Source organism: Rhodococcus sp. 05-340-2, from assembly GCF_002258915.1.
GTDB lineage: Bacteria > Actinomycetota > Actinomycetes > Mycobacteriales > Mycobacteriaceae > Rhodococcoides.
Genome location: NZ_NOYU01000006.1, coordinates 1 through 57671, shown reverse-complemented (window position 1 = coordinate 57671; position 57671 = coordinate 1). Strand labels below are relative to the sequence as shown.

Sequence of the window (57671 nt, the reverse complement as noted above, 5' to 3'; positions counted from 1 at the left end):
CCTGCAGGTCTGCGTAGCCTTCGATGTTCTCGAAGAAGTACGAGGCACCGAATGCGTTGGTGCTCAACGCATTGTAGCTCCACGCCTTGGTGAAGGACTCCGAGGTGACCGGGGTGCCGTCGTGGAACGTCCAGCCGTCCTTGAGCTTGACGGTCCAGGTGATGTTGTCCTCGGACTCGACGGACTCGGCAACGCCGTTGTACTCGACGCTGTTGTCTTCGTCGTTGAACGTGACCAGTGGAGTGAAGAGCGCCTTGAGGACCTGGCTGCCTTCGCTCTCGGTGGTGTTTCCGGGAACCAACGGGTTCTCCGGCTCGCCGATGTAGATGCTGTAGATCCCGTCGGCGCTGCCACCGGAGCTCGAGCCACCGCCGCCACAGGCGGCGAGCAGGCTCGCACTCATCAGCACAGCCGTGGTGACGACCGCGGCACGTTTGATACGCAAGGAAAATCCTCCATCCAGATGTGAACACGGGGTCATCCGTGCTCAGTTCCTCGGGCGCGACGCCCGGGGATTCGTGGGCGACCGCATGGCACGGCATGTGAGCCGTTCCAACGATCTGATGGGATGGACTTTAGACACATCCTGAAACGAACATGTGAACTCCCCCAGATTTTGCTGACCCGTGAGTAAGCCGGAAACATGATCGAAACGTTTCGGCAAGTCGATTTCTCACACTTCGGACTTCCGCGTCGTGGAGGCGGCTCGGCGAGAACCTCGATTACCGCCCACCGTGCAGAAACTACCGATCACCGCAGATCAGGGGGTTGCAGGCGATTGCAACGGTGCGATTGCCATCACATGTGACTACCCTCACAAGGGGCTCGAGACCGGCACGGAAGTGCAGTTTCATGAGCGAAATGCACCGGACGAAAGTGAGCTATTCGAGATGACGACCAGTACCTCCGGAACCGACGAGACCGCGGTTGCCTCCTACGCACCCTCGGCCGAGTTCTCGGCTCAGGCGAACGCCGGAACCGAGCTCTACGCCGCCGCCGAGGAGGATCGACTCGGCTTCTGGGCCGAACAGGCTCGCCGACTCCACTGGCACACCCCGTTCACCGAAGTTCTCGACTGGTCCGACGCCCCCGTCGCCAAGTGGTTCGCCGACGGCGAGCTCAACGTCGCCTACAACTGCGTCGACCGCCACGTGATCGACGGACACGGCGACCAGGTGGCCATCCACTGGGAAGGCGAGCCCGGCGACAGCCGCGACGTCACCTACTCCGATCTGCTCGCCGACGTCAGCCAGGCCGCCAACACCCTGACCGAACTCGGCCTCGTGTCCGGCGATCGAGTCGCGATCTACATGCCCATGATCCCCGAGGCCATCGTCTCGATCCTCGCGTGCGCTCGCCTCGGCCTGACCCACTCGGTCGTCTTCGCCGGCTTCTCCGCCACCGCACTGCGCTCGCGCGTCGACGACGCCGAGGCCAAGCTCGTCATCACCACCGACGGTCAGTGGCGACGCGGCAAGCCCGCTCCCATCAAGGACACCGTCGACGAGGCCGTCGACGGGGCGGCATCGATCGAACACGTGCTGGTCGTCAAACGCACCGACTCCGAGGTCTCCTGGACCGAGGGACGCGACCTGTGGTGGCACGAGACGGTCGCCAAGGCGTCGAAAGAGCATGAGGCGCAGCCGTTCCCGGCCGAGCACCCACTCTTCATCCTCTACACCTCGGGCACGACGGGTAAGCCGAAGGGCATCATCCACACCTCCGGCGGCTACCTGACGCAGACCTCGTACACCCACCACAACGTCTTCGACCACAAGGCCGGAACCGACGTCTACTGGTGCACCGCCGACATCGGCTGGGTCACCGGGCACTCCTACATCGTCTACGGGCCGCTATCGAACCGGGCGACGCAGGTCGTCTACGAGGGCACGCCCAATTCGCCCGACGAGCACCGGCATTGGAACGTCATCGAGAAGTACAAGGTCTCGATCTACTACACCTCCCCCACCCTCGTTCGTACGTTCATGAAGTGGGGCAAGGAAATCCCCGGGGCACACGATCTGAGCTCGATTCGTCTGCTCGGCTCCGTCGGCGAACCGATCAACCCCGAGGCGTGGCGCTGGTTCCGCGACGTCGTCGGCGGCGGCACCGCACCGATCGTCGACACCTGGTGGCAGACCGAGACCGGCGCGATCATGATCTCCCCGCTGCCCGGCGTCACCGCCACCAAGCCCGGCTCCGCGATGGCCCCGTTGCCCGGCATCTCCGCCAAGATCGTCGACGACGACGCCAAGCCACTGGGCAACGGCGGCAACGGCTACCTCGTCCTCGACGAGCCGTGGCCGTCGATGCTCCGCGGCATCTGGGGCGACATGGACCGCTACAAGGAAACGTACTGGTCGCGGTACGCCGAGGAGGGTTGGTACTTCGCCGGTGACGGTGCCAAGTACGACGACGACGGCGCACTGTGGGTCCTCGGCCGCGTCGACGACGTCATGAACGTCTCGGGCCACCGCATCTCGACGTCCGAGGTGGAGTCGGCACTGGTCACCCATCACAGTGTCGCCGAGGCCGCGGTGGTCGGTGCCGCCGACGACACCACCGGTCAGGGCATCGTCGCGTTCGTCATCCTGCGGGCAGGCGAAGAGAACACCGGCGACGCATTGATCGCCGAACTCAAGGCGCAGGTCTCCAAGGAGATTTCGCCGATCGCCCGGCCGCGGGAGATCTCCATCGTGCCGGAGCTGCCGAAGACGCGATCCGGCAAGATCATGCGTCGCCTGCTGCGCGACGTGGCCGAGGGCCGCGAACTCGGCGACGTCTCCACCCTCGTCGACCCGAAGGTGTTCGAGGCGATCAAAAAAGGCCGCTAGCGGCCGGTGGTGCGGTTGAGTGCCTCAGAGGGCACTCAACCGCACCACTGCCTCAGGCACTCAGATCGAACACCGTGTAGTCGCCGACGGTCCTGGGTGTGAAGGTCTCAGCCACCCAGTCACCGATCGCCGACGGTCTGGTCTTGCCCGTTCCCTCGATGAAGTAATGGATCTTTCCAGCGGCCACGTCGGCCTCGAATTGGTCGAGCGTGGGCGACGGGTCGGTTCCGGAGAATCCGCCCACCGGCATCACCGGGTCGTCGGTCGCGAGCTGTATGCCCGCGGCGGCGTTGGATCCGACGGTCGCCGCCACCCAGGTGTAGTTCTGGGCGTCGGATTCGAGTAGGCCGGTCAGCTCTGCGTCCGGTGCGGCTGCGGAGCCGAATTGTGCTGAGCGGCCGACACTTTCCTCATGCGATCCGGTTCCGTAGGCTGCGGTCTCGGACGCAACAGCGGGCCCGGCCGACGGACCTCCTCCACTGTGCGGGGTGACCACGGTATCGGCGACGTAGGCGACGGGGCCTGCCAGAGCGACCGCAATTGCCGCCGCTCCCAGTGCAATCGAGACCGTTCGAGACATCCGGACCACGAGGGCGAGAGCCACAACGATCCCGACTCCCAGCACGACCCATCGGAGCCACGGCACGAACTCGGGTGTACGAGCGAGAAAGACGAACGACGTGGCCGTGGTGACAGCCGACGCAAGCGCGAGAATCCAACGGCACCAGACGTTCTCGCGTCGCACCCACAGTTCGCGCAGGGCAGCTCCGACGATGGCGGCGATCGCCGGTGCGATCACGATCGTGTAGTAGGAGTGGAAGGTGCCCGACATGAAGCTGAACACCAGCGAGCACCCGACGAGCCACAATCCCCACATCACGTACCAGGCGCGCCGAAAGTCCTGTCGGGGCGCTCTGCCGCGCAACACGATTCCCGTCACCACGAACACGAGCGCAGCCGGTATCAGCCACGAGATCTGACCACCTTGCGCGGCAGCGAACATGCGGGTGATGCCCGTCTGCACCGCATCTCCGGCATGGGATGCCGCACTGCTTCCGTGTTCGTTGCCTGTCAGTCGACCCAGACCGTTGTAGCCGAATGTCAGGTCCAAAATGCTGTCGGTCTTCGACCCGCCGACCCACGGCCGGTCGGCAGCCGGGACCAACTGCACGATGGCCACCCACCACCCGGCCGTCACGAGTACCGCGGCACCGGCCGCCGGCAACTGCAGCATTCGGGTTCCGAACCTCGGCGGACCGAACGCCGCGTACGCCACGGCAAGAGCTGGAACGACGAGGAACGCCTGCAGTTGCTTCGTCAGAAACCCCAGGCCGACAACAGCTCCGGTGACCACCAGCCACCGAGTTCGCCCGTCCTCTAGCGCGCGAAGCATCGCCCACGCTGCTGCCAACAGGGTGAGGGTGAGCAAGGCGTCGGGATTGTCGTAGCGGAACATCAGCGCGAAGGTCGGCGTCGTCGCCAGGACCGCACCCGCGATCAACGCTGCCCCGTAGCCGAATCGACGGGCGACGATCGCGTACAAGATTCCCACGCTCAGCACGGCCAACAGCACCTGCGGCAGGAGCAGCGACCAGGAGTTGAGGCCGAAGATTCGTACCGAGAGCTCCATGACCCACAGCGACGCAGGCGGCTTGTCCACCGTGATCGAGTTCGCGGCGTCGGACGAGTCGAACAGGAAGGCCTTCCAACTGATCGAGCCGGCCTGAACGGCTGCAGCGTAGAAGGAGTTACCCCAGTGCTCCCGATTCAGGTCCAGGGCGTAGGCCCCGGCTGTTCCGGCGAGAAGGGCGGCGAGAGTGGGCATTGCCCAGCGGGGGCGGGCGATGTCGTGTTCGAGGACGGTCACAGTCGATCACTGTTGCCCTCGATACTGAGGATGTGTGATCAACTTCCTGACAATCGCCTGTCTATCCAGGGATCACGGAAATGAGCAGACGCAGGTGAGCGGAAACTCGACCCCTGCTACGAAGCTCGGAGTGGAGCCTGCGGAACGACCGCAGGCTCCACGCTCACGTGCGGCGCAGCCGCTCAGACGCTGTCGAGCGACTGGTCTCGTGTTTCCTTCATGATCAGCAGAGCGATCAGCGTCAACGTTGCAGCGATGGCGAGGTACACGCCCACCCAGCCGACGCCGTAGCTGCTCACCAGCCAGGTCGCGATGAACGGTGCCACTGCGGCACCGAGGATCGACGCGGTGTTGTACGAGATTCCCGAGCCGGTGTAGCGCACGTTGGTCGGAAACAGTTCCGGCAGAACGGCACTCATCGGTCCGAAGGTCAGGCCCATGAGGCCGAGGCCGACGCACATGAACACCAGCATCCGCGAGGCGGACGCGGTCTCGGGGTTCGCGAACCAGTGGAACGAGAGCCCGAACAGCACGATCGCCGACGTGATGACGATCAGCGTGGGACGACGGCCGTACTTGTCGGCCAGCAGCCCGGCCACCGGAATCAGCGCCGCGAAGAACAGCACGGCGATGAGCTGCAGCTCCAGGAAGTCGGTGTAGGAGATCGCCAGCTTCGGACCGTTGACGTCGGACACCTTGCCCGTTCCGTAGCTGACCACCCACGTGGTCATGATGTAGAACAGCGTGTAGGTGGCGAGCATGACGAACGTTCCGATGATCAGCTGACGCCAACTGGTCTTGAACACCTGAGCGAGCGGAGTCTTGACCTTCTGACCGCGCTCGACGGCGAGCTTGAACACCGGCGTTTCCTCGAGCTTGAGCCGGACGTAGAGGCCGATGATGACCATGACGGCGCTGAGCAGGAACGGGATTCGCCAGCCCCACGTCAGGAACGCGTGATCGGTGCCCGAGTTGACCGAGTCGTAGCCCGTCGCGATGACGATGAGCAGGAAGATGCCGTTGGCGAAGAAGAACCCGATGGGTGCGCCCAGCTGCGGGTACATCGCCGCCCAGGCTCGCTTGCCCGGCTTGGCGGTTTCGGTGGCCAGCAACGCTGCACCGCTCCACTCGCCGCCGAGACCGACGCCCTGGGTGAAGCGCATGATCGCCAGCAGAGCCGGAGCCCACAGCCCCACCGCGGCGTACGTGGGCAACAGTCCGATCGCGAACGTCGCGACACCCATCGTGAGCAGGGACCCGACGAGGGTCGCCTTGCGTCCGATGCGGTCGCCGAAGTGGCCGAACAGAATCGACCCGATGGGTCGCGCGACGAAAGCGAGGCCGAAGGTAGCGAACGACGCCAGCAGTGCGGTGGTGTCGTTGCCCGCGGGGAAGAACAGACGCGGGAAGACGAGCACTGCGGCGGTGGCATAGATGTAGAAGTCGAAGAACTCGATGGACGTGCCGACCATCGAGGCGATCACGATGCGCGATCGCGGCACCTGAGGTGCGGGAATTGCACCGTCGGCGGCGACGGTGTGTGCTGAACTCACGAATGCTCCTGAAGGGGGAAGTTCCCTGCAAATTACCTGATGAACACCTGAGAATTTCACGACCCGGGCGTGTCCGTTGCCCGATCGCGTAAGTTCCTCGAGTTTGCGGCAGGTGGTACCGAGGTACGCGTCCAAACAAGGGCGAGCGTCGCCCGCCCTCCGCGGAACAGTTAACCTGCTACCGAGGCACTACTGTCGATACGATCTTCCGCACAACACCGAGCAGAGCAATTACAAGGGGTCGAGAGTTGAGCGTCAGCAATGACAAGGGATACGGCAACGGCGTCCCGAACACGATTTCGTCGATACCTCTGACCGATGTCGATGCCCGCACCCCTGGTAGCGCCAGCATCGGAAATCTCGTCAAGGACGCCACCACTCAGGTCTCGACGCTCGTGCGCGCCGAAGTCGCCCTCGCCAAGGCCGAGGTCACCGGCGAGGTCAAGAAGGGTCTGCAGGGCAGCGTCTTCTTCATCATCGCGTTGACGGTGTTGCTGTTCAGCTCGTTCTTCTTCTTCTTCTTCGCCGCTGAGCTGCTCGATGTGTGGCTCTACCGCTGGGCCGCATTCCTCATCGTGTTCGCCGTCATGGTGTTGGCCGCGGCGCTGTTCGGTTTCCTCGGCTACCGCCGAGTCAAGAAGCTGCGCAAGCCCGAGAAGACCATCGACTCGCTCAAGCAGGCGTCGACGGTGCTGCCGAACCAGCACGATTCCATCCCCGGAGTTCCCGGCTACAAGAAGTAGTAGCCCGGCGAATCGAGCAGTATGAATCAGCCCGATCCGTCCACGGTCCGGTATCCGGGACAGTGGATCCATCGCGACATCCACGCCAACGGAATTCGGTTCCATATCGTGGAGGTCGGCGAACACGCACCGGACGCACCGCTGGTGGTTCTGCTGCACGGCTTCGCCGACTTCTGGTACTCGTGGCGACACCAACTCGAGGCGCTCGCGCGATCGGGTGTTCGTGCCATCGCCGTCGACCTGCGCGGCTACGGTGATTCCGACAAGCCTCCACGCGGATACGACGGGTGGACTCTGGCCGGCGACATCGTCGGACTCGTTCGCGCTCTGGGCTATCCGAACGCCACGTTCGTCGGCCACGCCGACGGCGGTCTCGTCTGCTGGGCCAGCGTTGCGCTCCACCCCCGCTTGGTTCGTTCGATGGTGCTGATCAACGCCCCGCACCCCATCTCTCTGCGGCGGGCCGTGTTGAAGGACTCGGCACAGCGCGCCGCGCTGCTCCCGCACTTCGTTCGCTACCAGGTTCCGCTGCGCCCCGAGAGACTGCTGACGCGCCGAGGCGGTGCCGCGGTCACCGAGTTGATGAGCAACCGCGCCGGGCCCGAGTGGAAGACCACCGAGGACTACGCGGACACCACGGCCAAGATGAGCTCGGCCATCAGAATTCCCGGTGCTGCACACTGCGCACTCGAATATCAGCGCTGGGCGTTCCGCAGCCAGTTCCGCGCCGAGGGCCGCCGCTTCATGGACGCCGTCGACGTACGAACCTCGATTCCCGTCGCGCAGATCAGCGGCGACCTCGACCCGTACGTACTGCCCACCACCCTCGACAGAGACCGGCACTGGGCCCCCGGGCTGACGCGTCGAACAGTGCGGGACGTGGGCCACTACGTGCACCAGGAAGCTCCCGACGTGGTGTCCGAGGAGATCCTGCGGGTCGTGCGCGAGAGCTAGACGATGCAGTCGCCCGTGCCCACCGGCACCGGGGCATCGAAGCTCTGCGCGAGTTCGTCCGCGATCTCCGACGCGGTCAGCACGAATCCGGTGTCGGGGTCGTCGACGGCCGCACCGAACACGACGCCCAGTACCTCACCGGACGAGTTGACCAGCGGTCCACCGGAGTTGCCTTGCCGCACCGATCCGCGAACCGTGTACACCTCACGTTGGACGGTTCCGGTGCGGTAGATGTCCGGGCCGCTGAGGTTGATGATCTCGCGGATGCGTGCCGGGCTCGCCGTGTACGGTCCGCCGCCGGGGTAGCCGAGCACGATGGCGTCGGTTCCGGATTCGGCCGGCGTCGGCGCGAACGTCAGCACCGGCGCCTCCAGCTGCGGAACACGAAGCACCGCAACGTCTTCTTCCGGATCGAACAGTACGACGTCGGCGTCGAGCGGTCCGTTCGGCGAATCGACCGTCACCTCGGACGTGCCTGCGACGACGTGTGCGTTGGTCATCACCAGATCCGATCCGACGACGAATCCCGAACCCTCGAGCGCCTTCTGGCAGCTCGGTGCGATGCCGTTGATCTTGATGACGCTCGATTGCAGTTGCACCGGAATCGGTCCCGCTGCGATACCGGAATCGGGAGCGGCGACCTCGGCGACCGGGGTGCGACCGAACGGGCCGATGACATCCGGTAGTCCGGAGGTGTCGAGCAAGGCCGAGAACTCCTTGGGTACCTGACGCAGCCAGTCCGGTGCCACTTCGTCGACCTTGCCGAGGACCGTCGATCCACGGACCGCACTGGCAACCTCGGGCTGCGAGGACGACGTCAGCGGGATGGCGAGCAGCCACGCGGCAGCGAGCACCGCGACGGCCTGTAGCCCGGCACCGATGGTGCTGTCGACCGAACGTGCTGCGCGGGAATGGATTCCGCTACGTAGCGCCCGCCCGAGGACCATGCCGGCAACTTCACCGACGATCACCAGCACCACGATCAACGCGATGCCGACGAACACCCGCATCCGCGAACCGTCGACGTGTTCGAGCACGTGCGGTGCCACGAGAATGCCGGCAACGGCACCGAGCACAACGCCGAGAAACGCCAGCGCCGACGCCACCGCCCCCTGCCGCCATCCCGACGTCGCCGCCAGCAGTGCGATGGCAACCACCGCGATATCGACCCACCCTGAACCTGTCACCGATCGAGCCTCGCTCCTACCGCAGTCAAGCTGGCCTCCAGATCGCGTATGTCCCCCGTGTCCCACTCGGGCTCCCAGCCCGATACAGCCAGCAGACCCGCCAGGATACCGCCCGTGAAGCCCCACACCAGCATTCCCTGCACAGCGAACGCGGGGCCCTGGTAACCCGCAGGGTGGCGCACCTGGAATCGGTTGTTCGGATCGAGCAACTCGCGCAACGGAACTCGCACCACTCGCTCGGTCTCGCCGGGATCGACGACGCGCACCGGCGTCGGTCGCTCCCAGTACGAGAGCACCGGAACCACGTCGAAGCGCGACGGCGGAACGTAGATGCCGGGCATCGTGGCCAGCGGTACGACACCTGCCGGATCGAGTCCGGTTTCTTCCTGCGCCTCCCGCAGCGCCGTACCGATCGGGCCGTCGTCGCCCGGATCGGTGGCACCGCCGGGGAAGGCGATCTGCCCGCTGTGATCGCGCAACGTCGACGCGCGCTGGGTCAGCAGGACGTCGGCGTCGGCAGGCAGTCCGCCGGGCGCACCGGGGTCCGCGGCGGCCGGGCCGCCGAACAGCACCAGTACGGCGGCAGACCGTGGTCGGTCGGTCGGCGGTGCCTGACGCTGCAGCACGGGGTTGGTGCCGGTGGTGTCGGTCAGACCGCCCGCTCTGCCTGCGACGTCGAGCATCCGCCCGAGCCAGTCGGGTGCGCTCACGAGTCGACTCCGAGGTTCACGCGGACGGCGTCGGCGATGTCGTCGACGCTCCGGAAGGGTTGAGTCAGCACCTCGGCGACAGTGCCATCCGCAGATATCAAAACGGAAACGGGAAGCACGTTGGGTGCTTCCACGGCGGCGGCGACGCGGCCGCCGCCGTCCTGGACTCCGGGCAGCGTGATGCCGTAATCGGCGAGCCGGGTCAGGCCGTTGGCCTCGTTGGCGTCGTTGTGGACCGTCAGGACGGTGACCGCATCGCCGGCCCGTTCGGCGTACTGCTGCAGGTACGGCAGCTCTTCGGCGCATGGCCCGCACCAGTACGCCCAGATGTTGAGCAGGGCAGGACGCCCCGCGAGTACCTGGCCGAGGTCGACGTACGAGCCGTCGCCGATGCATTCGAGGGTGATGCCGGTCAGCGGCCCCGCGGCGTTGCCCGACGGCGTCGGACAAGCGGCGAGACCGGCATCCCGACGCAGTGGCGCGAGGGCCTCGGGGGTGTCTGCCGCGCGACGCTCGTCGGTGGCGGGTGCTCGCTGCCCGAGGCCGGGTGAGTTCGTGGGCTGCGCGGTCTGCACGTCGTCGCGGGGCCACAGCGCGTAGACCATCCCGACCACCAGGATCAGAGCGACGAGAGACCAGCGCAGAGCAGCTTTGTTCACGACACGATTCCGGCGAGGGCGAGGAGGTGATCGGTTTCCGGGCCCTTCACCAACGCAGCCGCGGCGGCGGGATCGGTCGGACCGGTCCCGAAGGAGGGGCAGTCCTTGGCGAGAATGCACACCCCGCACGCGGGGGTACGAGCGTGGCAGACGCGTCGGCCGTGAAAGATGACTCGATGCGAGAGCAGCGTCCACTCCTTGCGTTCGATGAGTGCGCCGACGGCGTGCTCGACCTTGACCGGGTCCTCCTCCTCGGTCCACTGCCAGCGTCGTACGAGCCGTCCGAAGTGGGTGTCGACGGTGATCCCCGGAACATCGAAGGCATTGCCGAGAACCACATTGGCCGTCTTGCGGCCGATCCCGGGAAGCGTGACGAGATCCTGCAACGTCGCGGGCACCTCGCCGTCGAAGTTCTCCAGCAGTTTCTGCCCGAGTCCGATCAGCGAGTTCGCCTTGTTGCGATAGAAGCCCGTGGTGCGGATGTACTCCTCGAGCTCGACACGGTCGGCCTCGGCGTAGTCGCGGGCTGTGCGGTATTTCACGAACAGTGCGGGAGTGACCATGTTGACGCGCTTGTCGGTGCACTGCGCGGACAGGATGGTCGCAACGGCGAGTTCGAGGGGCGTGGTGAAGTCCAGTTCGCAGTACACGTGCGGAAAGGCAGTGTTCAACGTCCGGTTCATCCGCCGAGCTCGGCGGACGAGCCCGAGGTGAGTCTCCTCGCGTTTGCGCACGTCGGGGCGTTTCGGGGCTGTCGAATCCACTCCACAACTGTACGGACAAGAATGCGTAACGTTCCTCGCGGCAGGAGTGGGCTGTGTTTGTATCGAGACCTTTTCGGTGTTAACTGGCCGGTATGCAAGGACTCGCCGTGGTGCTCTTTCCGGTACTACTCATGCTCTTCGCACTCGCGATGGAACGCGTCGAGTTCCGGCTCAGCAAGCTCGGCGTCCGGGAGCAGGAAGTCCAGGAGTTCCTCGATCAGGCGAGCACGTCCGAGGTCGCCACTCTGGCGAACGAGGGCTTCCCACACGCATTGGCCCGATTCAACACCCGCAAGCGCCGCCAGACCCCTCCGCGGACCGTCGACACGCGCGACGGCATGGTCGACCAACGGGCCAGCTGAGCGCACGTTTTGTCCCATTGGTCGTAATTTCGATGAATTTCGGGTGAACGGGAACACACGCCCGAGTCCTCTGGCAACCTGTGGTGGCGTCGATCACTCGGTTTCCACCGACTCGAAGTAGACTCCCCTGAGGTAATTGTTGTGTTTGATCATCGGATCGGCGTCGACGCCTGAACTGCACCGCAGTTCGGTGCATGGCACGAACTGTGTACAAACGCTTTCGGTGGTGCGGGTTGCCGCGTCACCGACATCCCAAAAGGAGCGCAAGTGGACGACGTCCTGGCACGGGCCGGCATCTTCCAAGGAGTCGAGCCCTCAGCGGTTGCGGCACTGACGAAGCAGCTGCAGCCTGTCGATTTCCCCCGGGGACACGTGGTGTTCAACGAGGGTGAGCCCGGAGACCGGCTCTACATCATCGTTTCCGGCAAGATCAAGCTCGGGCGACGCTCCCCCGACGGCCGCGAGAACCTGCTGACGATCATGGGACCGTCGGACATGTTCGGTGAGCTGTCGATCTTCGATCCCGGTCCCCGTACGTCCTCGGCCACCACGGTCACCGAGGTGCGCGCGGTCAGCATGGACCGAGCTGCACTCAAGGACTGGATCGACCAGCGCCCGGAGATCGCCGAGCAGCTGCTGCGCGTACTGGCCCGCCGGTTGCGTCGCACCAACAACAACCTGGCCGACCTCATCTTCACCGACGTTCCCGGACGTGTCGCGAAGGCGCTGCTCCAGCTGGCACAGCGATTCGGCACCCAGGAAGCGGGCTCGCTGCGCGTCACCCACGACCTGACGCAGGAAGAGATCGCTCAGCTCGTCGGCGCCTCTCGCGAAACCGTCAACAAGGCTCTGGCCGACTTCGCACACCGCGGATGGCTGCGCCTCGAAGGCAAGTCCGTACTGATCTCGGACTCCGAGCGTCTGGCACGCCGAGCTCGCTAGCTCTCCCGGAGGTAGGCCAGCTGCGTTTTGACCGACATCCGCGCAGCCGGCCACAACTTCTTGTCCACGTCCGAATAGACGTGGCGAACCACCTGCATCGGTTTCGCGTCCTCGCCGAGCTCCGCGAGCGCCGAACGAACCTGATCCAGCCGCTGCCGACGGTGGGCGCGATACGCTCGCGCCACCTCGGCGGTGTCCGGCAGCTCCGGCCCGTGACCGGGAAGCACGCTCTTCCCCTCACCGGCCGCTTCGAGCCGATCCAACGACTGCAGATAATCCGCGAGAGAGCCGTCCTTCGGGTCCAGCACCGTGGTGCCGCGGCCCAGGACGGTATCTCCCGTCAGGATCGCGTCGTCCAGCACGAAACTCACCGAATCCGCAGTGTGACCGGGCGTGTGCAGAACCTCGATCCGAAGCCCCGCCGCCTCGATGATCTCGCCGTCGACCAGGCTCACGCCGTCCCCGTGCAGGAACTTCTCCCCGACCGCGCGCACCGGAGCCGCCGTCTTTCGATGAAAACGCTTCAGCCCACCGGTGTGATCGGCGTGGCGATGGGTCACCAGGGTCAGAACCACCGTGCCCGACGCGGCGACGGCGTCGAGATGGGCCCGGTCCTTCGGCCCCGGATCGACCACGATGCACTCGTCCGACCCCGGTGCCTGCAGAATCCAGGTGTTCGTCCCGTCGAGCGTCATCTTGCCCGGGTTGTCGGCGAGCAGAACCGACGCGGTGGGCGTCACCTGCCGGAGTAGTCCGTACGCGGGATGCTGGGGGTTCGAGACGGCCATGAAAGTACTGTAGGTCGCCTGCTCCGGGAGATGTCCACGAGGACTACCGTCGACACTCATGAAGATCGGACTCGTCGGAGCGGGCCCCTGGGCTCGCAAGACTCAAGCCCCCTCGCTGCTCGCTCATCCGGGCGTCGACTTCACCGGAGTATGGGCACGCAGACCCGAAGCGGCGGCCGAGCTGGGTGCACCGGTATTCGAGTCGTTCGAGGCCCTGCTCGACGCCGTCGACACGGTGGCGTTCGCGGTACCACCGGCCGTGCAAGCCGGATACGCACTGCGCGCGGTGCAGGCAGGCAAACATGTGTTGTTGGACAAGCCGATTGCCGCAACAGTGGCCGAGGCCGAGGAACTGGCCTCGGCGGTGACGACCGCAGGCGTGCGCTCGATGGTGACGCTGACTCTCCGGTTCGCCCCGGAGACAAGGCAATTCCTCGACGCGGCCGCCGGACGACCGTGGGCGGCAGGCTCGGGAACCTGGTTCTCCGGTGCCGTCCTCGGTGGGGCGTACGCGAACTCGCGGTGGCGACACGACGACGGGGCGATCCTCGACATCGGCCCACACGTGTTCGATCTGCTCGACGCCGCACTGGGAACCATTGCACGCGTTGCCTATTCGCACCGCGAGGTGGCGTCGGACAGTTGGACCGTGGTTCTCGAACACGAGGGCGGCGCAACCAGCACCGTTCAGCTCTCACTGCGGACGCCGATCATGCCGTCCCTGATGCGCATCGAGCTGAGCGGCACCGACGGAATCGCAACTCTCACCGACCGATCGACCTCGTCGACCGACTGCTTCGCCGTCCTGCTGGACGAATTCCTGGAGTCGGTCGACAAGGGTGTCGATCACGAATGCTCGGTACACCGAGGCCTGCACCTACAGAAAGTGATCAGTGCGGCTGCGCCGCAGTGACATGTGCGGCTGCGCCCCAGCGACATGTGCGGCTGCGCGTCAGCGCAGTTCGACGATGAGCTCCACTTCCACCGAAGCACCGAGGGGCAGTTCGGCGACACCCACGGCCGAGCGCGCATGCTTGCCCGCATCGCCGAAGATCTCACCGATGACGTTCGACGCCCCGTTGATCACCCCGGGCTGACCGGTGAATCCCGGTGCGGAGGCAACGAAGCCGACCGCCTTGATCACCCGGGCCACCGAATCGATGCCGACGAGCGCGTGCACGGCGGCGAGCGCGTTCAGGGCGCAGATGCGCGCCGCGGCGGTCGCGTCCTCAGCGGTGACGTCGGCACCGACCTTGCCCACGGACGTCAGGTTTCCGTCCACGATCGGCAGCTGGCCGGAGGTGTGGACGAGAGAGCCCACCTGCACCGCCGGGACGTAGGCCGCCAGCGGCGGAACGACATCGGGTAGCTCGATGCCCAGCTCGGACAGTCGTTCGCTCCACTTCGTCACGTGCGCTCAGGCCTTCGGGCGCTTGAAGTACGCGACCAACGTGTCGCCGCCGTTGGGTCCCGCCATGATCGTGACGAGCTCCCAGCCCTCGGAGCCGTAGTTGTCCAGAATCTGCTTGGTGGCGTGAATCAGAACCGGCGCGGTGAAGTACTCCCAGATGATCTTTTCGCTCATGACTGGTGAGCCTATCGTTCGGGTCCGCCGGCGCGGAGCCGGAACTACAGTCGTCGCATGGATCGGCTCGATATCAAGGACGCCATCTACCACTTCGCGCGCGACCGCGGTGATTCTCGAGACCAGTTCTCCCTGACGGCGTTCGACTCGGTCGATCGCGCTGCGCCCTCGTTCGAGGAGATCGTCGCGCACATCGAGGCCCGCGCACCTCTCGTTCCCGGACTGGGACTGCGGCTGAAAGAGGCACCGCTGAATCTGGACTACCCACGATGGGTACCGGACACGTCCCCGCTGTCCGAACGGATGTCCGACCACGATCTCGGCGGTGCGCCCTGGGCCGATTTCGAGACCTTGATGGGTGACCTGCTCCGCACTCGGCTCGACCTCCGAGAACACTCCTGGCACCTGCACGTGGTGCGTGGAATCGGCAGTGCTCCGCTGATGCAGGGTGCGGTCACGGTGGTGATACTGCAGGTCGGACACGCCCTGACCGATGGGCTCGGCGTATCGAGGATGGTTCGCGCACTGTTCGATCCACAGTCCGCGCCGGGTGCGGCACCGTCGCCGGAGACCACGCCCGAGCGGACGAATCCAGTTCTCGACGTTCTCGGCGCTGTGGCCAAGGCACCGGTGAATCTCGTTCGATCACGGTGGGAGGCCCGTCGAGCGATTCGCGCCTACCAGGGGACGCCGCCCGGCCCGCCGTCGGTGCCGGCCACGTCGCTGAACCGGGCCGTGGGGCCGTACCGAGTCGTCCGCATCGTGCCGATGCAGGCGAGAGAGGTCCGCGCGGGTGCCGCGTCGGTGACGGTGTCCGCTCTCTGCGCCGTCGGCTCGTGCCTCGATCGGTACCTCGGCGACGGTCACAGGACGCTCTCCGAGACCGGAGGCACCGTCACGGCGTTCGTACCGATGGCCCTACCTGGTGACGTGGAGTGGCCGGCAGCGAATCGAGCGGTGGTCGGAACGGTCGATCTCCACGTCGGCGAACCCGATGTCGCGAAGCGGGCCGAGCTGATCACTCGGTCGCTCGCAGTCGAACGAGCCCGAGTGACGGCCGCGCCACTGCTTCGCATCGCGCGTGCGGACGAGCGCGTGCCCGCGCCGATCGTCCGGTTCGTGCAAGGACGTCGATTCCGAAAACATGACCGCTCTCCGTCGCGCGTCGGTGCACAGACAACCGTTGTCAGTGTCGACCGTGGCCGCACGGACCTCGAGCTGTGTGGTGCCGTGGCGCGATTCTCGGCCGGTTTTCCGTTCTTGGAAGACGGCCGGTGTCTCAATCACGGAATCTTCGGATTCGTCGACGTGGTGACGATCGCGATGGTCGCCTGTCCTGACGCACTTCCGGATCTCGACGCATACACACAGGGGTTGGTCGACCACCTCCGCCGACACGCGGGGCAGAGTTAGAGAGTTCGGTCGGACGCCCGCAGACGACGTCTATATGGTCGGGGTGTGGGTATAGCGAACGAAGAGGGATGGCCGGCGAAGGCAGATGCCGCGCGGCTGCATTTCGTGTCCGGTAAGGGCGGGACCGGCAAGACGACGGTCGCCGCCGCATTGGCGCTTGCGCTCGCGGCAGGCGGCCGACGGGTGTTGCTGGTCGAGGTCGAAGGCCGACAGGGCATCGCGCAGCTCTTCGATGTGCCGCAGCTTCCGCCGCAGGAGACCCGCGTCGCCTCGGCGGACGGCGGCGGCGAGGTCTATGCACTGGCCATCGACATCGAGACCGCCTTCCTCGAATACCTCGAAATGTTCTACAACCTCGGCTTCGCAGGCCGCGCCATGCGCAAGATCGGTGCCATCGAGTTCGCGACGACCATCGCACCCGGTCTGCGCGATGTGCTGCTGACCGGCAAGGTCAAGGAATGTGTGGTGCGGACCGACAAGAAGGGCAACCGCATCTACGACGAGATCGTCGTCGACTCGCCGCCGACCGGCCGCATCGGAAACTTCCTGGACGTCACCAAGGCCATGGCCGACCTGGCCAAGGGCGGACCGGTTCGTTCGCAGAGCGAGGGCGTGGTGCGGTTGCTGCACTCGGCCGACACCGTCGTGCATCTGGTGACTCTGCTCGAGGCTCTGCCGGTCCAGGAGACGGCCGACGCGGTGCGTGAGCTCGAGGCAGCGGATCTTCGACTCGGCACGGTCATCGTCAATCGCACCGAACCGACGTACCTTCCTGCCGGGTCCCTCGAGGCCATCGCCGAGGGCGAGATCGATGCCGTCGCCATCCAGGACGGTCTCGCCAAGACCGGAATCACGCTGTCCGAGGCGGACTTCGCGGGGCTGCTCACCGAATCGATCGAGCACGCGGCGACGCTCTCGGCTCAGGTGGAGAGTGCAACCACGCTCGACGAACTCGACGTCGCGCGGATGTCGTTGCCGATGTTGGCGGACGGTGTCGATCTCGGCGGCTTGTACGAGCTCGCCGCCAAGCTGGCAGAACAGGGTGTCCGATGACTCGACCAGTAGCAACCGAACTCGATGTCGACCGCATTCTCACCGATCCCACCTCGCGGATCGTCGTCGTCTGCGGGGCCGGCGGCGTCGGTAAGACGACCACCGCGGCCGCGATGGCACTGCGCGCTGCCGAGCAGGGCAGGCGCGTGGTGGTCCTGACGATCGATCCGGCCCGACGCCTGGCTCAGGCTCTCGGTCTCGGCGATCTCGACAACAGCCCGCAGCCGGTGAAGTTGGGTGCCGGTGCCAAGGGCGAACTGCACGCGATGATGCTGAACATGCGACGCACGTTCGACGAGATGGTCATCGAGCACTCGACGCCGGAGAAGGCCGAGCAGGTACTGGCCAATCCGTTCTATCAGACTGTGGCGTCGTCGTTTTCGGGCACGCAGGAGTACATGGCGATGGAGAAGTTGGGGCAGTTGTCCCTGGACTCGTCGTGGGATCTGATCGTGGTGGACACTCCGCCGTCGCGCAACGCACTGGACTTCCTCGATGCACCGCAGCGACTCGGCTCGTTCCTCGACGGCCGTTTCATCCGGCTGCTCACCGCTCCCGGTCGCGGCATCACTCGCGTGGTCACCAGCGCGATGAGCCTGGCCATGCGCGGCGTCTCCACGGTCATCGGCAGCCAAATGCTCTCCGACGCTTCAGCTTTCGTTCAATCGCTGGATTCGATGTTCGGCGGCTTCCGCGAGCGGGCGACGCGTACCTACCAGTTGTTGCGCGAGGACGGCACCAGCTTCCTGGTAGTCGCTGCCGCGGAACCCGACGCACTGCGCGAGGCGGCGTTCTTCGTGGAGCGATTGTCCGCGGAGAAGATGCCGCTGGCCGGTTTGGTGGTGAATCGAACGCACCCGACGTTGTCGACGGTGCAGGCGGATCACGCCGCGACGGCAGCCGATCTGCTCGATCGAATCGATGACCCCGGCGCGGATCTGACCGCCGCCGTCCTCCGGATCCATGCCCAGCGTGCCGTCACGGCAGCGCGTGAGGTGCGGTTGCTCAAGCGCTTCACCGGTGCGCACCCCCGCGTGCCCATCGTCGGTGTTCCGTCTCTGCCGTTCGAGGTCTCCGACCTCGCCGCGCTGCGGGCAGTGGCCGATCAGCTGACCCGCAAAGCCTGAATCGGCCGTGCCCGGCAAGCGGCTAGATAGCTGCTTGCTGCTGGCGCTGGGTCTCGAAGAACTCGGACCAGGAGTCGACCTCGGGGTGCTGCTTGAGCAGCGCCCTGCGCTGGCGTTCCGTCATGCCGCCCCAGACACCGAACTCGACGCGGTTGTCGAGTGCATCCGCACCGCACTGCATCAGCACCGGGCAGTGCCTGCAGATGGTTGCAGCCTTGCGCTGTGCTGCACCCCGGACGAAGAGCTGGTCCGGGTCAGTGCCCTTGCAACGGGCGTGCGACACCCAGGCGATGCGTGCTTCTGCTTCTTCTACATCGAGTCGCGTCGGCGCGGTTGTCGTGTGCATGCGGATACCCCTTTGCGTTGCGGACGTCCTCGCTGGACGTCCCGGAGGCTCGAAGCGGTTTGTACCTCTGTGTCGAAGCACAAATTCTAGGAGCTGCCCCACATTCATTATCAAGTGTTATGCGAATCACACCGTGCTCATAATTTAGGTAAAGCGAGCCCCGAATGCAAGACGGCGGGGTCACATTTCTGGTACGGCCGTCCCGAGCAGGGGCGCAGCACACAGTGCGTGCAGGCCTCTGCCGGTCCGAGCGGCGCCCACGTACGCTGTGCTCTGTGTCAGTTGGAAAAACCGTGGCGAAGCTCGCCGGATGTTCAGCACTCGCCGGTGCATTGCTCGCCGGCGTGATGTTCCCCTTGGCCGGTGGGTTCGGGTACGCCTCCAACCGCGCCGCCGATACCGTCGACAACGTCTCGGCCGAGTTGGTCGAAGGCGCGGTGCCTGCCGTCTCGACGATGACGGACGTCAACGGCAACCCCATCGCCTGGCTGTACGAGCAGCGTCGATTCGAAGTGCCGAGCGACCAGATCTCCAACGAGATGAAGCTCGCCATCGTCTCGATCGAGGACCGCCGCTTCGCCGAGCACCAGGGTGTGGACTGGCAGGGCACGCTCCGAGCGTTCCTGACCAACACCACCAGCGGGCAGGTGGAGCAGGGCGCATCCACCATCGATCAGCAGTACGTGAAGAACTATCAGCTGCTCGTGGTGGCCAAGACCGACGCCGAGCGCCGCGCGGCCATCGAGACGACGCCCGCTCGTAAGATCCGCGAGATCCGGATGGCGTTGACGCTCGACAAAGAACTGACCAAGGACGAGATCCTCACCCGGTACCTCAACCTGGTGCCGTTCGGTAACGCGTCCTTCGGCATCCAGGACGCGGCCCAGACCTACTTCGGCATCGACGCCAGCCAGCTCAGCGCCGTCCAGGCCGCGATGCTCGCGGGCATGGTGCAGTCCAGCTCGGCGCTCAACCCGTACACCAACGAGGAGGGCGTACTCGAGCGCCGGAACACCGTGCTCGACACGATGATCCAGAACCTCCCCGAACGCGCGTCGGAGCTCGAGGCACTCAAGTCCGAGCCACTGGGCGTGCTGCCCGTGCCCCAGACCCTGCCCCGCGGCTGCATCGCGGCGGGTGACCGCGGATTCTTCTGCGACTACGCACTGCAGTACCTCGCCGACGCCGGCATCAGCCAGGAGCAGATCGACAAGGGCGGGTACCTCATCCGTACGACGCTCGACCCCGCGGTGCAGAACTCCACCAAGGCCGCGTTGGTCGAGAACACGAGCCCGACCCTCGACGGCGTCGCCACTGTCATGAACGTCGTCGCACCCGGGCAGGACCAGCACCGAGTTCTCGCGATGGGCAGCAGCCGCACCTACGGCCTCAACGCCGACGACGACGAGACCGTGCAACCGCAACCGCACTCCCTCGTCGGCAACGGAGCGGGATCGATCTTCAAGATCTTCACCACGGCCGCGGCGATGGAGCGCGGACTGGGTACCAGCGCGACGCTGCAGGTTCCTCGTCGCGTCGAGGTCAAGGGCGTCGGCGACGGCGGAGCCAGGAACTGCCCGGCAGCGACCTACTGCGTCGAGAACGCGGGCAACTACCCACCCGCGCTGTCCATCACCGACGCGCTGGCGCAGTCTCCCAACACCGCGTTCGTCAAGCTGATCGAATCGGTCGGTGTCACGCCGACCGTCGACATGGCCGTACGCCTCGGTCTGCGCTCCTACAACGACCCGGGTTCGTCGGGGACCGAACAGTCCATGGCCGACTTCCAGAAGGACCAGAACCTAGGCTCGTTCACCCTCGGACCCACCTGGGTCAACCCGCTGGAACTGTCCAACGTGGCCGCCACGCTCGCCTCCGGTGGCAAATGGTGCCCGCCCACCCCGATCGACTCGATCTTCGACCGCGACGGCAAGCCTGTTCCGGTCGCGCACCAGGCCTGCGAGCAGGTCGTCGAGCCCGGCTTGGCGAACACCCTTGCGAACGCGATGAGCAAGGACGACCAGGCAGGCGGCACGTCCGCGTCCGCCGCCGGTTCCGCCGGCTGGACCCTGCCGATGTCCGGCAAGACCGGCACCACCGAGTCGAACCGATCCTCGGGCTTCCTCGGGTTCACCAACAACTACGCCGCCGCCGTCTACACCTACGGCGACTCCCCGACGCCGAGCGAGATCTGCTCGTTCCCGCTGCGGCCCTGCAGCTCGGGCAACCTGTACGGCGGTAACGAGCCGGCGCGGACGTGGTTCGACGCCATGACCCCGATTGCCAACAACTTCGGCCCCGTCGCGTTGCCACCCGTCGACCAGAAGTATGTCCGCGGCTCGGCCAACGGCCAGGTTCCCGACGTCACCGGCCAGAGCCAGTCGTCGGCGACCTCGACCCTGCAGGGTGCGGGCTTCCAGGTGACGGTGGCCACCACGGCCGACCAGGCTGCGCGCGGCACCGTGGTGTCGACGTCGCCGTCGGGCTCGGCGGTCCCCGGATCGAACATCACGATCTACGTCAGTGACGGTTCGGTTCGACCTGCTCCGGCTCCGGCACCCGCGCTGCCGAACATCCAGATTCCGGACCTACCGCCGGGCATCCAGATTCCGGCGATCCCCGGGTTGACGGCACCTCGCTAGTGCCTGCGGCAGTGGTGCGGTTGAGTGCCCTAGGGGGGGACATGACCGCACCACTGCGCGGAGCGCACTACAGGCGGTCCTTGACAGCCTTCGACAGTCGCGATCCGTCGGCCTTGCCCGCTGCGAGTCCCGACGCGATCTTCATGACCTGACCCATCTGCTTCATCGCCGGTCGCTCACCGAGGTCCTCGGCAACCTGCGCGATCGCGGTGTCGACGATGGTGGCCAGTTCCTCGTCGGTGAGCGGAGTGGGCAGGTATTCGTTGATGATCTGCGCTTCGGCATGCTCGTTCGCCGCAAGTTCGCCGCGGCCGTTCTGGGTGTAGATCTCGGCCGATTCGCCGCGCTTCTTCGCTTCCTTGGCAAGCACTTTGAGAACGTCGTCGTCGGTCAGATCGTGGGCCTCCTTGCCGGAGACCTCCTCGGTCTGGATGGCGGCGAGAATCATGCGCAGCGTTGCCAGGCGGAGTTTGTCCTTCGCCTTCATCGCTGCGGTGAGGTCGGTACGGAGGCGAGCCTTGAGTTCGGACATGGCGGAAACGCTACGCGGCGCAGTCGTCGGCTCGCACGTCCATATCCGGTTGCTGCCGTATCGTGGATGAGGTGTCCGCACAATTCAGTCCCTCGTTTCTCAGCACCTCGACGCAGCTGCGCAGTGCCTCCACACAACTTCGCAGTGCCTCCACGCAACTTCGCTCCGCCGCAGAGCAGGCGCGAGATGTCGTCAGAGCGGCACCGCTGAGAAGTTCCGTGATCGGGACGGCCGGAGCCGCAGCGCTGGGCATCGGATACGCCACCCTCATCGAACGGAACGCGTTCACGCTCCGCGAGACTTCGATGGCGGTGCTCGAGCCGGGTTCGGCGACCCTGCGCGTGCTGCACATCAGCGACCTGCACATGATGCCGGGCCAGCGGATGAAGCAGAACTGGCTGCGTGAACTGGACCGCCTCGACCCCGATCTGGTCGTCAACACCGGGGACAATCTCTCGCATCAGCGCGCCGTTCCCAGCGTCGTGCAGGCGCTGGGACCACTGCTGGCCCGCCCTGGCCTGTTCGTGTTCGGTAGCAACGACTACTTCGCGCCCAAGCCGAAGAACCCGTTCAAGTACTTCGACAAGAACCACAAGCGCACGACGGGCGAGTCGCTGCCGTGGCGCGATCTGCGGGCCGCGTTCTCCGAACGGGGCTGGCTCGACGTGACGCACGTGCGTCGCGAACTCGAGGTGGCCGGGGTGCGGATCGCGTCGGCAGGCGTCGACGATCCCCACCTGAAGCGCGATCGATACGACACCATCGCCGGCCAGCCGAATCCGTTGGCCGACCTGCGCCTGGGCATCACGCATTCGCCGGAGCCGCGCGTCCTGGACAAGTTCGCCCAGGACGGTTACGACCTCGTCCTCGCCGGTCACACGCACGGTGGGCAGCTGTGCCTGCCGTTCTACGGCGCTCTGGTGACGAACTGCGAGATCGACCGTTCACGGGTCAAGGGTCCGTCCAAGTGGGGCGCACACACCCAGCTGCACGTCTCCGCGGGCATCGGAACGTCGCCGTACGCGCCTGCACGGTTCTGCTGCCGGCCCGAGGCAACTCTGATCACGCTGACTCCAGCCCCGAGAATGGGTCCGAAAAACGTCTCCGACGAGGGCGTTTCGCGTTCCGAGGCAGTCGTGAGTTAGACTTCTCCAGCGGTACACGGGGTGTGGCGCAGCTTGGTAGCGCGCTTCGTTCGGGACGAAGAGGTCGTGGGTTCGAATCCCGCCACCCCGACAGTTGGACCACGAAGAGGGACCCACTCGATTCGATCGAGTGGGTCCCTTTTTTGCGCGGTGGACGGCTACTGTGAGTCGACTCTGTCGACCCCCAGCGAACGGATCTCACGACCCATGCCGACACCGACCCGCGTCCACGTCACCCACCGGTTCGTCTCTCCCCCCGAGGTCGTGTTCGCGGCACTGTCCGAGCACGAGAACCTCGGCCCGCTGTTCCTGGCGAAGATCGGCCGCGTGCGCGACGGCGACACATCGCGCAACGGCGTCGGCTCCACCCGCAGCCTCAAACTCGGGCCGCTGCCCGCGTTCGAGGAAACCACGATCACGTCCGAGCCCAATTCGCTGATCGAGTACCGCATCACCAAGGGCGGCCCGCTACGCGGCCACTGGGGCGTACAGAAGTTCACCCCCACCACCGACGGCGGCACCGAACTCGACTACACGATCGGATTCGACGCGCCCGTCCCCGGACTCGCAGCGATCGTCGGCAAGGCACTGACATCGAGCATCTCGAAGAATCTGTCGTCTCTCGCACCGTAGTACCGCCACCCGACGGCAAGTCATACCCGAGTAGGACACCGGACATACTCGCGACCGACGATTCTCGCCGCCGAATGCGGGACCGTCGAGGTATGGACATCGTCAGAACTCACAGCCTCGGCAAGCGCTACGACACGCATACCGTCGTCGACGACGTGAACCTTCGCATTCCTGAGGGCTGCGTCTACGGCTTTCTCGGTCCGAACGGTTCGGGCAAATCGACGACCATGAAAATGCTGCTGTCCCTGATCCGACCGACCTCCGGTGAGGTGGAGATCCTCGGGAAACCGATGAATCACGGCACCCGCCGCGAAATGCTCTCACACATCGGATCACTCATCGAATCTCCACCCGGATACGGACATCTCACGGGTGCGGAGAACCTTCGTATCGTGCAGCGCTCTCTCGGGCTGCACGCCGAACAGATCGAGCGGGCAGTAGCCACCGTCCGTCTGCAGGAACACCTCGACAAGAAGGTGAAGAACTACTCGCTGGGAATGAAACAGCGCCTAGGCATTGCGATGGCACTCGCGCGCGAGCCACAACTTCTGATCCTGGACGAGCCCACCAACGGCTTGGACCCGGCCGGAATCGAAGAGATCCGCGGCTTGCTCCGTCATCTCGCCGAACACGGTGTGACAGTGATGGTCTCGAGCCATTTGCTCGGCGAGATCGACAAGACGGCGAACATGCTCGGAATCCTGAGCCAGGGCCGCCTGATTTTCCAAGGCACCCGCGACGAGCTGTTCGCCGCCTCCACTCCGGACGTGCTCATCGACGCGATCGATCCCGTCCGCGCGAGTTCGGTTCTGCAACAGAAGATCCCGGTGCAGGTCGACGACCACACGTTGAGGCTGTCCGGCATCGACGATCGAAGTACCGCACAGGTGGTGGCGGAACTCGTCGGCGCAAACGCAGGCGTCTACGGCGTTCGGCGCGACGATCAGTCGCTCGAAGACGTATTCATGAATCTGACGAAGGGTGGCCGATTGTGACGACCGTACGCAACGAATTCGCCAAACTCAGGCACCTGCACATCGGCGCGATCGCCGCATTGTTGGTCGCCGCGATCGTAGGGTTGACCTTCGTCGGCGCTCTCACCGCGGCGACGTCGAACGATTCGACCGCGGTCTCCTGGGCACTGCCACTGGCCGGTCTGTCCCTTGCCGTCCCCATCGCGTCACCACTGCTGATCGCAGTGATGGCAAGCCGCACAGTGGAAGTCGAGCACCAGTCCAACGGCTGGTTACTGAACCAGACCAATGGAGCCGACCGCGGAGCCCTCGTGCGGGCGAAGCTCATCTCGACGGGCCTCGTCGTCGGTGGCGCGACGGTGGCGGCCAGCGCAGCAGGTGTATTTCTGGGGACCGCCATCGGGGTGACCCAACCGATGCCCGCCGGTCTGTGGTTGGGCTACACGGCGGCAGCGGTGACGGCCAACCTGGTGATACTCGGTCTGCACCTGGTGATCTCAGCGCGAGTGGACAACCAACTGGTCGCGCTGGGAATCGGCATCGTGGGTACCGTCATCGCGATCTGCGCCTCCGGATTCCCCTCCTGGGCAGCACACCTGACGCCGTGGGGGTATTACTCCTTGGCGTCGGCCGCCGACTACCGAGGCGAGCAGGTGGTGACACTGAACCCGTCCTACGCCAGCATCGTCGCCCTCGGAGTTGTCGGGGCAGTGTTGTTCTGGCTCATGACCGTTCGACTCGATCGACAGGAGGTACGAGCATGAATGGGTTTTCAGCGGAAATGATCAAGCTCAGGCGCTCGCAGGCATGGGCGGTCGTCGTTCTCCTCCCTCTGATCATCGCGGGGGTCGGAACGTTCAACACGATGGCGTCGGGCGCAGAGTTGGCAGAGGGATGGCGCACATTGTGGTTGCGCACAGTCGTGTTCTACGGCCTGTTCCCACTCGCACTCGGCGTTGCCGTACTGGCCTCGCTGGCGTGGAAATCCGAACACCGAGGAGGGAACTGGAATGCCCTGATGAGTGGGCCGGTTCCGTCGACGCGCATCGTGATCGCCAAGACGGCCGTGGTGGCAACGCTGACCGCGGTCATGAACATCGTCATGCTGGCAGCCGTCGTCGTTCTCGGCAAGGTGGTCTTCTCGCTCGACGGCATGCTTCCTTCCGAGCTCTTCGCGACCAGTGCACTCGTCGTGGTGGGATCGATACCGGTGGCGGCTCTGCAATCCGGTCTGTCGATGGCGGTCAGGTCTTTCGCGGTGCCGATTGCCATCGCTCTCGTCGGGGCCGGTATATCGGTGTTCCTCCTCACCGCCGAGGTGACCGGGGCAATCTTCCTGTTGCCCTATGCCCTGGCAACTCGCGCAACCCAACTGGCCTCCGGAACTTTCGGTGACTCGGGTTCGCTGACCACCGGAGCCGCACTGTCGGTCCTGACGGCCACGGCACTGCTCACTGTCTCGGTTGTCGCATCTGCCGGCAGGGCACTCGACCGCAAGGACATCCACGTCCGCTGACAGCTCGAGGCCCCGATCGGATGCTCTCGATCGGGGCCTCGTGAAACGTCGAGTCAGCTGGACGCAGCGCGCAGTTTCTCCAACAGCGGTCCTGCGGCCTCGGCGAGGAAACGTTCCTGAGTCTCGTCGCCCACCTGCACGAGGGCGATGTCGGTGTACCCGGCCTCCCAGTACGGCTTCACGGCCTCGACGATCGCGTCCAGGTCCGGTCCGCACGGGATCGTGTCGGCCACATCCTCTTTCCGCACGAACTTGGTCGCTCCGGCGAAACCGGCCGTCGTCGGCAGATCGGCGTTGACGGCCCAGCCGCCGGCGAACCAACGGAAGCGATCGTGTGCGCGATCGATGGCCGCGTCCTTGTCCGGGTCCCAGGAAATGGGGATCTGGCCGATGGACCGCGCCGGGCCCTCGTGGTTGTCCGACCATGCCTTGACGAGATCGGCGTCCGGCTCGGTGGCGATGAGGTGATCGCCGTACTCCGCGAACCGAGCGACGGCCTTCTCGCCGCCGGCGGCGATACCGATCGGCACACCGCCCTCGGGCAGATCCCAGATCCGCGCGGAGTCGACGCGAAAGTGCTTGCCCTCGTAGGTGACCAAGCCACCGGCGTGCAGTGCCCTGATGATCTCGAGCGCCTCGACGAACATGTCCTGCCGCTTGTCGATGGACGGCCAGCCTTCGCCCACGACGTGCTCATTGAGGTTCTCCCCGCTGCCGAGGCCGAGGGTGAAGCGTCCGTCGGCCAGAATCTGCAGCGTGGCGGCCTTCTGCGCGACGACGGCCGGGTGGTACCGGATGATCGGGCACGTCACGTACGTCATCAACTCGACGCGTTCGGTGGCCTGAGCCACCGCACCCAGAGTCGTCCATGCGTAGGGCGAGTGACCCATCGACGAGAGCCACGGCGAGTAGTGGTCACTGCTGACCTCGAAGTCGAAGCCGACCTTCTCGGCTCCGACGGCGTACTTCACCAGCTCCTTCGGGCCGCTCTGCTCGGTCATCAACGTGTATCCGAAATTGGTCATGCTGTTCTCCTAAATTGTTGCGACGGAACCGGCGTCGACTCGGTAGTTGGATCCGTTGACGAAGGACGCGCGATCCGAACACAGGAACGTGATCACCGAGGCCACTTCCTCGGGTTCGCCTCGGCGTCCGAGCTCCATGTACGGACGCTCCTCGTCGAGGAAGCTCTCGATGGCACCGTCGCGGTCGGTGCCCTTCTCCTCGGCGCGCTTGTCCATCATCGCGTCGGTCATCGGGGTATGGATGAACGCGGGAGAAACCGCATTGACCAGCAATCCCTCCGACGCATAACTGCGCGAGAGCCCCTTGGCGAGAGCCAGAACGCCCGCTTTGGCCGAGCAGTAGGGCAATTCGTCGTCGTACGGCTGCACCGCGTCCTCGGAGGTCAGCAACACGATGCGCCCCCAGCCGCCGCGTCGGAGTGCAGGAAGAAATGCCCGCAGCAGCCGAACCGGTCCCATCAGGTCGATGTCGAGGGTGGAACGCCACCCTTCCTCGTCGATCTCGTGGAACAGGCCCTGGGCACCCGTCACCCCCGAGGACTGGACGAGAATGTCGATGTCGCCCACGGCCTGCTGCGTGCGTGCGGCCAGATTCTCGACGGCCTCGGTGTCGGTCACGTCCGCAGCGAATGCGAACAATTGCCCCTCCGGTGCTGCGAGTTGCGCTGCAGCCTCGTCGAGGGAGCTCTGATCCTTGTCGCTGATGACGACCCGAACACCCTCGGCCAACAGCATTTTCGCGGTGTGCCAGCCGATGCCGGAGTCTGCCCCGGTCACCAGCGCGGTTCTACCGTCGATTCCCAGATCCATACGATCCCACTTTGCGCTAGAGGTTGATGTCAGGCTGTGGCGTCGTGCGAGCGCGCGATGGTCAGCGCCGCATTCACCAGGGCCAGGTGGCTCAAGCCCTGCGGGAAGTTACCCAGAAACGATCCATCCGAAGCATCGATCATTTCGCTGTACAGCCCGACGTCGTTGGACAGCTCCACCAACTGGTCCATCAGGGCGGTGGCTTCGTCGTCTCGGCCTACGCAGGACAGCGCCGACACCCGCCAGAACGCGCAGGCGACGAAGGTCACCTCTTCCTTCGATACCCCGCTGTAGCGGTACATCAGCGGTCCGGCACCGAGTTCTTCGCCGAGCGCATCGATCGTGGACGAAAGACGTTCTCCACGATCGAAATCCATCTCGGCGGCCAACAGCACGGATGCGTCGAGCCCGTCGGCACCCGGGTACGCGAGGTAGGCCTGCCGCTCGTCCGACCAACACTCGGTTTCGATGTAGTGCCGGATGCGTTCCTTCTCGGCCTTCCATCGATCCGGTATGCCCGGGATCTCCCCCGCCTCGGCGAGGTGCACCGCGCAGTCGAGCGCCTGCCAACAGCCCAATTTGGAGCTGGTGTAATGCTGTTCGTCCTCGAGCTCCCAGATGCCGGCGTCCTTGCGCTGCCACGAATCACAGGCCTCGTCTGCGATGGTGGCCAACAGTCGACCGGTCTGCGCGTCCAGGATGTTTCCGGCGTCGACGTACTGCCGGATGATCGAGAACAGGTCGCCGAAGATCATCAACTGCAGCTGATCCGCCGCAGCGTTGCCGTTGACCACCGGCCCGATGCCCCGCCAGCCGGGAACGTCGGGTTGCTCCGTGCCACCGGGCAATTCACCGCCGAGGGTGTAGAAGACGTTGACCAACGGGTCGTTGGCACGGATCACCTTCAGCAACCACGCCACCGCAGCATGGATCTCCTCACGAAGGCCGAACCGTTGCAACGCACGGATGGTGTACGCGGCGTCGCGCACCCACGCGTAGCGGTAGTCCCAGTTCTTGCCACCGGTCCGGTTCTCGGGCAGCGAGGTCGTCGCGGCGGCGGCAATCGCACCGGACGGGCTGTGCAACAACAGTTTCAGCGCCAGCGCGCTGCGAGCCACATGCTCCGCCCACGGACCTTCGTACGAGAACTCGTCGGACCAGACGCGCCAGTTGTCGATGGTCCGGTCGATACCCTCGTCGAGGTGCTGCGGATCGGGCAACGGCAGCGGCTCGTTCTCCGTCCCCACGACGCCCAGCACGTGCCGCGAGCCCGGTTGCGTGGAGACCACCCCACCGATGTCGCGGTCCGCCACGCGCACGTTCTCGATGCCCAGAGTCCGCACCGCCAAGGTCAATCCGTCGACCCGCAGAACGGTGCCGTGCTCGGTGTCGTACGCCCACGGCGACGCGATGCCGAGCATCGTGCCCGGTGCCACGGACCATGACAACTCGACGGTGCCGTCGAGCCCCTCGACCCGGCGGGCCAACTCCACCCACGGAAGACGCCCGGCGACCCCGGTGTTCAACGAGTCGGTGATCCGAACGGAGCCGGTATCGGTGCGGAACGTAGTACTCAGAACGTTTGTCCCGGGGACGAATTCACGCCGGACGGTGAACTCTGCCAGCGGCATCAGTTCGATGTATCCGCCGTTCCCGGCGTCGAGCAACGCCGCGAACGGCGGCGGCGAGTCGAGGTTGGGCACCGGAAACCAGTCGATCCGGCCGTCGTCGGCGATCATCGCCACAGTTCGGCCGTCGCCGATGGCTCCGTAACTCTCGATGGGGACGTAACCGTCGACCCTTGGGCACGGCTTACGGAACTCGTTCAAACACTTGCCTTTCCAGCAAAGATCGGACTGGTCTCGACGTGTTCCAGCAGATCCGCCGGGTCGTCGAACACCGCTGCCGCGCCTGCGTCGAGCAACTCACCACGCGAGATACCGCCACTGCGTACACCGATGGCGCGTACGCCCGCGCGACCGGCCGACTCGATATCCCAGACACTGTCGCCGACCATGACGGCGTCGTCGGCGCCGACGCCGGACCGTTCGAGCGCAACCGCGATGATGTCGGGCTCCGGCTTGGCGACCTCGGCATCCTCGCCGCTCGTCACCACCGCAACGGAATCCTCGACGTCGAGCAGGTCGCGCAACGTCGACAGCTCGCTTTCGGGAGCCGAGGTGGCCAGCACCACAGTGACTCCACGAGAGTTCAACTCCGCCAACAATTCACGGGCACCCGGGAGTACTTCGAGATCCGCCGAAGCGGCCGCGTAGTACTCACCATGCAGCTTCTTCGCCTCGCCGGCCAGCGCACTGTCCGACGATCCTACGAGCGTCTCGAGCAACTTGGAGCCGTCCATCCCGATGCAGCGGTGAATGCGCCAGGAAGGCACTTCGCGGCCGGCATCACGGAAGGCCCGCGACCAGGCGTCGACGTGCACGTAATTGGAATCGACGAGGGTGCCGTCGATGTCGAGCAGAACTGCGTCGACTTTCGGCTCGGTAACAGGCATGAACATCGGATACCCGGGGGTGGTGCAGGCAAACAACAGGCCCCCCGCTGAGTGCGAGGGGCCTGTCGAAGTGAAGAAAGGTCAGCTGGCCTGGGCCTGCCACATCCAGTGCAACTGCTCGAGCCGAGCTGTGATGCCGATGAGCAGGTCCTGCGTCACCGGATCGGCTTCGCCGGTGTCGGCGATGCGTCCGCGAAGACGCTCGACGACCGCGGCGAGGTTGTCGACGACGGCAGGCACGACCTCACTGTCCTGAGTCCATCCGGCACCGAAGCCCTTGGTGCCTGCCGTCGAGGAGACGGTGGCTGCGCGGCCGTCGGGGCTGACCCCGATAGCGGTGGCGCGCTCGGCTGCCTGATCGGTGAATTCACGTGCGGCCGTGACCAACTCGTCGAGCTCGAGGTGCACCGACCGGAAGTTCTTGCCGATCACGTTCCAGTGCGCCTGCTTGGCGATGAGCGAGAGGTCGATGAGATCGACCACGGTTCCCTGAAGCGCATCGCCGGCGATTTTCTGCTGACCTGCGTCGAGGGTGCTGGTGATGGGGTTCGTCATGATGTGGCCTCCCTGCCGTTGGACGACGGTATGCATCGCACACCATTATTGTTCTTTCGTCTGTACTACACAACGGCATGTGGCCACGCGTTGTTCCGGATCGACGCCATCATCGCTGTGACGCCGATCCCAGGATCGATCGGATCAGACCTTCGCGGCCTCGTCGGAAGGATCGTCGATCGCGCCTGCACCCGTGGTCGGTGCGGTCTCGTCCTGCTGTGACCGAACACCTTCCTCGACCTTCTTGCCGAGCTCTGCATCGACGTTGGTCCAGTACTCGAACACCCGGCTCAGGACGGGCTCGCTGACGCCGTTGAGCACGTGTCCGACGATGTTCCCGACGAGACGCTCGCGCTGCGCATCGTCCATGACCTCGCGGACCAGGGCTCCTGCTTGTACGAAGTCACCGTCCTCGGGGTGCTCGATGTATCCGGTGCGCACGAAACGGGGCTCGAAGTCCCACGCGCCGTCGTCGCCGTACTTGTTCGTGTCCGCCGACGGGCCGCCGAACGAGTTCGGCGCGTAGACGGGCGTCTCCGGGGAGTTGAACGAGTACCGCATGTTGCCGTCCTTGGAGTACGAGTTGACCTCGGACTTCGGGGCGTTGACCGGCAGCTGCGCGTAGTTCGCTCCGATGCGGTACCGGTGCGCGTCGGCGTAGGAGAAGACGCGTCCGAGCAGCATCTTGTCGGGGCTGAAGCCGATGCCGGGCACGGTGTTGGACGGCTCGAACGAGCTCTGCTCGATCTGCGCGAAGAAGTTCTCCGGGTTGCGGTTCAAGGTCATCTTGCCGACCTCGATCAACGGGTAGTCCTTCTGCGACCAGACCTTGGTGAGGTCGAACGGGTTGTACTTGTAGTTCTCGGCCTCGTCGTACGGCATGAGCTGGACCTTCAGCGTCCAGCTGGGGAAGTCACCGTTCTTGATGGATCCGAAGAGGTCCTGACGGTGGTGGTCGGGAGACGTACCGGCAACCTCGTCCGCCTTGTCCTGCGTCAGGAAGTCGATACCCTGGTCGGTCTTGAAGTGGAACTTGACCCAGGTCTTCGTGCCGTCCTCGGCGATGAGCTGGTAGGTGTGCGAACCGAAGCCGTCCATGTGGCGGAACGACTTGGGGATACCGCGGTCACCCATGAGCCACGTCACCTGGTGTGCCGACTCGGGCGAGAGGGTCCAGAAGTCCCACTGCATGTTGTTGTCGCGCAGACCGGAGTCGGGCATGCGCTTCTGGCTGCGGATGAAGTCCTGGAACTTGATCGGGTCCTTGACGAAGAAGATCGGCGTGTTGTTGCCGACGAGGTCCCAGTTGCCTTCCTCGGTGTAGAACTTCAGCGAGAAGCCACGCGGGTCACGCCAGGTATCGGGGCTGCCCTGCTCGCCCGCGACGGTGGAGAAGCGCGCCAGCATCTCGGTCTTGGCACCGGGCTGCAACGCCTTCGCCTTGGTGTACTTGCTGATGTCTCCGGTGATCTCGAGTTCACCGAACGCGCCTGCGCCCTTGGCGTGCACGACGCGCTCCGGGACCCGCTCACGGTTGAACTGCGCCATCTTCTCGATGAGGTAGTGGTCGTGCAGAAGAATCGGTCCCTGCGTTCCGGCGGTCAGCGACTGATCGTCACTGGGGACGGGGATTCCCGAGTTGCTGGTGGTCGGTTTGTTGGTGATCGGCTTGGTCATACGAAGCCTCCTGAAGGGCTGAATCGAATCCGAAGAGGGCTGTTCTTCGAAAGATCTGTGAAACCGAGCGGCCGTACGCTGGACCGCAGTGTCAGACGGAATGCCTCGTGCAGTCGCCGCACAAACCCCAGAAGACGATCTCGGCTTCGTCGACGACAAATCCATGGGTGTTCTCGGGGACGAGACACGGCGGAGCCCCGACGACACAGTCGACGTCGACTACGCCGTGGCACTCTCGGCACACGAGGTGATGGTGGTTGTCCGCCGTCCTGCTCTCGTACAGCGCGGCCGAACCGGCAGGTTCGATGCGACGTAGCAGACCTGCGTCGACGCAGGCCCTGAGCACGTCGTAGACGGCTTGAGTCGGCGTCCCAATGCGGTCGGGCTGTGACCGCATTCAGGACTGCAACTCGCGGGAGTGGAGCCCGCAGGAACGACCCGGGGTGCAACAAGCCCGGTGACGCGGAGACCGACCGAGCGCAACTGCGCTGCGGGGTCGACGCGTTCGGTGAGCTGCATGCACTCAAGTATGCCCCTAATCTGGACTAAGTCAAGAAAAGCGGCTCGTAGCTATCCGACCAGGCGCGCTTCACCCGTCCGCATCGACCCCGACACGATCTGCAACCCGAAATACGTGCCCGACGGCATCCAGCGACTGAGCGTCGGGCCTTTCGCGTCCACCTCGACGCGGGCCACCCTGGCTCTGCCCTTCAGACTTGCGGTGGCGATGGCCGAGCCGCCGGACACCGGCTGCGCGAAACCGAGGGAGCCGAGCATCGGGAACTGCGGTCCCACGGCGCGGGACGTCGTCCGCACCGACCATTCGTCGCCACTCGCCCCGGCCTCGCCCAGCACGTCGCCCTCGAATTCGGCCAGCACCTTGGGCAGGTGCCAGTTGGTCCGGCCGCCGTGCACCGACGTCGCGGAATCGACGGCGATGAACGGTACCGCCATGCGAGGAACGCGTCCGACGTCCCGGCGCAGCGCCGGGCTCGCCAGGATCTCGCGGTACGGGCCGACCGGCGACGTGGTGTAGTCGACGACCATGCACATCGTGATCGGCAGCGTCTTGGCACCGCTCGGTGCGAAATCCGACGACCGGGCCCGATGCCACCAGATCGTGGCGCGTACGTTCGCCGGCCACGGCGCTGCCGGACTGACCGGCCAGTCGGTGCGCTCGGTCTCGGATTCGGTGACACTCCACATCAGGAATCCCTCCCCACGACGGTCAGGGGGAGCCGCAGGGCACCCGGGGCCGACACCGGGACAACCGGATGCACCGGCTGGGTGGGTGTGATCTCCTGATACTCCGTGCCCACCGCGGGTCGTCGATCGGGCTCACCTTTGTTGGGCCACAACGCCATTGCACGCTCGGCCTGGGCCGTGATCGTCAGGGACGGATTGACGCCGAGGTTGGCGCTGACGGCAGAACCGTCGAGCACGTGCAGTCCCTCGTAGCCGTAGACCCGCTGGTAACCGTCGATCACGCCGGTCTGCGGCGAGTCGCCGATCGCGCAGCCACCGAGGAAGTGCGCGGTCATCGGAATGTTGACGATCTCGGCGATCGATCCGCCCGGGTCACCGCCGATCTTGTCCGCGAGCAGACGAATGGCCTCGTGCCCCTGCGGAATCCACTGCGGCGGTGGATCACCTGCGCCGGGCCTGCTGGTGAGGCGGCGCCCGAACGGTCCCTTCTTCGATCCGAGCTCGAGCGAGTTGTCGTCGGTCTGCATCACCAGCGCGATGACGGTTCGCTCCGACCAACGATGCACCGACAGGCTCCGTACCGCAGCGCCGGGGTGACGCAGCGCGACACCGAGAGTCTTGAGTACGCGCGGCATCTTGCCGCCGCCGTCGCTGAGCACGGTCTGCAGCAGGCCGATGGCGTTGCTGCCCTTGCCGTATCGCACCGGCTCGATGTGCGTGTGATCGTCCGGATGGAACGACGACGTGATCGCCACGCCCTCGTGGTAGTCGACCTCACGGCCGCGGGCGGTCGCCGCGAGCACGGCCTCGGAGTTGGTGCGCACGAGCGAACCGATCCGCTCCGAGAGGCGCGGCAGCGAGCCCTTCTCCTTGGCTGCGAGCATCAGCTTCTGGGTGCCGTAGGTGCCGGCCGAGAAGATCACCTGATCCGCGGTGATCGTCTTCTCCTTGCGACGCAGCTTTCCACCGGTCCGACGCGTCACCACGTCGTAGCCACCGGCGTTCGGGCGCACGTCCACGACTGTGGTCAACGGAAGAACATGCGCGCCTGCGTGTTCGGCGAGGTACAGGTAGTTCTTGACGAGTGTGTTCTTCGCCCCGACGCGGCAGCCGGTCATGCACGCTCCGCACTCGGTGCAGCCGGTGCGCTCGGGCCCGGCACCGCCGAAGAACGGGTCGGGTGCAGTCTTGCCGCGATCGCCGAAGTAGACGCCCACCGGGGTCGAGGTGAACGTGTCCCCCACACCCATGTCCTCGGCCACCTCTTTCATCACCTTGTCCGAGGCGGTGATGGTCGGGTTGGTCTCGACGCCGAGCATCCGGCGGGCCTGGTCGTAGTACGGATTCAGCTCGCGCTGCCAATCGGTGATCGAACCCCACTGCGGGTCCTCGAAGAACTTGGCCGGAGGTTGGTACAGCGTGTTCGCGTAGTTCAGCGAACCTCCGCCAACGCCGGCTCCCGCCATCACCAGCACATCGGGCAGCAGGTGAATACGCTGCACCCCATAGCAACCCAGCGCCGGAGCCCACAGGTACTTGCGCAGACGCCAGCTGGTCTTCGGCAGCTCGTCGTCCTCGAATCGGCGGCCGGATTCGAGAACCGCCACCCGGTAGCCCTTCTCGACTGCCCGCAACGCGGCGACACTGCCGCCGAAACCGGAGCCGATGATCAATACGTCGTAGTCGCTCATGCGGATACCACCTCGTTGTCTGAGTCGAGAGCGTCGGAGACGAGCCGATAGTTCGACACGTCGAACTCGCGCGTCTTGTTGCGGAACCGGAATGTGTAGGTGGGCCACATCGTGGAGTTGCGACCGTTGGAGTCGAGGTACCAGCTCGAGCAGCCGCCGGCATTCCAGACGGTGCCGTCGAGCGCGGAATCGACCCACGAATTGTGCTGCCGCTGAGCGGATTCGTTGACCTCGACGGCCGCGATCCTGCGATCCTTCATTTCGTTCAGCGCGGAGACCACGTAGTTGGCCTGCGACTCGAGCATGTAGACGATGGAACTGTGCCCGAGGTTGGTGTTGGGGCCGTACATCAGGAACAGGTTCGGGAAGCCGGCGACGGTGGTCCCGAGATGCGCCTGCGGACTACCGCCCCAGTGTTCCGCCAGCGTCCGACGGTCGTTGCCGCGCAACAGATGCGACACCGGCGGCTCGGTGGGGGTGAACCCCGTCGCGAATATGATGGTGTCCACCTCGTGGTTGCGGCCCGAGGCGTCGACGACGCCGTTCTCGGTCACCGACGTCAGCCCCGACGTCACGAGATCGACGTCCGGCCGGTCGAGCGTCGGCAGCCAATCGTTGGACAGCAGAAGCCTCTTGCAGCCGGGTGCGTAGTCGGGAGTCAGAGCCGTACGCGTCACGGGATTCTTGACCTGACGCTTCAGATTCGACTTCGCGAACACTTTCACGGCGGGCAGCAGCCACGGGTTGTCCGCCAACACGGTCACGTAGGCCTCGCGGTAGCCGTAGATGACACCACGAACTGCTCGGTGCGCCAGCGGGATTCGCTCGTAGAGCGTGCGCTCGAGCCGGCCGATGGTGCGGTCGAGGCGCGGAATCACCCATGCGGGGGTGCGCTGGAAGACGGTGAGCCGCTCGGCGCGGTCGACGATCTCGGGGACGAACTGCACCGCCGACGCCCCGGTGCCGATGACGGCAACCCGCTCGCCGGTCAGGTCGTGCTCGTGATTCCAGGTGGCCGAATGGAACACGGTGCCGGTGAACGTGTCGATGCCGGGGACATCCGGGATCTTCGGAGTGGACAGCGCCCCGGTGGCGGCGACCAACACCCGGACGCTCGCGGACCCCTGCGACGTCTGCACCGACCACCGCTTGCTCCCCTCGTCCCAGGTCGCGGACTGCAATTCACAGTTCGTGACGATGCGATCGTTCAGATTCAGGCGATCCACCACCGAACGCAGGTAGTCGAACAGCTCCGGCTGGCGCGCGAAGGTATGACTCCACTTGGGGCTAGGGGCGAACGAGAACGAGTACAGCGACGTCGGCACGTCGCACGCGCACCCCGGGTAGGTGTTGTCACGCCACGTGCCACCGACGTCGGAGGCGCGTTCGATCACCGTCACGTCGGCGCTCGGATCGTCGGCGAGGATCTTCGACACCGCGGCCAGGCCCGCGAAACCGGCTCCGACCACCAGCACGTCTAGCTGTGCGGGCAGTGTTGCGTTGTGTGCGGGCAGCGTTGCGTTCACGAATCCATCACCTTTTCGGACCAGACGGGAAGGAGCCGCCCGCGCAGTTGCGCGTCGGCTTCGGGAGTACGGAACAGCGCCGAGACAGCCAGTCCGCGGGCGAGTTCGACACTGAGCTCGATGGACTCGGGGGACATCCGGCTACCCATGACGATCTGGGCGCCGCCCTGAATGGCCTCGGCGACGCGTCGCTCCAGCGGGATCATCGCCTCGTGCAGCGCCGGGTCGGTACGGGCCGCCACCCAGAGCTCGAGCGCGGCGTGGAACAGGGGGCCGGAGAACGCGTCGGCGAGGATCTCGGGCCCTCGCTCGGGGTCCGGTTCGGCTTCGAGGATCTCCGAGAGACGACGATCGACGAGGTGCTCCACGGCCGCGATCAACAGGGATTCCTTGGTCGGGAAGTGGTGCAGTTGCGCGCCCCGCGAGACACCGGCGCGCCGGGCGATCTCCTGGGTGCTGGTCTTGGCGAAGCCGAGTTCGACCAGGCAATCGATCGCGGCGTCGAGCAGCTTCGCCCGAGTGCCCGCGGTGCGTTCGGCCTGCGTCCGGCGCTCGGTGGGAGCTGCATCGTCGAGCCCTGTGTCGGTAGTCACACTTCGCACAGTAGCGCGAAAACAACAAACAGTCCAGCCTGACTTTAAGTTCGTTCACCTCTTCGATTGCGCTGGCGATCTGCCGCCAGGACGGCCGACAGGCCCCACGGGACCAGCAGATCGTGGACCTCGTCGCCGCCGTGACGCAGTCCCAGTGACCACCGTTTGTCTCGGCTCGCCGCGGGCAATACCGCTGCAATGCCCCTCGCCTCCCACGGACGCTTCGACTACTCCCCCATCGTCGATCGGCCACAGTTCGACTGGCCGGGTGGCGCGCGCCTCGCGGTGTACGTCGCGGTCAACTGCGAGCACTTTCCGTACGACGACGGCAAACCCGGCCTGGGCTACACGCCCGCGATGGATCAACCCAATACCTACAACTGGGGCTGGCGCGAATACGGCAACCGGGTGGGCGGGTTCCGGATTGCGGAGACGTTGCAGCAGAGCGGAGTTCGACCGACCTTGCTGGTCAACACCGAGGTGTACGAGCATGCCCCGCAGCTGATCGACGCCTTCCGCGCCCTCGATGCCGAAGTGGTCGCGCACGGACGAACGAACGCCGTCCAACCGAACGCTCTGGACGAGGATGCCGAGCGACGCTCCATCGACGAGGTGACGACCGCAATCGAGCGTCACGAAGGAGCCCCACCTCGGGGTTGGATGAGCCCCGGCGCCAACCCCAGCCGCGTGACCGAGGACCTGCTCGCCGAACGCGGCTACGAGTACACCTTGGACTGGCCCATCGACGATCAGCCGGTGTGGCTCGAGACCCGGGGCGGCCCATTGCTGAGCATCCCGTACCCGCACGAGGTCAACGATCTCCCTGTGTTCGTTCACCACCACCAGACCGCAGAAACGTTCGAGCGCAACATCATCGACAGCTTCGACGAGCTGAAGGAGAACTCGACCCGCCAACCCGTAGTGCTCGCGATCTCGCTGCACACCTTCCTCACCGGACAGCCCTACCGTCTCCGACGGTTCCGCGCGGCGCTGCAGCATATGACCGACAACAGTGACGGCGTTTGGTTCACCACCCCGGGCGAGATCGCGGCGCACTATCGCAGTCTCGTAGGCCCCACAGACACCGGCCGTCGACCACCGCGCGACGGGTAGTTCACCGCTGGTGCCGCCAGCGACCTAGTTCATTTGGGCGGCTACCGAATGATGAAAGCCGGCCCGGCGGTGGCGAGGGATCGGGCGAGAGAGCCGCTGGTGCATGATAGGCGGGCGCGCGTCAGTTCTGATCGACAGCACCGTGCACACGGGGAGGCCGCGCGCCGAAGCATGTCCGATGGGCGCAGGGATCCGAGGGGCAAATGGCTAGGGCGGCGCGACTGATGCGCGGTCAGGCTGCGCGACGTTTTCGGCGGTGGTAGCTGGGGATGGGTTGGCGTGTGGGGTCGATGGATTCGGGTGGGATGGCGTAGGGGTGTCCGTCGTCGCCCATGAACAGTTGCCAGTCTCCGTGGTGGACGAGGCGGTGGCATTCTCCGCAGACCAGAGCGAGGTTGTTCAGGTCGGTGTGGCCGCCGTGTTCCCAGAATTTCACGTGGTGGGCTTGGCACCACTGTGCGGGGCGGCCGCACATCACGCAGCAGGTGTCGCGGATGGTCAGAGCGATCCGTTGGTCGTCGCTGGCGAGTCGGGTGGTGCGGCCGAGGGCGAGCGGGACGCCGTGGTGGTCGACGATGACGGGGGTCAGGTCGGCGTCGCAGGTGAGAAGTTCGGCGAGGGAGCGACTGATCGGCCCGGTCCAGTCGAAGTGGAACGGCCACTCGGCATCGCCCGGCTCGGGCGCAGACCTCTGCCCGGCATCGCTGCTGGAATCGTCGGTTCGTGAATTGTCGCCGGCACCAGCACTGCTCCCGCTGACACAGTGACCGCCGCCCGCACCTTTAGGACTCGTGTCGGCATTACCGGTTCGGGCAGTGCCATCGGCACCAGCACCAGCCCCCTCCCTGACGCGGTGACCGCCGTCAGCGCCAGCACTGCTTTCAGGGACGCCGTGACCGCCGCCAACACCACTGGGACTTGTGCCGGTATCACCGGTTCGCGCGATGGCATCGGCCGCGGGTGGCCTCGAACCCGTTGGTGCGCATGAGGATCGGCCTCTACCACTGTCGGCGAGCAACTCCCGCAGCGGGACGATCAGGTGCACCGACGCTCGCGACCCGCCCGACGATCCCCGGCTGCCGCCGTGTAGGTGCCGGTCGAGGATCTGATCGAGCGCATCGGCCCGCCGCTTCGACGGACCACGCGGGTCGCGTTCACCACCGGGACCCGGGCGCGGGGCAGTCAACGGCGACAACACCGTGAGCAGCTTTTCTGCCAGCAACCGGTCGACGTTGCCGCCGATCTGGAAGCGGCCACCGGCAAGCGGGTGGACATCGAAACGGTTCAGGTCCGGGTTCTCCGCCACCGGTCGCGGTGCAGGAGTCGGCGGAACAGGCTCGGGTGCAGGCGGTTCCGGATCGGGCAGCCTGCCGGTGGAAGTCGCTGAATGATCGCTCCGACCCGCCTGATCTTGACGCTCCTGCTCCCGCTTTTCCTGCTCTCGTTGTTGTTGCTCGCGTCGGTCCTTCTCGTGTCGGGCTCTGGCGTCGTCCGCCGCCGAATGCGCCAGTGCCTGCGCACGGGAGGTGACCTGCCCGGCGGTGCTGCGCATCGCGGTCTCGAGCAATTCCGCGACGACAGCGTCACGGCGCTGCTCGTCGAGGGTGGGGTCGGCGACCACCACGGTGGCGTAGCCGTCGGCGATCGCCGAGGTATGCGCGGCGTGGATGTCACCACCTGCGAGGGCGTTCGACACGCTCGGCCACTCGGTGAGCCACTGCCCCAGCTCCATCTGACGGGCAGCGGACCCGTCGGTGATCCGCACCGATCGCGCGTACCACCGGGTCACCGACGAGTGCCCGAGCTTCATCGCCAAACCGCGTCGGTCCATCTCCGCCAGCAGCGTCAATCTCGTTGCAGCGAGCACATTTTCGAGGGAGGCAACGTCGGCCAGCTCGGAGACCAATTCCTGGTCCCCGAGCCCGAACACATCCCCCCATGTCTTCACCCCACGAAAGCTATACCCACCCACCGACACGTTTCTCGATGACTCGTCTACAACGCCCGCATGCTGTTGTTCCGGGCATTGTGGGTGAGCTCGGCCAGACCGAGCTCCTCGAGTAGCGGCGGCAGGTACATCCCGAACCGGCCGCGGTATCCGCTCCTCAGCCCGTACCAACCGCCGACTGGATTGTCGGGCGAGCGCCCCCACGCTTCGACCGTGCCAGGAGCGGCCGACTTCTTCTCGTCCGCGGCACCGAGCAGTACCCACTCGGCCTGCTCGGTGAGCCACGCGTGCAAGTCCTCGACTGCCTCGATGCGGTAGCGCAGGGTCGTCGTCCCCACCTGGCATACGAGGGCAGGCGGCTCGTGGTCGGGATCGCGGTACATGGTGTACGCCGAGGTGCCGGGGGCGGTGGTGAGAGCCCAAGGGTCGGATGTGGTTCCGCTGCTCATGTGCGAGGTCCGTTCCGTTGTCGCAGTCAGCCGATGGGCAGAAAGGTCGACCGAGCGCGGTGATTGCCTGACGCGGCAGGGCCAGTGTGGGCCGACCGGACGGTGAACGCAAGCAACTCCCAGCCCAGGACAGGTTCGGGTGCGTGCGTCACGGAGCGACGGTGCGGTACCGCAACATCATTTCGTGGTCCTCGTGGTCGAGCATGTGGCAGTGCCACATGTACCCCTGCAACTCGCCGCCTCCACCCATGTCATGGCCACCGTGCTCGCCGCCGTGGTGCGCGGCCGGACCGGCGAAGGTGGCGTCGGGGTCGAACCCGAGTTCGTCGGCCGTCGGGAATCGAACGAGGATCTGTGTGACGGTGCCCGGGTAGGTGTTGACGGTGTCCTTCCACCCGGCTTCCCACGAAGCAGGCGGCACCGATGGACCGGTGAGAAACTTCTCCACCGGCGGAGCCCATCTGGTACCGAATGTGGGCCGGGGGAAGTCTCGTTGGTAGGCGGCGAGGTCGATGGGAATACGGCCCAACGTCCGAAAGTGCGCCAGGTGCAGGTGAATCGGGTGCGGCTCCACCGTCGTGTTGACGATGTTCCACATCTCCACGGTCCCCTGCTTCGGCATCTCGATGTCCGGGTCCGAGTACCGCAGGTTGTTCAGGTTCATCAGCGTCATGTCCAGGTTCAGCCCACCGGACGGCTGGTTCACGGTGACCGTTCGAGTGAAAGTCGCAGCCGGCAACGGCGGCAACACATCCGGCTGACCCTTTCCACCGCGTAGCAACGACGGCATGCCGCCTCGGAAGCCTGCGGCGGACGCGACGCGGAACTGACAGAACAGTGGCATCGGCACCGCACCGAGTGATGCCGCCTGAGCGGGTGGTGGCTCGTCGTTGAGCAGCTCGATCAGTGCGCCCGGCTCCACGGCACCGAAGTCGACGAGGATGTCGGCGCGCTCGGCAGGTGCGAGCCGAATGCTGGTGGTCTCCACCGGGGCGTCGAGCAATCCACCGTCGTTCCCGATGACCCAGAAGCGAAGTCTGTTGGTGAAGAACAAGTTCCACACGCTGTACGACCCGGCGTTGACCACGCGCAGCCGATACATCCCGCGTGCCACTTCCATCGTCGGCCAGATCTTGCCGTTGACGACGCCCACGTCTCCGGTGCCGCCGCCTTCCCATTTACCCTGCGGCACGGTGATGTTGGAGCGGATGCTCATGCTGCCGTCGGGGTTCATGATCTTTTCCTGCAGCACCAGCGGCAGCTCGAACTCTCCCGACGGCAGACCCAGTGCGTTGTCGGGTATGCCGGTGTCCCAACGATCTCGGACCAGGTTGATGCCGAGCAGACCTGCGTAGACGTTGATGCGCGTCATCGACATGGCGTGGTCGTGGTACCAGAGTCCCGCGGCGTCGTTGAGTCCCGGGAAGTTGTGCGTCATCGACTCGCCCGGGCGCACCAGCATCTCGGAGTGCCCGTCGCTCGCCGGTTCGGTGATGCTGCCGTGCAGGTGCAGTGACGTCGGCGTCATCGTGCGGTCCATCTCGCTCATGCCGTGCAGCGAGGTGTCGATGTCCGCGGCGAGCGGGTTGCCTGCGGTGGTGTTGGAGTACTTCAGCGTCCAGGGTTGGCCTTGCTGCGATTCGATGGTGGGCCCGAGGTAGTCGCACTGCCCGTATCCGAAGGTGGGCCCGGGGCGCAGGTCGGCGTGGAAGGAATGCGTGGAACTGTGCGCGTCCAACGTCACTTCCGTACCGCTGATCAGCGGCAATCTCGGCAGCTCGTCCCGGAAGGGCGTCAGGGGCGGTGAGTGGAACAGCAGGGGGCTCTGGCCGCGGAGGAAGTCGTCCGCCAGTGCTCGACGCGTCGTCGACGCCACCGGAAGAGCAGCGGCTCCGGCGGCGACGGCGGCCACGGCCAGCCCTCGCAGCGCGGTTCGACGGGACACAGCTCCGCTCACCCGGCCACCTCTCTACTGGTTGTGATGGGGGCCATACTATGTGCTCGTCGGCTCCCGCCGTCACCCCACACTCGGATCGTCCGGCACGTTCCTGCCGGTGGAGGGATCTATTTCGTCATGGCAACAATCTCGTTCGAGCACACCACCAGGCTGTTTCCGGGCTCCGACACTCCCGCGGTGAACGAGCTCGACCTGCACATCGAGGACGGCGAATTTCTCGTCCTGGTCGGCCCATCCGGTTGCGGAAAGTCCACCTCGCTTCGCATGCTCGCGGGGCTCGAAGAGGTCAACTCGGGCCGCATCCTGATCGGCGGCAAGGACGTCACCCATTCCGAACCCAAGGATCGCGACATCGCGATGGTGTTCCAGAACTACGCGCTGTACCCGCACATGACCGTCGCCGAGAACATGGGGTTCGCGCTGAAGCTGGCGAAGGCGAACAAGGAGGACATTCGCACTCGCGTCGAGGAGGCCGCGAAGCTGCTCGACCTCGAGCCATACCTCGACCGCAAGCCGAAGGCTCTCTCGGGCGGCCAACGTCAGCGGGTTGCCATGGGGCGCGCCATCGTTCGTCAGCCCCAGGTGTTTCTGATGGACGAGCCACTGTCCAACCTGGACGCGAAACTTCGGGTCCAGACGCGCACGCAGATCGCGCAGCTGCAGCGCCGGCTCGGGACGACGACGGTGTACGTCACTCACGATCAGGTAGAGGCCATGACGATGGGCGATCGCGTCGCGGTGCTCAAAGGTGGTGTGCTGCAGCAGTGCGCGACTCCGCGCGAGCTGTACCGGAAGCCGGTCAATGCGTTCGTCGCCGGGTTCATGGGCTCACCGTCGATGAATCTGTTCCGTGCCCCGGTCACCGACGGCGGTGTTCGCCTGGCCGATCAGGTGATTCCCGTACCGCGGCAGACTCTCGGGTCCGCCACGGAGGTGATGTTCGGAATCAGGCCCGAGCACATCGAGATTGCAAGCAGTGGAATCGCTCTGGAGATCGACGTGGTCGAGGAACTCGGTTCCGAGGCGTTCGTGTTCGGCCGCGCAGACATCAACGGCCGCACCGAAACCATCGTCGCCCGGGCCGATTGGCGCAGCCCGCCCGAGAAGGGCGACCGCGTCCATGTGCGCATCGACGACGCGCACGCGCACATCTTCGACGCCTCCGCCGAAGGTCACCGCCTGAACTGACCGTCGTGCGCGTTGTGCGTGACCCCTGGGGACGCACAACGCGCACGAGGTCAGACCAGCAGCTCGGCGATCTGAATCGTGTTGAGCGCCGCGCCCTTACGCAGGTTGTCGCCCGAGACGAACAGGGCCAATCCGCGGCCCTCGGGAACACCCGGGTCCTGGCGGATGCGACCGACCAAGGAATCGTCCGCGCCTGCCGCCTGCAGAGGCGTCGGCACGTCGACCAGCGAGACACCCGGTGCCGAGGCCAGCAGTTCGCGGGCACGCTCCACCGAGAGCGGGCGATCGAACTCGGCGTTGATCGACAGCGAGTGGCCGGTGAACACCGGCACGCGGACGCAGGTACCGCTGACCAGCAGGTCCGGCAATCCGAGGATTTTGCGCGATTCGTTGCGCAGCTTCTGGTCCTCGTCGGTTTCGCCGGATCCGTCGTCCACCAACGCGCCGGCCAGCGGCAGGACGTTGAAGGCGATGGGCGCGACGTACTTGTTCGGGGCAGGGAAATCCACCGACGAACCGTCGTGCACCAGCTTTTCGACGTCGCCGATGACGGCGCGCGCCTGGGTGGCGAGTTCCTCGACACCGGCGAGTCCGCTGCCGGAGACGGCCTGGTAGCTCGAGACGATCAGACGCTGCAGGCCTGCTTCGTCGTGTAGCACCTTGAGCACCGGCATCGCGGCCATGGTGGTGCAGTTGGGGTTGGCGATGATGCCGCGCGGCGGGTTCTTCGCTGCCTCGGGGTTGACCTCGCTGACCACCAACGGCACGTCCGAGTCCTTGCGGAACGCCGACGAGTTGTCGATGACGGTGGCACCTGCAGCGGCGAAGCGCGGTGCCTGCTCACGGGAGAGCGTGGCTCCTGCCGAGAACAGTGCGATATCGATTCCGGTCAGGTCCGCGGTGGACGCATCCTCGACGACGATCTCCTCGCCGCGGAACGGCAGCTTCTTGCCCGCCGACCTGGCGGAGGCGAAGAATCGAACGGTGTCGGCGGGAAAGTTACGCTCCTCCAACAGTGTTCGCATGACAGCACCGACCTGGCCGGTAGCTCCTACGACTGCAACTGTGGTCATCTTCTATCGTCCTGTCCCTGCGTGTACGACGGCTTCTTCGTCGCCGCCGAGATCGAAGGCGGCGTGCAAAACGCGCACGGCCTCGTCCAGCTCGGTGTCGTTGACCAGCACCGAGATACGGATCTCGGAGGTGCTGATGAGGTCGATGTTGACGCCTGCCTCGGCCAGCGCCTCGCAGAAAGTCGCCGTGACGCCGGGGTGAGTCTTCATTCCTGCGCCGACGAGCGAGACCTTGCCGATGTGGTCGTCGTAGAGCACCTGCGCGAAGCCGATCTCGGACTGCAGCTTGGTCAGCTTCTCCACGGCCGTCGGACCGTCCGACTTGGGGCAAGTGAAGGTGATGTCGGTCTTTCCGGTGTCGATCTTGGAGACGTTCTGCAGCACCATGTCGATGTTGATCTCCGCGTCGGCGACGGCGCGGAAGATCTTGCCCGCGTAACCCGGCGAATCGGGGATGCCGACGACGGTGACCTTCGCCTCGCTGCGATCGTGTGCGACGCCGGTGAGAATTGCTTCTTCCACTGGAATGTCCTCCATAGATCCGGAGACGATCGTTCCGGGTTTCGTGGTGTACGACGAGCGCACGTGAACAGGGACGTTGTAGCGACGGGCATATTCGACGCAGCGCAGCATGAGCACCTTCGCGCCGCAGGCAGCCATCTCGAGCATCTCCTCGAACGAGACGGTGTCGAGGTGCCGGGCGTTGGGCACGATGCGCGGGTCGGCGGTGAAGATGCCGTCGACGTCGGTGTAGATCTCGCAGACGTCGGCGTTCAGTGCTGCGGCGAGCGCAACGGCGGTGGTGTCCGAACCTCCGCGACCGAGCGTGGTGACGTCCTTGCTGTCCTGGCTGACGCCCTGGAATCCGGCGACGAGCACGATCGAACCCTCGTCGAGGGCGCTGCGCACGCGGCCGGGGGTGACGTCGATGATCTTGGCGTTGCCGTGCACGCTGGTGGTGACGACGCCTGCCTGGGAGCCGGTGAACGACCGGGCCTCGGCACCGAGCGAGTGGATGGCCATCGCGACCAGCGCGTTGGAGATGCGTTCACCCGAAGTGAGCAGCATGTCCATCTCGCGGGCCGGCGGGGCCGGGCACACCTGCTGGGCCAGGTCGAGTAGTTCGTCGGTGGTGTCGCCCATGGCCGACACGACCACGACGACGTCGTTGCCTGCCTTCTTGGTCTCGACGATTCGTTCAGCGACGCGTCGGATACGTTCGGCGGTTCCCACCGACGATCCACCGTACTTCTGGACGATGAGAGCCACGCCTGTTTACCTCCGCTGGATAGCCGACAATCGGGCGATTGTTCCGGGGTAACCCTACCGAGCGAATGCCCCGAGCAGTGGCCCGGGTAGCTCCGAGCTGGGACTTTAGGGTGGCTCGCCTGCGGATACGCCTGTCCTAACATGGTCGGGTGACCCTTCCCGAGCACCGCCCACCCCCACCCCCGCGAGGTCTGCGGGTGCTCTTCGGGCTTCCCGCCGTCGGCCGTCGCTGGCCGGGTGGACTGCGCTCGGCTCTGGCGTTCGGTGTCCCCGCTATCGCGGCGTGGGTTCTCGGGTTTCACACCGAGGCCCTGCTGGTGGTTTCGGGCAGTTTCGCCGTCATCTACGGCGAGGGCCGTCCCTATCGTTCGCGTTGGTGGGTGGTCCTGACCGCGGGCGGCGCACTGGTGGCCTCGGTGTGGCTCGGGGCGACGGCCGGGCAGATATCGCTCGATCTCGGGAGCACCGGAGTCGCGCGGATGATCCCGGTGACCCTGCTCTCGCTCCTCGCTCTCGTCTCGGTCTACGTCATCGCTGCGCTGCGACTGGGGCCGCCGGGAGCGTTCTTCTTCGTGCTGGTGTGCGCGGTGTCGTCGTACATCCCCGGAGCCGGCATCAACGCCGCTCACGGAGCGGTCTGTGCGGCAATCGGCGTCGCGTCGGCGCTGGTGGTGTCGATGTCCGGGGTGCTGTGGGATCCGCGAGGACCCGAGCGCGAGGCCGTCGGAGCCGCGGTGGGTGCCATCGAGAAATACACGAGCTCGCCGACGGCGTCTGCCGCCGATCGTCATGCTGCGGCCGCGCGTCTGCACGCGGCGTGGGCTGCGGTGTACGACGCGGGTGCCGTGCGGCTGTCATCGAGGCCGGTGCTGGTTCAGAAATTGTTCGACGCGCATCGGGCCTTTGCGGCGACGACCACTGCGCGGGCCGATCCGGATCGGGCGGTTGATTCCGTGTCTGATCAGCTGCCGCTGGCCAGGCCGAGCGTCGGGTATCGGTTGCGGCGCTCGCTGCACCGTGATTCCCATGCGATGTCGACCGCCGTTCGGGTGTTCTGCGCGGCAGCGGCGGCGGGCGGGATCAGCGTCGCGCTGGATCTGAGCCGACCGGACTGGGCGATCCTAGGTGCCGTCCTGGTGTTGCAACAGGGTCCCGATCGGGTGCACGGCACCTACCGTGGCCTGCAGCGGCTCGGCGGAACTCTCGCCGGCGTGGCGTTGTTCTCGGCCATCTTTCTCTCGCCGTTGACCGGTCTGGCCGTCATCGTGGTGTTGATGGTGCTGCAGTTCGCGATCGAGGTGTCGGTGGCACGCAACTATGGGTTGGCCGTCACGTTCATCACTCCGCTCGCCCTGCTGATGGGCACCCTGACCCATCCGGGGTCCGTGCTGGAGGACATCGTCGTCGACCGGATCGTGGAGACGACGGTGGGAGTAGCTTTCGCTTTCGCAGCGCTGTGGCTGCTGCTGCCCGGGGCATTTCGTCGCACGTTGCTGTGGTCCGACGGCCGAGTCCTGACGCTCGGCGCGCATCTGCTGACGGTGCTGCGGACCGAGGACGTGGCCGCGCCGACGGCTCTCGCCGTGCGACGCGACGTCCAGTTCGAGCTCGTCGGGTCCGCTCTCGCAGGTGCCGAGGCCGCGCACAACGATCGAGGGTGGACGCATCGGGTCTGGTCGCAGCATGTCGAGGTCGATCGCCTCGGGTACGAACTCCTCGCGCACTGTTGGACGATGACCGACGTCGGACGAATGGATGACATCGAACGTTGGCAACGTCGGCTCGACGCGGTGGTCACAGAATTCGACGCGTCAACCCTGGGGTAGGCCGTCGGTCGGCGGTAGTACACTCAGCCCATGCTGCGAGCTCTCCTTCTTAACAGCCGCGACGGGGTCTGAGACCAGACTGGCTTCCCGTCGCGGGGTTCGTTGCGCCGGTCGAACACATTGCTCTGATCTGTACGGAGAGACGAAGACCATGTCACCAGCCGACGCATTCACCTCGGGATCCCGCACCATCACCCCGCCCTCGCGGCCCGCTCCCAGCGACCAGCCCGCCTGGAACACCCAGAAGAACTCCTCGATGCCCACGTTCCGTTATCGGCCGTTCGCCGAGGAAGTGGAGCCCGTCAGCCTCCCCGACCGCACGTGGCCGGACAAGATCATCGACCGGACGCCGCAGTGGTGTGCCGTGGATCTGCGCGACGGCAACCAGGCGCTGATCGATCCGATGAGCCCGGCCCGCAAGCGCCGGATGTTCGACCTGCTGGTCCGCATGGGCTACAAGCAGATCGAGGTCGGCTTCCCGTCGGCCAGTCAGACCGACTTCGATTTCGTCCGCGAGATCATCGAGGACGGCGCGATCCCCGACGACGTCACCATCCAGGTGCTGACGCAGTGCCGTCCCGAGCTGATCGAGCGCACCTTCGTCGCGTGCGAGGGCGCCCGCAGCGTCATCGTGCACTTCTACAACTCGACGTCCATCCTGCAGCGCCGGGTGGTGTTCCGGGCCGAGCGTGACGTCATCAAGAAGATCGCTACCGACGGTGCCCGCAAGGTCCTCGAAGAAGCAGCCAAGTTCCCCGATACCGACTGGCGCTACGAGTACTCCCCCGAGTCCTACACCGGCACCGAACTCGCCTACGCCAAAGAGGTGTGCGACGCGGTCACCGCGATCATCGATCCGACTCCCGCCAAGCCGCTGATTCTGAACCTGCCCGCCACTGTCGAGATGGCGACGCCCAACGTCTACGCCGACTCGATCGAGTGGATGAGCCGCAACCTCGACCGCCGCGACAGCATCGTGCTGTCACTGCACCCGCACAACGACCGCGGAACCGGTGTTGCCGCAGCCGAACTCGGCTACCAGGCGGGTGCAGATCGCATCGAGGGTTGCCTGTTCGGTAACGGCGAGCGCACCGGCAACGTCTGCCTCGTCACGCTCGGGTTGAACCTGTTCACCCGCGGTGTCGATCCGCAGATCGACTTCTCCAACATCGACGAGGTCCGTCGAACGGTGGAGTACTGCAATCAACTTCCCGTCGCCGAGCGTCACCCCTACGGCGGCGATCTGGTCTACACCGCCTTCTCCGGTAGCCACCAGGACGCCATCAACAAGGGCCTGGACGCGATGAAAGTCACTGCGGACGAGCAGGGTTCGGACATCGGGGACGTCACCTGGCAGGTTCCGTATCTGCCCGTCGACCCGAAGGACGTCGGTCGCACCTACGAGGCCGTCATTCGCGTCAACTCGCAGTCCGGCAAGGGCGGCGTCGCGTACATCATGAAGTCCGATCACGGACTGAACCTGCCGCGTCGACTCCAGATCGAGTTCTCCCAGGCCGTCCAGCGCATTACCGACGGTGAGGGCGGCGAGGTCTCGCCCAAGGAGATGTGGGACGTCTTCGCCGAGGAGTACCTGACCCCGATCCGCCCGCTCGAGCGCATCAAGCAGTCGGTCATCGCGGCCGAGCACGACGGCGGCACCGACACGATCACCGCGACGGTCAAGGTCGACGGCGTGGAGCAGGAGATCTCCGGCTCCGGCAACGGCCCACTCGCCTCGTTCGTCGACGCACTGTCCACCATCGGCTACGACGTCAGCGTCCTCGACTACTCCGAGCACGCCATGTCCGCAGGCGACGACGCACAGGCCGCGGCCTACGTCGAAGCCTCGGTGACCTCTCCTGCCGGTGTCGCCACCACCGTCTGGGGCGTCGGCATCGCGACGTCGATCACCACTGCGTCACTGCGCGCTGTGGTCTCGGCCGTGAACCGCGCTCTGAAATAGATCCTCTGCTCGACGAAAAAGCCGCCCGTTCATCACGAACGGGCGGCTTTTCGCTGTTTATCGACGCTCAGCTGGTACGCCGCGTGCGACAATGAACCTGCCGTCGGGGCACCTTAGGGAATGGAAGTTCGCCATGGATTCTTTCTGGGATTTTCTCTGGCTACTCATCGTCGGATTCGCCTTCGTGGCCTATCTCATGGTGATGTTCTCGATCATCGGAGACCTCTTCCGAGACCACAAGACATCCGGAGTCATCAAGGCCGTGTGGGTGTTCTTTCTGATCGTCGCGCCGTTCCTGACCGCGCTGGTCTACCTCATCGTGAACGGCAGCAACATGGCCAAGCGTCAAGTTGCCGCCCTGCAGCACGCCAAGGACCAGCAGGAGAACTACATCAAGGAAGTGGCCGGTCGGTCGGCATCGGAGGAGATCGCACACGCAAAGGCGTTGCTGGACAACGGCACCATCGATCAGGACGAGTTCAGGACGTTGAAGGCCAAAGCCCTGTCCTGAACGTCGCTTCCGCCCTGAACGCGTCGAGCACTGCGGCGATCGCGGGTAGTCGTCCCGCGTCGGGTCGCGTCGCGAGTTCGTAGATTCGCCCTGCCCGCACCCCGGACAGTTCTCGCCGCACCAAGCCAGGATGAACGACGGCGTAGCGCGGCATCAATGCCACTCCGTGACCTGCGGCCACCAAGACCTCGGTGACGCGGAAGTCGTTCACTCGCTGCATCACTCGCGGTTCGACGCCGGTCGCCGCGGCCACCGAGAGCAGCACGTCGTCGACCGGGAATCCGCCGCGGACACTGATCCATCGTTCGTCGACCAGGTCCCGGAGGTCTATCGATTCATGTTCCGCCAGAGCATGTCCGGGCGGTAACACCAGATCGATGGGCTCACGCATCAGGGTCGTCACCTCGATGCGCGGGCCGGCCGTCGACGGTGCCCGCTCGTCGCGGTGCGTGAGGACGACGTCGTAGTCCGCCAGAAGTTCCGGCACCGAGGATGCGGGCAGATCCTCGTCGCGGGCGTCGATGTCGACGTCCGAGTTCGCCAACCGCGTCAGTAGCCCGGGCAGCAGGAGCGCAGCACCGGACGGGAACAGTGCAACTCGAACGCGTCCCCGCGGGGACGCCCGATATCGATCCATCTCCGCCGTGGCGCGGGCGAGGGCGGCGAAGACATCGTCCGTCCTGACCACCAACGCACGCCCGGCATCGGTGAGTCGAAGTCGGCGGCCGTCGGGTTCGAGAAGCGTCACCCCCGCTTCCCTGGCGAGCTGCTTGAGCTGCTGAGATACCGCCGACGGCGTCATGGACAGCGCGTCTGCGACGGCAGCGACGGTCCCACGGTCGGCGAGTTCGCGAAGGATCCTGAGCCGCTCCACGTTCATGTAGAGGATCTTAACTGTTCCTGCGGATATATTCGATTGTGCTGATCATTCGCGGCCGTCACGATTGGGGCCATGAGCACTCGCGACCGCCTCCTCGGACTGACCGTCGTCGTGCTGTGGGGACTGAACTTTCTTGCCATCCGTGTGGGGCTCGATCACTTCCCGCCCTTCTTCTTCGCCGCACTGCGATTCCTGGTCATCGCCGTCCCCGTCGTGCTGTTCGTCCCGCGGCCCAAGGTGCCGCTGAAGTGGCTGCTGCTGTACGGCTTCGGGTTCGGATTCCTGCAATTCGCCTTCCTGTTCGCAGCGATGGCGGCGGGCATGCCCACCGGATTGGCGTCGCTCGTTCTGCAGTCGTCGGCACCGTTCACCGTCGTTCTCGGCGCGCTTCTGCTCCGCGAACACGTCTCCCGCAGGCAGGCCATCGGCATCGGCATCGCCGTGCTCGGCATGGTGCTGATCGGGTGGGACCGCGCGCAGAACGCCACGCTGCTCCCGGTGATCCTCACCCTGCTCGCCGGACTCGGTTGGGCGTTCGGCAACCTGGGGAATCGACTCGCGAAGTCCGAATCGCCGATGACGCTGATGCTGTGGATGACCGTCGTGCCGCCGGTGCCGATGCTTGCGCTGTCGGCGATCGTCGAGGGTCCGACCACCGGCTGGCATGCACTGATGGCCTCGTTCGGTCCGCAGGGCTGGCCCGGGCTGGTCGCGTTGGCCTACATCGTGATTCCGGCCACGATCGTCGGTAGCGGCCTGTGGAGCATCCTGATGAGCCGCAACCCCGCCGGTCTGGTCGCGCCGTTCTCGCTGCTGGTTCCCGTCGTCGGCATCGCCGGTGCCCGGATCTTCCTGGGCGAGAACCCCTCGGTGCTCGCGCTGATCGGTGGCGTCGTCGTCATCGGCGGGTGTCTGGGCGGCATGACCGTCCGGCGACCCACCGAAGTGCTGGAGAAAGCGCCGGTGTGAGGGGCGGGAGTGGAGCCCGCGAAATGACCAGGTGGTCGAAACCGTCGACGTGAAACTGCACCCTCTTCTGTGCCAGACTCGGCGGATGGTTGAAGTGGGTGAGCGCAGACGTATCGGCGCACGTGGCCGCGTGGCACTGCGCGCGGCGGAGCTGGCGACCTGGGCGTCCCGCAAAGCAGGCCGCGGCAAGGGATCGATGATCGGCGGCCTCGTCGCACTCAAGATCGACCCGAACATTCTCGGCGGGCTCGGCCGCGGTCGGCGCACCGTCATCGTCACCGGCACCAACGGCAAGTCCACCACCACCAGGATGACTGCTGCGGCGCTGGCCACCCTCGGTGACGTCGCCACCCAAGCCGACGGCGCGAACATGGACGCCGGCATCGTCGCCGCACTGCACGCTCACTTCGATGCCGAGCTGGCTGCCCTCGAAGTCGACGAACTGCACGTCCCCCATGTGTCCGACGCCGTCGACCCCGCGGCGATCGTGTTGCTCAACCTCAGTCGCGATCAGCTCGACCGCGTGGGCGAGATCAACATGATCGAACGCAAACTGCGCGCCGGATTGGCCCGGCATCCCGAGACCGTGGTCATCGCCAACTGCGACGACGTTCTCGTCACCTCCGCCGCGTTCGACGCACCGAACGTGGTCTGGGTCGCGGCGGGTGGTGGGTGGGCAGGAGACTCCGTCAGCTGTCCGCGTACCGGCGAACCCATCGTGTGGGACGGCGAGCATTGGTACAGCACCGGCAGCGACTTCAAGCGTCCGACGCCGGACTGGTGGCTCGACGACGAGAATCTCTACGGGCCCGACGGGCTCGTGCTGCCGATGACGTTGTCGCTGCCAGGAAAGGCCAACCGCGGCAACGCAGCTCAGGCCGTCGCCGCCGCAGTGACGCTCGGCGCGACACCGACCGATGCCGTCGCGGCCGCGTCGAGCGTCGACGAGGTGGCCGGTCGCTACTCCACCGTTCAGTACGGATCTCATTCCGTCCGAATGCTTCTCGCCAAGAATCCCGCCGGCTGGCAGGAAGCGCTGTCGATGATCGACCCCACCTGCGATGGGCTCGTCATCGCCGTCAACGGTCAGGTTCCCGACGGCGAGGACCTGTCGTGGCTGTGGGACGTCCGCTTCGAGCACTTCGAGAACGTCGCCGTCGTGGCCGCCGGTGAACGCGCGACCGACCTCGGAGTGCGGCTGCTCTATGCGGGTTCGCAGCACACCACCATCGCAGATCCGTTGCAGGCCATTGCTTCCTGCCCGCCGGGACGCGTCGAAGTGCTCGCAAACTACACCGCGTTCCGCGATCTCGGTCGCGCGCTGGCACGTGAGGTGAAAGATGTCTGAGTCCACCGTACGCATCGGCCTCGTCCTGCCCGACGTGATGGGCACCTACGGCGACAACGGAAATGCGCTCATTCTGCGGCAGCGGCTGCGGATGCGAGACATCGACGCCGAGGTCGTCCAGATCACTCTCAGCGACCCGGTTCCTGATTCCCTCGACGTGTACACCCTTGGTGGAGCAGAGGATTCGGCTCAACGCCTGGCGACTCGTCACCTCACCCGCTATCCCGGATTGCAGAACGCCGCGGCTCGCGGTGCGCCCGTGCTCGCGATCTGCGCCGCGATCCAGGTACTCGGCCACTGGTACGAAACCTCCGCGGGCGAACGCGTCGACGGCATCTCGCTGTTCGACGTCACCACCGCGCCGCAGGCAACCAGGTCCATCGGCGAGGTCGTCACCGAGCCCGCGCTCGAGGGCCTGAGCCAGAAACTCACCGGCTTCGAGAACCACCGCGGCGGAACAACTCTCGGGCTGGATGCGTCCCCATTGGCCAAGGTCACCCACGGCGTGGGCAACGGTGTCGGCGACGGACGCGAAGGCGTCGTGCAGGGGTCTGTGATCGGCACCTACATGCACGGGCCGGTACTCGCCCGAAACCCGGAGTTGGCGGACTACTTGTTGGAGCGCGCCTTGGGCACCACGCTCGCTCCGCTCGAGTTGCCCGAGGTTGCGCAACTCCGCAAGGAGCGGCTGCGATAGTGCCTACGGCAATGGTGCGGTCGAGTACCCTGGGCGGCACCTGATCGCACCACATCCGTGGGCACTCACATTCGTCGACGTCCGGTCAGAGCGCGGCCCAGCGTCAGTTCGTCGGCAAATTCGAGGTCTCCGCCCATGGGCAGGCCGGATGCGAGGCGGGTAATGGCCAGGCCGGGGAAGTCGCGCATCATGCGGACCAGATACGTGGCCGTTGCTTCGCCCTCGGTGTTGGGGTCGGTGGCGATGATGACCTCGGTGACGTCCACTCCGTCGTCCTGAGTTCCCACACGGGTCAACAACTCTCGGATGCGGAGCTGATCCGGCCCCACTCCGTTCAGTGGGTCGAGCGCTCCGCCGAGTACGTGGTAGCGGCCCTTGAACTCTCGTGTACGTTCCACGGCCTGAACATCTTTGGGCTCTTCGACGACGCAGATCATCGATCTGTCTCGACGCGAATCGGCACAGATCCGGCACAGTTCCTTGTCCGAGACCGTGCCGCAGACGATGCAGAACTGAACGCCGTCGCGAATACGCTGCAGCGCGCGCATGAGCCGATCCACCTCGGGAGGCTCGACGCCCAGGAGATGAAAAGCTATGCGCTGAGCGCTCTTCGGACCGACCCCGGGAAACTTGCCGAGTTCGTCGATCAGATCCTGAACCGGACCTTCGTACACCGCCTAGAACCCGGGCAGGCCGGGCATGCCACCGAGACCACCAGCGAGGGGGCCCATCTTCTCGCTCGCGACGGCCTGAGCCGCGCGAGACGCATCGGCGATCGCACCGATCACCAGGTCCTGCAGAGTCTCGATGTCTTCGGGGTCGACGACCTTGGGGTCGATGGTCAGACCGACCACCTCACCGGTTCCCTTGACGGTGGCGACGACGAGTCCGCCGCCTGCCTGGCCGGTCACTTCGGTTTCCGCGATCTCGGCCTGCGCCGCCATCAGCTGCTGCTGCATCTGCTGGGCCTGCTGCAGGATCGATGCCATGTCGGGCTGTTCACCGGGTTGCACTGTGCCGTCCTCTCGCGTGGGTTCGAAGCGAACACCAGCGTAGTCGCACCTTGAATCGCTGTGATTCACTGCGCGTCGAATCGACATACCGACCTGAGTGTCCACAATTTCGCGGCAAACACGGGATCCGGGCTGTTGCGATTTGAGCCTTGTTGATTTTGCTGCGTGTTGTGCTGTAGCCGGAGTGGTGGGCTGGGAGAATGTGCTGGTGGCCAAAGGTTATCGCCCGGTGGATCGGGATCAGCAGTTCTTGTTGCCGGTGGATATGCGTGAGTGGTTACCGGTGTCGGATCCGGTGTTCACGGTGATCGATGTGGTCTCCGCGTTGGACACCTCGGCGGTGCATGCGGTGCGCCGCACCGGTGGTGTCGGGCGCGCGGGGTACGACCCGGACATGCTGCTCACGGTGTTGATCTTCGGGTGGGCGCAGGGCCAACGGTCCTCGCGGGTGCTCGAGCGGTTGTGCCGGCGTGATGCGGCGTTTCGGATCATCTGCGCGGACAACACTCCTGATCATGTGACGATCTCCCGCTTCCGCGCCGACGTGGCCCCGCACATGGATGCCTTGTTCACGCAGGTCCTGCTGCTGTGCGGGCAATTGGGGTTGGCCAGGTTGGGTGTCGTCGCTCTCGATGGAGTCAAGATCTCCTCCGACGCCTCGCTGAGCGCGAACCGCACCGAGAAAGGGTTGCGCGCAGCGGCTGCCGAGGCGGCCGAGCAGCGTCTTCGCGAGCACGCGCGGGCTGCCGCGGCTGAGCATGCTGCGGCCGACGCTCGCGAGGACGAGATGTTCGGGCCGGGCTCGACCGGCGACGAGGTGCCCGAGGAGATGACCGATCCGCGGTCGCGCGCGGCGCGGATCGCGCAGGCGTTGGCCGAACTCGAAAAGGTCAACGCCGACAAAGCCGCGAAGCGGGAGCAGGTCGAGAAGAACAAGACCGATCTCCGTACTGCGAGGCTGGCGCGGCGAGAGAAGCTGGTGGCGAACTATCTGCGCAGGCGCGAGGAAATGGGTCCCGTAGCCGGGCCGCCGCCGACGGAGATCAGAGTCGAAATCTTGCAGATGAACCTGGCCGAAGCGCGTGCCCAGCATCAGGCCACCATCGAGAACTACCTGGCGAACAAGGGCGCAGGCTCAGTCAAGGGGCGTGCGCCGGGCCCGGTGGAGAAGAACGCGAAAGTCATTCGTGTACAGCGTTTCCTCGACCGTGCGATCGCCGACCGCGCCGCCGCCGACGCGAAAGCCGTGGAGCAGCAACGAGTACGCGCCGCGGTCGAGGCCGCCACCGTCTCGGCTGTCGCCGAATCCGCGAAGCCTGTCGAACCCAAACGCAACATCACCGACCCGCAATCGAGGTCGATGCAGTTGCGTGGTGGTGGGTGGATTCAGGGTTACAACTGTCAGGCGGTGACCACCAGCGATGGGATCATCATCGCCACATCGGTGGGCAACAATCCCAACGACGGCACCACGTTCACCTCGATGCTCGACAAGGCCGTCGCTGCCGCCGATATCGTATCGAGTGCTCGTGTCGATTCG

Annotated in this window: 55 protein-coding genes and 1 tRNA gene (1 of these 56 running past the window's edge); 25 read left to right on the top strand and 31 right to left on the bottom strand. The window is 65.6% G+C overall.

Features of this window, described 5'->3' with window-relative positions; all coding sequences use genetic code 11:
- Positions 1-445, bottom strand: the start of a protein-coding gene (locus CH271_RS01695) for a peptide ABC transporter substrate-binding protein (protein ID WP_037188904.1). It extends 1178 nt beyond the left edge of the window; 445 of the gene's 1623 nt are visible here — the first part of the coding sequence; the start codon lies at positions 443-445; the stop codon falls past the left edge of the window.
- Positions 446-890: 445 nt separating this feature from the next.
- Here CH271_RS01695 and acs point away from each other — a divergent pair, with 445 nt between their 5' ends.
- Positions 891-2834: an acetate--CoA ligase gene (gene acs / locus CH271_RS01690; protein ID WP_037188902.1), complete on the top strand. Its 1944-nt coding sequence runs from the start codon at positions 891-893 to the stop codon at positions 2832-2834.
- 52 nt (positions 2835-2886) lie between these two features.
- Here acs and CH271_RS01685 read toward each other — a convergent pair whose 3' ends face one another.
- Together CH271_RS01685 and CH271_RS01680 are read right to left on the bottom strand one after the other, a co-directional pair.
- A complete protein-coding gene (locus tag CH271_RS01685) occupies positions 2887-4659 on the bottom strand; it encodes a glycosyltransferase family 39 protein (RefSeq protein WP_094632727.1) in 1773 nt (590 codons plus the stop codon).
- A gap of 224 nt (positions 4660-4883) precedes the next feature.
- Entirely contained in the window at positions 4884-6254 is a 1371-nt protein-coding gene (locus CH271_RS01680; protein ID WP_179274852.1) for an MFS transporter, read from the bottom strand.
- Positions 6255-6502: 248 nt separating this feature from the next.
- On the opposite strand from CH271_RS01680, the gene CH271_RS01675 reads away from it, so the two are divergent.
- Complete coding sequence (locus CH271_RS01675; protein WP_032395253.1) at positions 6503-6997, top strand: phage holin family protein; 495 nt, start codon at positions 6503-6505, stop codon at positions 6995-6997.
- Positions 6998-7018: 21 nt separating this feature from the next.
- The gene (locus CH271_RS01670; RefSeq protein WP_094632318.1) at positions 7019-7951 is read left to right on the top strand and encodes an alpha/beta fold hydrolase; all 933 of its coding nucleotides are present in this window, start codon (positions 7019-7021) and stop codon (positions 7949-7951) included.
- Here CH271_RS01670 and marP read toward each other — a convergent pair.
- Genes marP through nth form a run of 4 tightly spaced genes read right to left on the bottom strand, consistent with a single transcriptional unit; the run spans position 7948 to position 11271 of the window.
- Positions 7948-9138, bottom strand: coding sequence for an acid resistance serine protease MarP (gene marP / locus CH271_RS01665; RefSeq protein WP_094632316.1), 1191 nt, complete (start codon positions 9136-9138; stop codon positions 7948-7950). The two genes, CH271_RS01670 and marP, sit on opposite strands and share 4 nt — an antisense overlap.
- Positions 9135-9821 (bottom strand): NUDIX hydrolase, encoded by a 687-nt coding sequence (locus CH271_RS01660; protein WP_037188898.1) that lies wholly within the window; start codon positions 9819-9821, stop codon positions 9135-9137. Before CH271_RS01660 ends, marP begins: the two co-directional genes overlap by 4 nt.
- Positions 9822-9844: 23 nt before the next feature.
- Positions 9845-10453, bottom strand: coding sequence for a TlpA family protein disulfide reductase (locus CH271_RS01655; RefSeq protein ID WP_094632726.1), 609 nt, complete (start codon positions 10451-10453; stop codon positions 9845-9847).
- A gap of 50 nt (positions 10454-10503) precedes the next feature.
- A complete protein-coding gene (nth, locus tag CH271_RS01650) occupies positions 10504-11271 on the bottom strand; it encodes an endonuclease III (protein WP_094632314.1) in 768 nt (255 codons plus the stop codon).
- A 92-nt stretch (positions 11272-11363) separates the two neighbouring features.
- Here nth and CH271_RS01645 point away from each other — a divergent pair, with 92 nt between their 5' ends.
- Both CH271_RS01645 and CH271_RS01640 read left to right on the top strand, forming a co-directional pair.
- Entirely contained in the window at positions 11364-11633 is a 270-nt protein-coding gene (locus tag CH271_RS01645; RefSeq protein ID WP_032395258.1) for a hypothetical protein, read from the top strand.
- Positions 11634-11900: 267 nt separating this feature from the next.
- Positions 11901-12575, top strand: coding sequence for a Crp/Fnr family transcriptional regulator (locus CH271_RS01640; protein ID WP_027494494.1), 675 nt, complete (start codon positions 11901-11903; stop codon positions 12573-12575).
- Here CH271_RS01640 and CH271_RS01635 read toward each other — a convergent pair.
- The gene (locus tag CH271_RS01635; protein ID WP_094632725.1) at positions 12572-13363 is read right to left on the bottom strand and encodes an MBL fold metallo-hydrolase; all 792 of its coding nucleotides are present in this window, start codon (positions 13361-13363) and stop codon (positions 12572-12574) included. The genes CH271_RS01640 and CH271_RS01635 overlap by 4 nt on opposite strands.
- Before the next feature lie 58 nt (positions 13364-13421).
- Here CH271_RS01635 and CH271_RS01630 point away from each other — a divergent pair, with 58 nt between their 5' ends.
- Positions 13422-14276 (top strand): Gfo/Idh/MocA family protein, encoded by an 855-nt coding sequence (locus CH271_RS01630; protein ID WP_094632312.1) that lies wholly within the window; start codon positions 13422-13424, stop codon positions 14274-14276.
- 39 nt (positions 14277-14315) lie between these two features.
- Here CH271_RS01630 and CH271_RS01625 read toward each other — a convergent pair whose 3' ends face one another.
- On the bottom strand, positions 14316-14774 hold the full coding sequence (locus tag CH271_RS01625; protein WP_037187854.1) for a RidA family protein: 459 nt from the start codon (positions 14772-14774) through the stop codon (positions 14316-14318).
- 6 nt (positions 14775-14780) lie between these two features.
- Complete coding sequence (locus CH271_RS01620) at positions 14781-14948, bottom strand: DUF4177 domain-containing protein (RefSeq protein ID WP_094609297.1); 168 nt, start codon at positions 14946-14948, stop codon at positions 14781-14783.
- 57 nt (positions 14949-15005) lie between these two features.
- Here CH271_RS01620 and CH271_RS01615 point away from each other — a divergent pair, with 57 nt between their 5' ends.
- From CH271_RS01615 to CH271_RS01605, 3 genes are read left to right on the top strand one after another with little or no spacing between them, the layout of a single operon-like run.
- Positions 15006-16361 carry a wax ester/triacylglycerol synthase domain-containing protein gene (locus CH271_RS01615; protein WP_094632310.1) on the top strand — a complete coding sequence of 452 codons (1356 nt, stop codon included), beginning with the start codon at positions 15006-15008 and terminating at the stop codon, positions 16359-16361.
- Positions 16362-16406: 45 nt separating this feature from the next.
- Positions 16407-17414 (top strand): ArsA family ATPase, encoded by a 1008-nt coding sequence (locus CH271_RS01610; protein WP_037187853.1) that lies wholly within the window; start codon positions 16407-16409, stop codon positions 17412-17414.
- Positions 17411-18541: an ArsA family ATPase gene (locus tag CH271_RS01605; protein WP_037187851.1), complete on the top strand. Its 1131-nt coding sequence runs from the start codon at positions 17411-17413 to the stop codon at positions 18539-18541. The genes CH271_RS01610 and CH271_RS01605 overlap by 4 nt, the downstream gene beginning before the upstream one ends.
- 22 nt (positions 18542-18563) lie before the next feature.
- Here the strand turns inward: CH271_RS01605 and CH271_RS01600 are convergent, their stop codons facing one another.
- Positions 18564-18887, bottom strand: coding sequence for a WhiB family transcriptional regulator (locus CH271_RS01600; RefSeq protein WP_008712729.1), 324 nt, complete (start codon positions 18885-18887; stop codon positions 18564-18566).
- A gap of 293 nt (positions 18888-19180) precedes the next feature.
- Here CH271_RS01600 and CH271_RS01595 point away from each other — a divergent pair, with 293 nt between their 5' ends.
- Positions 19181-21529 carry a penicillin-binding protein gene (locus tag CH271_RS01595; protein WP_037187849.1) on the top strand — a complete coding sequence of 783 codons (2349 nt, stop codon included), beginning with the start codon at positions 19181-19183 and terminating at the stop codon, positions 21527-21529.
- 67 nt (positions 21530-21596) lie between these two features.
- Here CH271_RS01595 and CH271_RS01590 read toward each other — a convergent pair whose 3' ends face one another.
- Positions 21597-22061 (bottom strand): GatB/YqeY domain-containing protein, encoded by a 465-nt coding sequence (locus tag CH271_RS01590; protein ID WP_037187848.1) that lies wholly within the window; start codon positions 22059-22061, stop codon positions 21597-21599.
- 206 nt (positions 22062-22267) lie between these two features.
- On the opposite strand from CH271_RS01590, the gene CH271_RS01585 reads away from it, so the two are divergent.
- The 6 genes from CH271_RS01585 to CH271_RS01560 all read left to right on the top strand — a co-directional run bounded on the left by CH271_RS01585 (position 22268) and on the right by CH271_RS01560 (position 26329).
- A complete protein-coding gene (locus tag CH271_RS01585) occupies positions 22268-23206 on the top strand; it encodes a metallophosphoesterase (RefSeq protein ID WP_037188893.1) in 939 nt (312 codons plus the stop codon).
- A gap of 17 nt (positions 23207-23223) precedes the next feature.
- Positions 23224-23297 (top strand) — tRNA-Pro (locus tag CH271_RS01580).
- A gap of 116 nt (positions 23298-23413) precedes the next feature.
- Positions 23414-23839: an SRPBCC family protein gene (locus CH271_RS01575; RefSeq protein ID WP_141217012.1), complete on the top strand. Its 426-nt coding sequence runs from the start codon at positions 23414-23416 to the stop codon at positions 23837-23839.
- Between the two features lie 92 nt (positions 23840-23931).
- Entirely contained in the window at positions 23932-24834 is a 903-nt protein-coding gene (locus CH271_RS01570; RefSeq protein ID WP_094632306.1) for an ABC transporter ATP-binding protein, read from the top strand.
- Complete coding sequence (locus CH271_RS01565; RefSeq protein WP_094632304.1) at positions 24831-25577, top strand: ABC transporter permease; 747 nt, start codon at positions 24831-24833, stop codon at positions 25575-25577. Before CH271_RS01570 ends, CH271_RS01565 begins: the two co-directional genes overlap by 4 nt.
- The gene (locus CH271_RS01560) at positions 25574-26329 is read left to right on the top strand and encodes an ABC transporter permease (protein WP_094632302.1); all 756 of its coding nucleotides are present in this window, start codon (positions 25574-25576) and stop codon (positions 26327-26329) included. The genes CH271_RS01565 and CH271_RS01560 overlap by 4 nt, the downstream gene beginning before the upstream one ends.
- 53 nt (positions 26330-26382) lie before the next feature.
- Here CH271_RS01560 and CH271_RS01555 read toward each other — a convergent pair whose 3' ends face one another.
- The 11 genes from CH271_RS01555 to CH271_RS01505 all read right to left on the bottom strand — a co-directional run bounded on the left by CH271_RS01555 (position 26383) and on the right by CH271_RS01505 (position 37936).
- Complete coding sequence (locus tag CH271_RS01555; protein WP_027494506.1) at positions 26383-27354, bottom strand: LLM class F420-dependent oxidoreductase; 972 nt, start codon at positions 27352-27354, stop codon at positions 26383-26385.
- A 9-nt stretch (positions 27355-27363) separates the two neighbouring features.
- Positions 27364-28164 (bottom strand): SDR family NAD(P)-dependent oxidoreductase, encoded by an 801-nt coding sequence (locus tag CH271_RS01550; protein ID WP_037187847.1) that lies wholly within the window; start codon positions 28162-28164, stop codon positions 27364-27366.
- A 29-nt stretch (positions 28165-28193) separates the two neighbouring features.
- The gene (locus CH271_RS01545; protein ID WP_037187846.1) at positions 28194-29993 is read right to left on the bottom strand and encodes a glycoside hydrolase family 15 protein; all 1800 of its coding nucleotides are present in this window, start codon (positions 29991-29993) and stop codon (positions 28194-28196) included.
- Entirely contained in the window at positions 29990-30679 is a 690-nt protein-coding gene (locus CH271_RS01540) for an HAD family hydrolase (protein WP_094632723.1), read from the bottom strand. The genes CH271_RS01545 and CH271_RS01540 overlap by 4 nt, the downstream gene beginning before the upstream one ends.
- An 81-nt stretch (positions 30680-30760) precedes the next feature.
- Positions 30761-31234, bottom strand: a complete 474-nt coding sequence (locus CH271_RS01535) for a Dps family protein (RefSeq protein WP_037188889.1) — start codon at positions 31232-31234, stop codon at positions 30761-30763.
- Positions 31235-31378: 144 nt separating this feature from the next.
- Positions 31379-32911: a catalase gene (locus CH271_RS01530; protein ID WP_371828413.1), complete on the bottom strand. Its 1533-nt coding sequence runs from the start codon at positions 32909-32911 to the stop codon at positions 31379-31381.
- Between the two features lie 91 nt (positions 32912-33002).
- Positions 33003-33308, bottom strand: a complete 306-nt coding sequence (locus CH271_RS01525) for a Fur family transcriptional regulator (protein WP_373453607.1) — start codon at positions 33306-33308, stop codon at positions 33003-33005.
- 173 nt (positions 33309-33481) lie between these two features.
- Entirely contained in the window at positions 33482-34117 is a 636-nt protein-coding gene (locus CH271_RS01520; protein ID WP_094632300.1) for an acetoacetate decarboxylase family protein, read from the bottom strand.
- Positions 34117-35808, bottom strand: coding sequence for a GMC oxidoreductase (locus CH271_RS01515; protein WP_094632298.1), 1692 nt, complete (start codon positions 35806-35808; stop codon positions 34117-34119). The genes CH271_RS01520 and CH271_RS01515 overlap by 1 nt, the downstream gene beginning before the upstream one ends.
- Positions 35805-37334 carry a flavin-containing monooxygenase gene (locus tag CH271_RS01510; RefSeq protein ID WP_256986129.1) on the bottom strand — a complete coding sequence of 510 codons (1530 nt, stop codon included), beginning with the start codon at positions 37332-37334 and terminating at the stop codon, positions 35805-35807. The genes CH271_RS01515 and CH271_RS01510 overlap by 4 nt, the downstream gene beginning before the upstream one ends.
- Entirely contained in the window at positions 37331-37936 is a 606-nt protein-coding gene (locus CH271_RS01505; RefSeq protein WP_373453608.1) for a TetR/AcrR family transcriptional regulator, read from the bottom strand. Before CH271_RS01505 ends, CH271_RS01510 begins: the two co-directional genes overlap by 4 nt.
- A gap of 189 nt (positions 37937-38125) precedes the next feature.
- Between CH271_RS01505 and CH271_RS01500 the strand changes: the two genes are divergently transcribed.
- A complete protein-coding gene (locus CH271_RS01500) occupies positions 38126-39040 on the top strand; it encodes a polysaccharide deacetylase family protein (protein ID WP_094632296.1) in 915 nt (304 codons plus the stop codon).
- Positions 39041-39272: 232 nt separating this feature from the next.
- On the opposite strand, the gene CH271_RS29160 is transcribed toward CH271_RS01500, so the two are convergent.
- From CH271_RS29160 to CH271_RS01480, 3 genes are all read right to left on the bottom strand, one after another.
- Complete coding sequence (locus CH271_RS29160) at positions 39273-40988, bottom strand: HNH endonuclease signature motif containing protein (RefSeq protein ID WP_256986128.1); 1716 nt, start codon at positions 40986-40988, stop codon at positions 39273-39275.
- A gap of 47 nt (positions 40989-41035) precedes the next feature.
- Complete coding sequence (locus CH271_RS01485) at positions 41036-41437, bottom strand: DUF6855 family protein (RefSeq protein ID WP_094632294.1); 402 nt, start codon at positions 41435-41437, stop codon at positions 41036-41038.
- A 148-nt stretch (positions 41438-41585) separates the two neighbouring features.
- Complete coding sequence (locus CH271_RS01480; RefSeq protein WP_094632292.1) at positions 41586-43394, bottom strand: multicopper oxidase family protein; 1809 nt, start codon at positions 43392-43394, stop codon at positions 41586-41588.
- 117 nt (positions 43395-43511) lie between these two features.
- Here CH271_RS01480 and CH271_RS01475 point away from each other — a divergent pair, with 117 nt between their 5' ends.
- Positions 43512-44582, top strand: coding sequence for an ABC transporter ATP-binding protein (locus tag CH271_RS01475; RefSeq protein WP_094632290.1), 1071 nt, complete (start codon positions 43512-43514; stop codon positions 44580-44582).
- A 50-nt stretch (positions 44583-44632) separates the two neighbouring features.
- On the opposite strand, the gene CH271_RS01470 is transcribed toward CH271_RS01475, so the two are convergent.
- Both CH271_RS01470 and CH271_RS01465 read right to left on the bottom strand, forming a co-directional pair.
- Positions 44633-45655 (bottom strand): aspartate-semialdehyde dehydrogenase, encoded by a 1023-nt coding sequence (locus CH271_RS01470; protein ID WP_037187825.1) that lies wholly within the window; start codon positions 45653-45655, stop codon positions 44633-44635.
- Between the two features lie 3 nt (positions 45656-45658).
- Positions 45659-46924 (bottom strand): aspartate kinase, encoded by a 1266-nt coding sequence (locus tag CH271_RS01465; protein WP_037187823.1) that lies wholly within the window; start codon positions 46922-46924, stop codon positions 45659-45661.
- Between the two features lie 149 nt (positions 46925-47073).
- Here CH271_RS01465 and CH271_RS01460 point away from each other — a divergent pair, with 149 nt between their 5' ends.
- The 3 genes from CH271_RS01460 to CH271_RS01450 all read left to right on the top strand — a co-directional run bounded on the left by CH271_RS01460 (position 47074) and on the right by CH271_RS01450 (position 51224).
- A complete protein-coding gene (locus tag CH271_RS01460; RefSeq protein ID WP_143545990.1) occupies positions 47074-48750 on the top strand; it encodes an FUSC family protein in 1677 nt (558 codons plus the stop codon).
- A 151-nt stretch (positions 48751-48901) separates the two neighbouring features.
- Positions 48902-50713, top strand: coding sequence for a 2-isopropylmalate synthase (leuA, locus tag CH271_RS01455; protein WP_094632286.1), 1812 nt, complete (start codon positions 48902-48904; stop codon positions 50711-50713).
- Positions 50714-50846: 133 nt separating this feature from the next.
- Positions 50847-51224, top strand: coding sequence for an SHOCT domain-containing protein (locus CH271_RS01450; RefSeq protein ID WP_037188881.1), 378 nt, complete (start codon positions 50847-50849; stop codon positions 51222-51224).
- Here the strand turns inward: CH271_RS01450 and CH271_RS01445 are convergent.
- A complete protein-coding gene (locus CH271_RS01445) occupies positions 51193-52104 on the bottom strand; it encodes a LysR family transcriptional regulator (RefSeq protein WP_094632284.1) in 912 nt (303 codons plus the stop codon). The genes CH271_RS01450 and CH271_RS01445 overlap by 32 nt on opposite strands.
- Before the next feature lie 72 nt (positions 52105-52176).
- Here CH271_RS01445 and CH271_RS01440 point away from each other — a divergent pair, with 72 nt between their 5' ends.
- The 3 genes from CH271_RS01440 (at position 52177) to CH271_RS01430 (ending at position 55118) form a co-directional block, all read left to right on the top strand.
- Positions 52177-53073 carry an EamA family transporter gene (locus CH271_RS01440; protein WP_094632282.1) on the top strand — a complete coding sequence of 299 codons (897 nt, stop codon included), beginning with the start codon at positions 52177-52179 and terminating at the stop codon, positions 53071-53073.
- Between the two features lie 85 nt (positions 53074-53158).
- Positions 53159-54421 carry a Mur ligase family protein gene (locus CH271_RS01435; RefSeq protein ID WP_094632721.1) on the top strand — a complete coding sequence of 421 codons (1263 nt, stop codon included), beginning with the start codon at positions 53159-53161 and terminating at the stop codon, positions 54419-54421.
- Positions 54414-55118 (top strand): type 1 glutamine amidotransferase, encoded by a 705-nt coding sequence (locus tag CH271_RS01430; RefSeq protein WP_037187811.1) that lies wholly within the window; start codon positions 54414-54416, stop codon positions 55116-55118. The genes CH271_RS01435 and CH271_RS01430 overlap by 8 nt, the downstream gene beginning before the upstream one ends.
- Positions 55119-55183: 65 nt before the next feature.
- Here the strand turns inward: CH271_RS01430 and recR are convergent, their stop codons facing one another.
- The gene (gene recR, locus CH271_RS01425) at positions 55184-55792 is read right to left on the bottom strand and encodes a recombination mediator RecR (RefSeq protein ID WP_032379989.1); all 609 of its coding nucleotides are present in this window, start codon (positions 55790-55792) and stop codon (positions 55184-55186) included.
- A 3-nt stretch (positions 55793-55795) separates the two neighbouring features.
- Positions 55796-56131, bottom strand: a complete 336-nt coding sequence (locus CH271_RS01420) for a YbaB/EbfC family nucleoid-associated protein (protein WP_032404980.1) — start codon at positions 56129-56131, stop codon at positions 55796-55798.
- Positions 56132-56360: 229 nt separating this feature from the next.
- On the opposite strand from CH271_RS01420, the gene CH271_RS01415 reads away from it, so the two are divergent.
- Positions 56361-57671: transposase (locus tag CH271_RS01415; RefSeq protein WP_143545989.1), on the top strand; the 1311-nt coding region annotated here is incomplete at its 3' end.

Coding starts and splice junctions, on each gene's coding strand:
- acs (WP_037188902.1), top strand. CDS start 891: ATGACGACCAGTACCTCCGGAACCGACGAGACCGCGGTTGCCTCCTAC.
- CH271_RS01685 (WP_094632727.1), bottom strand. CDS start 4,659: ATGCCCACTCTCGCCGCCCTTCTCGCCGGAACAGCCGGGGCCTACGCC.
- CH271_RS01670 (WP_094632318.1), top strand. CDS start 7,019: ATGAATCAGCCCGATCCGTCCACGGTCCGGTATCCGGGACAGTGGATC.
- CH271_RS01660 (WP_037188898.1), bottom strand. CDS start 9,821: ATGCTCGACGTCGCAGGCAGAGCGGGCGGTCTGACCGACACCACCGGC.
- CH271_RS01655 (WP_094632726.1), bottom strand. CDS start 10,453: ATGGTCTACGCGCTGTGGCCCCGCGACGACGTGCAGACCGCGCAGCCC.
- CH271_RS01645 (WP_032395258.1), top strand. CDS start 11,364: ATGCAAGGACTCGCCGTGGTGCTCTTTCCGGTACTACTCATGCTCTTC.
- CH271_RS01635 (WP_094632725.1), bottom strand. CDS start 13,363: ATGGCCGTCTCGAACCCCCAGCATCCCGCGTACGGACTACTCCGGCAG.
- CH271_RS01630 (WP_094632312.1), top strand. CDS start 13,422: ATGAAGATCGGACTCGTCGGAGCGGGCCCCTGGGCTCGCAAGACTCAA.
- CH271_RS01620 (WP_094609297.1), bottom strand. CDS start 14,948: ATGAGCGAAAAGATCATCTGGGAGTACTTCACCGCGCCGGTTCTGATT.
- CH271_RS01615 (WP_094632310.1), top strand. CDS start 15,006: ATGGATCGGCTCGATATCAAGGACGCCATCTACCACTTCGCGCGCGAC.
- CH271_RS01605 (WP_037187851.1), top strand. CDS start 17,411: ATGACTCGACCAGTAGCAACCGAACTCGATGTCGACCGCATTCTCACC.
- CH271_RS01600 (WP_008712729.1), bottom strand. CDS start 18,887: ATGCACACGACAACCGCGCCGACGCGACTCGATGTAGAAGAAGCAGAA.
- CH271_RS01590 (WP_037187848.1), bottom strand. CDS start 22,061: ATGTCCGAACTCAAGGCTCGCCTCCGTACCGACCTCACCGCAGCGATG.
- CH271_RS01575 (WP_141217012.1), top strand. CDS start 23,414: ATGCCGACACCGACCCGCGTCCACGTCACCCACCGGTTCGTCTCTCCC.
- CH271_RS01570 (WP_094632306.1), top strand. CDS start 23,932: ATGGACATCGTCAGAACTCACAGCCTCGGCAAGCGCTACGACACGCAT.
- CH271_RS01560 (WP_094632302.1), top strand. CDS start 25,574: ATGAATGGGTTTTCAGCGGAAATGATCAAGCTCAGGCGCTCGCAGGCA.
- CH271_RS01555 (WP_027494506.1), bottom strand. CDS start 27,354: ATGACCAATTTCGGATACACGTTGATGACCGAGCAGAGCGGCCCGAAG.
- CH271_RS01550 (WP_037187847.1), bottom strand. CDS start 28,164: ATGGATCTGGGAATCGACGGTAGAACCGCGCTGGTGACCGGGGCAGAC.
- CH271_RS01540 (WP_094632723.1), bottom strand. CDS start 30,679: ATGCCTGTTACCGAGCCGAAAGTCGACGCAGTTCTGCTCGACATCGAC.
- CH271_RS01535 (WP_037188889.1), bottom strand. CDS start 31,234: ATGACGAACCCCATCACCAGCACCCTCGACGCAGGTCAGCAGAAAATC.
- CH271_RS01530 (WP_371828413.1), bottom strand. CDS start 32,911: ATGACCAAGCCGATCACCAACAAACCGACCACCAGCAACTCGGGAATC.
- CH271_RS01525 (WP_373453607.1), bottom strand. CDS start 33,308: ATGCGGTCACAGCCCGACCGCATTGGGACGCCGACTCAAGCCGTCTAC.
- CH271_RS01520 (WP_094632300.1), bottom strand. CDS start 34,117: ATGTGGAGTGTCACCGAATCCGAGACCGAGCGCACCGACTGGCCGGTC.
- CH271_RS01515 (WP_094632298.1), bottom strand. CDS start 35,808: ATGAGCGACTACGACGTATTGATCATCGGCTCCGGTTTCGGCGGCAGT.
- CH271_RS01500 (WP_094632296.1), top strand. CDS start 38,126: ATGCCCCTCGCCTCCCACGGACGCTTCGACTACTCCCCCATCGTCGAT.
- CH271_RS01485 (WP_094632294.1), bottom strand. CDS start 41,437: ATGAGCAGCGGAACCACATCCGACCCTTGGGCTCTCACCACCGCCCCC.
- CH271_RS01475 (WP_094632290.1), top strand. CDS start 43,512: ATGGCAACAATCTCGTTCGAGCACACCACCAGGCTGTTTCCGGGCTCC.
- CH271_RS01470 (WP_037187825.1), bottom strand. CDS start 45,655: ATGACCACAGTTGCAGTCGTAGGAGCTACCGGCCAGGTCGGTGCTGTC.
- leuA (WP_094632286.1), top strand. CDS start 48,902: ATGTCACCAGCCGACGCATTCACCTCGGGATCCCGCACCATCACCCCG.
- CH271_RS01450 (WP_037188881.1), top strand. CDS start 50,847: ATGGATTCTTTCTGGGATTTTCTCTGGCTACTCATCGTCGGATTCGCC.
- CH271_RS01445 (WP_094632284.1), bottom strand. CDS start 52,104: ATGAACGTGGAGCGGCTCAGGATCCTTCGCGAACTCGCCGACCGTGGG.
- CH271_RS01440 (WP_094632282.1), top strand. CDS start 52,177: ATGAGCACTCGCGACCGCCTCCTCGGACTGACCGTCGTCGTGCTGTGG.
- CH271_RS01435 (WP_094632721.1), top strand. CDS start 53,159: ATGGTTGAAGTGGGTGAGCGCAGACGTATCGGCGCACGTGGCCGCGTG.
- CH271_RS01430 (WP_037187811.1), top strand. CDS start 54,414: ATGTCTGAGTCCACCGTACGCATCGGCCTCGTCCTGCCCGACGTGATG.